This window comes from Pseudophaeobacter sp. 1A09344 (assembly GCF_041008745.1).
Lineage (GTDB): Bacteria > Pseudomonadota > Alphaproteobacteria > Rhodobacterales > Rhodobacteraceae > Phycobacter > Phycobacter gallaeciensis_A.
Genome location: NZ_JAXGFS010000002.1, coordinates 228024 through 283449, shown reverse-complemented (window position 1 = coordinate 283449; position 55426 = coordinate 228024). Strand labels below are relative to the sequence as shown.

At 59.4% G+C, this 55426-nt stretch carries 58 protein-coding genes (1 of these 58 running past the window's edge); 41 read left to right on the top strand and 17 right to left on the bottom strand.

Features of this window, described 5'->3' with window-relative positions; all coding sequences use genetic code 11:
• The 32 genes from SM765_RS04510 to SM765_RS04355 form a co-directional block, all read left to right on the top strand.
• Positions 1-278 carry the 3' portion of a DUF1064 domain-containing protein gene (locus SM765_RS04510; protein ID WP_368981450.1) on the top strand. The gene continues 55 nt to the left of window position 1, outside the view, so the window shows 278 of its 333 coding nt (coding positions 56-333); its start codon lies off the left edge, out of view; it ends in the stop codon at positions 276-278.
• Positions 275-1240 carry a ParB N-terminal domain-containing protein gene (locus SM765_RS04505; protein ID WP_368981449.1) on the top strand — a complete coding sequence of 322 codons (966 nt, stop codon included), beginning with the start codon at positions 275-277 and terminating at the stop codon, positions 1238-1240. The genes SM765_RS04510 and SM765_RS04505 overlap by 4 nt, the downstream gene beginning before the upstream one ends.
• Positions 1237-1488, top strand: a complete 252-nt coding sequence (locus SM765_RS04500) for a hypothetical protein (protein WP_368981448.1) — start codon at positions 1237-1239, stop codon at positions 1486-1488. Before SM765_RS04505 ends, SM765_RS04500 begins: the two co-directional genes overlap by 4 nt.
• Positions 1482-3056 carry a DEAD/DEAH box helicase gene (locus SM765_RS04495; protein WP_368981447.1) on the top strand — a complete coding sequence of 525 codons (1575 nt, stop codon included), beginning with the start codon at positions 1482-1484 and terminating at the stop codon, positions 3054-3056. The genes SM765_RS04500 and SM765_RS04495 overlap by 7 nt, the downstream gene beginning before the upstream one ends.
• A complete protein-coding gene (locus tag SM765_RS04490; RefSeq protein WP_368981446.1) occupies positions 3053-3448 on the top strand; it encodes a hypothetical protein in 396 nt (131 codons plus the stop codon). Before SM765_RS04495 ends, SM765_RS04490 begins: the two co-directional genes overlap by 4 nt.
• A gap of 374 nt (positions 3449-3822) precedes the next feature.
• Positions 3823-4464 carry a hypothetical protein gene (locus SM765_RS04485; protein ID WP_368981445.1) on the top strand — a complete coding sequence of 214 codons (642 nt, stop codon included), beginning with the start codon at positions 3823-3825 and terminating at the stop codon, positions 4462-4464.
• Positions 4461-4739: a hypothetical protein gene (locus SM765_RS04480; RefSeq protein WP_368981444.1), complete on the top strand. Its 279-nt coding sequence runs from the start codon at positions 4461-4463 to the stop codon at positions 4737-4739. The genes SM765_RS04485 and SM765_RS04480 overlap by 4 nt, the downstream gene beginning before the upstream one ends.
• Entirely contained in the window at positions 4736-5305 is a 570-nt protein-coding gene (locus SM765_RS04475) for a hypothetical protein (protein WP_368981443.1), read from the top strand. Before SM765_RS04480 ends, SM765_RS04475 begins: the two co-directional genes overlap by 4 nt.
• Positions 5305-5550, top strand: coding sequence for a hypothetical protein (locus SM765_RS04470; RefSeq protein ID WP_368981442.1), 246 nt, complete (start codon positions 5305-5307; stop codon positions 5548-5550). Before SM765_RS04475 ends, SM765_RS04470 begins: the two co-directional genes overlap by 1 nt.
• Positions 5551-5608: 58 nt before the next feature.
• The gene (locus SM765_RS04465) at positions 5609-6472 is read left to right on the top strand and encodes a hypothetical protein (RefSeq protein ID WP_368981441.1); all 864 of its coding nucleotides are present in this window, start codon (positions 5609-5611) and stop codon (positions 6470-6472) included.
• A 171-nt stretch (positions 6473-6643) separates the two neighbouring features.
• Entirely contained in the window at positions 6644-7168 is a 525-nt protein-coding gene (locus tag SM765_RS04460) for an HNH endonuclease (protein WP_368981440.1), read from the top strand.
• A gap of 392 nt (positions 7169-7560) precedes the next feature.
• Entirely contained in the window at positions 7561-7863 is a 303-nt protein-coding gene (locus tag SM765_RS04455) for a hypothetical protein (protein ID WP_368981439.1), read from the top strand.
• Positions 7844-9181, top strand: a complete 1338-nt coding sequence (locus SM765_RS04450; RefSeq protein WP_368981438.1) for a PBSX family phage terminase large subunit — start codon at positions 7844-7846, stop codon at positions 9179-9181. Before SM765_RS04455 ends, SM765_RS04450 begins: the two co-directional genes overlap by 20 nt.
• Positions 9178-11169, top strand: a complete 1992-nt coding sequence (locus SM765_RS04445; RefSeq protein WP_368981437.1) for a portal protein — start codon at positions 9178-9180, stop codon at positions 11167-11169. Before SM765_RS04450 ends, SM765_RS04445 begins: the two co-directional genes overlap by 4 nt.
• Positions 11170-11182: 13 nt before the next feature.
• Positions 11183-12034, top strand: coding sequence for a hypothetical protein (locus SM765_RS04440; RefSeq protein WP_368981436.1), 852 nt, complete (start codon positions 11183-11185; stop codon positions 12032-12034).
• An 11-nt stretch (positions 12035-12045) separates the two neighbouring features.
• A complete protein-coding gene (locus tag SM765_RS04435; protein ID WP_368981435.1) occupies positions 12046-13290 on the top strand; it encodes a P22 phage major capsid protein family protein in 1245 nt (414 codons plus the stop codon).
• A gap of 59 nt (positions 13291-13349) precedes the next feature.
• Complete coding sequence (locus SM765_RS04430) at positions 13350-13511, top strand: hypothetical protein (RefSeq protein ID WP_368981434.1); 162 nt, start codon at positions 13350-13352, stop codon at positions 13509-13511.
• Entirely contained in the window at positions 13504-13893 is a 390-nt protein-coding gene (locus SM765_RS04425; RefSeq protein WP_368981433.1) for a packaged DNA stabilization gp4 family protein, read from the top strand. The genes SM765_RS04430 and SM765_RS04425 overlap by 8 nt, the downstream gene beginning before the upstream one ends.
• A gap of 3 nt (positions 13894-13896) precedes the next feature.
• Positions 13897-15333, top strand: a complete 1437-nt coding sequence (locus SM765_RS04420) for a packaged DNA stabilization protein (RefSeq protein ID WP_368981432.1) — start codon at positions 13897-13899, stop codon at positions 15331-15333.
• Positions 15330-15485 carry a hypothetical protein gene (locus tag SM765_RS04415; RefSeq protein ID WP_368981431.1) on the top strand — a complete coding sequence of 52 codons (156 nt, stop codon included), beginning with the start codon at positions 15330-15332 and terminating at the stop codon, positions 15483-15485. The genes SM765_RS04420 and SM765_RS04415 overlap by 4 nt, the downstream gene beginning before the upstream one ends.
• Positions 15482-15883, top strand: coding sequence for a GNAT family N-acetyltransferase (locus SM765_RS04410; RefSeq protein ID WP_368981430.1), 402 nt, complete (start codon positions 15482-15484; stop codon positions 15881-15883). Before SM765_RS04415 ends, SM765_RS04410 begins: the two co-directional genes overlap by 4 nt.
• An 83-nt stretch (positions 15884-15966) precedes the next feature.
• Positions 15967-16764, top strand: coding sequence for a hypothetical protein (locus SM765_RS04405; protein ID WP_368981429.1), 798 nt, complete (start codon positions 15967-15969; stop codon positions 16762-16764).
• Between the two features lie 3 nt (positions 16765-16767).
• Entirely contained in the window at positions 16768-17316 is a 549-nt protein-coding gene (locus SM765_RS04400) for a YcbK family protein (RefSeq protein WP_368981428.1), read from the top strand.
• 9 nt (positions 17317-17325) lie between these two features.
• On the top strand, positions 17326-18759 hold the full coding sequence (locus SM765_RS04395; RefSeq protein WP_368981427.1) for a hypothetical protein: 1434 nt from the start codon (positions 17326-17328) through the stop codon (positions 18757-18759).
• The gene (locus SM765_RS04390; RefSeq protein WP_368981426.1) at positions 18759-20918 is read left to right on the top strand and encodes a TrbL/VirB6 family protein; all 2160 of its coding nucleotides are present in this window, start codon (positions 18759-18761) and stop codon (positions 20916-20918) included. Before SM765_RS04395 ends, SM765_RS04390 begins: the two co-directional genes overlap by 1 nt.
• Positions 20919-21100: 182 nt before the next feature.
• Positions 21101-21958, top strand: a complete 858-nt coding sequence (locus SM765_RS04385; RefSeq protein ID WP_368981425.1) for a hypothetical protein — start codon at positions 21101-21103, stop codon at positions 21956-21958.
• A gap of 15 nt (positions 21959-21973) precedes the next feature.
• The gene (locus SM765_RS04380; protein ID WP_368981424.1) at positions 21974-24613 is read left to right on the top strand and encodes a sialidase family protein; all 2640 of its coding nucleotides are present in this window, start codon (positions 21974-21976) and stop codon (positions 24611-24613) included.
• A 9-nt stretch (positions 24614-24622) separates the two neighbouring features.
• Entirely contained in the window at positions 24623-24862 is a 240-nt protein-coding gene (locus SM765_RS04375; protein WP_368981423.1) for a hypothetical protein, read from the top strand.
• Positions 24863-24866: 4 nt separating this feature from the next.
• Positions 24867-25385: a M15 family metallopeptidase gene (locus SM765_RS04370; protein WP_368981422.1), complete on the top strand. Its 519-nt coding sequence runs from the start codon at positions 24867-24869 to the stop codon at positions 25383-25385.
• A complete protein-coding gene (locus SM765_RS04365; RefSeq protein ID WP_368981421.1) occupies positions 25382-25594 on the top strand; it encodes a hypothetical protein in 213 nt (70 codons plus the stop codon). Before SM765_RS04370 ends, SM765_RS04365 begins: the two co-directional genes overlap by 4 nt.
• Entirely contained in the window at positions 25591-25830 is a 240-nt protein-coding gene (locus SM765_RS04360) for a hypothetical protein (protein ID WP_368981420.1), read from the top strand. Before SM765_RS04365 ends, SM765_RS04360 begins: the two co-directional genes overlap by 4 nt.
• Positions 25831-25980: 150 nt before the next feature.
• Entirely contained in the window at positions 25981-26274 is a 294-nt protein-coding gene (locus tag SM765_RS04355; protein ID WP_368981419.1) for a hypothetical protein, read from the top strand.
• A 62-nt stretch (positions 26275-26336) separates the two neighbouring features.
• On the opposite strand, the gene SM765_RS04350 is transcribed toward SM765_RS04355, so the two are convergent.
• The 7 genes from SM765_RS04350 to SM765_RS04320 form a co-directional block, all read right to left on the bottom strand.
• A complete protein-coding gene (locus SM765_RS04350; RefSeq protein WP_368981418.1) occupies positions 26337-26744 on the bottom strand; it encodes a GIY-YIG nuclease family protein in 408 nt (135 codons plus the stop codon).
• A 333-nt stretch (positions 26745-27077) separates the two neighbouring features.
• A complete protein-coding gene (locus tag SM765_RS04345) occupies positions 27078-27851 on the bottom strand; it encodes an SH3 domain-containing protein (protein ID WP_082996023.1) in 774 nt (257 codons plus the stop codon).
• A 16-nt stretch (positions 27852-27867) separates the two neighbouring features.
• Positions 27868-28239, bottom strand: coding sequence for a curli-like amyloid fiber formation chaperone CsgH (gene csgH / locus SM765_RS04340; protein WP_274832729.1), 372 nt, complete (start codon positions 28237-28239; stop codon positions 27868-27870).
• Positions 28240-28251: 12 nt separating this feature from the next.
• Positions 28252-28887, bottom strand: a complete 636-nt coding sequence (locus tag SM765_RS04335) for a hypothetical protein (RefSeq protein WP_274841226.1) — start codon at positions 28885-28887, stop codon at positions 28252-28254.
• A 30-nt stretch (positions 28888-28917) separates the two neighbouring features.
• Complete coding sequence (locus SM765_RS04330) at positions 28918-29592, bottom strand: hypothetical protein (protein WP_274837371.1); 675 nt, start codon at positions 29590-29592, stop codon at positions 28918-28920.
• Between the two features lie 82 nt (positions 29593-29674).
• Positions 29675-30733 carry a CsgG/HfaB family protein gene (locus SM765_RS04325; RefSeq protein WP_082996021.1) on the bottom strand — a complete coding sequence of 353 codons (1059 nt, stop codon included), beginning with the start codon at positions 30731-30733 and terminating at the stop codon, positions 29675-29677.
• 65 nt (positions 30734-30798) lie between these two features.
• A complete protein-coding gene (locus SM765_RS04320; RefSeq protein ID WP_065271213.1) occupies positions 30799-31254 on the bottom strand; it encodes a curli assembly protein CsgF in 456 nt (151 codons plus the stop codon).
• A 682-nt stretch (positions 31255-31936) separates the two neighbouring features.
• Between SM765_RS04320 and SM765_RS04315 the strand changes: the two genes are divergently transcribed.
• The 6 genes from SM765_RS04315 (at position 31937) to SM765_RS04290 (ending at position 40770) form a co-directional block, all read left to right on the top strand.
• A complete protein-coding gene (locus SM765_RS04315; protein WP_274837372.1) occupies positions 31937-33508 on the top strand; it encodes a beta strand repeat-containing protein in 1572 nt (523 codons plus the stop codon).
• A 78-nt stretch (positions 33509-33586) separates the two neighbouring features.
• Positions 33587-34870 carry a beta strand repeat-containing protein gene (locus tag SM765_RS04310; protein WP_274837373.1) on the top strand — a complete coding sequence of 428 codons (1284 nt, stop codon included), beginning with the start codon at positions 33587-33589 and terminating at the stop codon, positions 34868-34870.
• Positions 34871-34958: 88 nt separating this feature from the next.
• Entirely contained in the window at positions 34959-36380 is a 1422-nt protein-coding gene (locus SM765_RS04305; protein WP_274834820.1) for a hypothetical protein, read from the top strand.
• A gap of 165 nt (positions 36381-36545) precedes the next feature.
• A complete protein-coding gene (locus tag SM765_RS04300; RefSeq protein ID WP_274837374.1) occupies positions 36546-38105 on the top strand; it encodes a hypothetical protein in 1560 nt (519 codons plus the stop codon).
• Between the two features lie 75 nt (positions 38106-38180).
• A complete protein-coding gene (locus SM765_RS04295) occupies positions 38181-39293 on the top strand; it encodes a hypothetical protein (protein ID WP_065271208.1) in 1113 nt (370 codons plus the stop codon).
• 85 nt (positions 39294-39378) lie between these two features.
• Positions 39379-40770: a hypothetical protein gene (locus SM765_RS04290; protein ID WP_368981417.1), complete on the top strand. Its 1392-nt coding sequence runs from the start codon at positions 39379-39381 to the stop codon at positions 40768-40770.
• A gap of 707 nt (positions 40771-41477) precedes the next feature.
• Here the strand turns inward: SM765_RS04290 and SM765_RS04285 are convergent.
• From SM765_RS04285 to SM765_RS04270, 4 genes are all read right to left on the bottom strand, one after another.
• Positions 41478-42488, bottom strand: a complete 1011-nt coding sequence (locus tag SM765_RS04285) for an AraC family transcriptional regulator (RefSeq protein WP_065271206.1) — start codon at positions 42486-42488, stop codon at positions 41478-41480.
• A gap of 647 nt (positions 42489-43135) precedes the next feature.
• Positions 43136-44332, bottom strand: coding sequence for a UbiH/UbiF family hydroxylase (locus SM765_RS04280; protein WP_274837377.1), 1197 nt, complete (start codon positions 44330-44332; stop codon positions 43136-43138).
• 74 nt (positions 44333-44406) lie between these two features.
• Positions 44407-44655, bottom strand: coding sequence for a hypothetical protein (locus SM765_RS04275; protein WP_274837378.1), 249 nt, complete (start codon positions 44653-44655; stop codon positions 44407-44409).
• A gap of 204 nt (positions 44656-44859) precedes the next feature.
• Positions 44860-45504 carry a pyrimidine 5'-nucleotidase gene (locus SM765_RS04270; protein ID WP_065271203.1) on the bottom strand — a complete coding sequence of 215 codons (645 nt, stop codon included), beginning with the start codon at positions 45502-45504 and terminating at the stop codon, positions 44860-44862.
• Positions 45505-45648: 144 nt separating this feature from the next.
• Between SM765_RS04270 and SM765_RS04265 the strand changes: the two genes are divergently transcribed.
• On the top strand, positions 45649-46299 hold the full coding sequence (locus tag SM765_RS04265) for a GntR family transcriptional regulator (RefSeq protein ID WP_274834954.1): 651 nt from the start codon (positions 45649-45651) through the stop codon (positions 46297-46299).
• A 58-nt stretch (positions 46300-46357) separates the two neighbouring features.
• Here SM765_RS04265 and SM765_RS04260 read toward each other — a convergent pair whose 3' ends face one another.
• Positions 46358-48142 (bottom strand): glycosyltransferase, encoded by a 1785-nt coding sequence (locus SM765_RS04260; protein ID WP_274837379.1) that lies wholly within the window; start codon positions 48140-48142, stop codon positions 46358-46360.
• 343 nt (positions 48143-48485) lie between these two features.
• A complete protein-coding gene (gene carA / locus SM765_RS04255) occupies positions 48486-49649 on the bottom strand; it encodes a glutamine-hydrolyzing carbamoyl-phosphate synthase small subunit (protein WP_065271201.1) in 1164 nt (387 codons plus the stop codon).
• A gap of 182 nt (positions 49650-49831) precedes the next feature.
• On the opposite strand from carA, the gene SM765_RS04250 reads away from it, so the two are divergent.
• Positions 49832-50305 carry a GatB/YqeY domain-containing protein gene (locus tag SM765_RS04250; protein ID WP_065271200.1) on the top strand — a complete coding sequence of 158 codons (474 nt, stop codon included), beginning with the start codon at positions 49832-49834 and terminating at the stop codon, positions 50303-50305.
• Between the two features lie 77 nt (positions 50306-50382).
• Here the strand turns inward: SM765_RS04250 and SM765_RS04245 are convergent, their stop codons facing one another.
• The 3 genes from SM765_RS04245 to SM765_RS04235 form a co-directional block, all read right to left on the bottom strand.
• Positions 50383-51138 (bottom strand): prephenate dehydrogenase, encoded by a 756-nt coding sequence (locus SM765_RS04245; RefSeq protein ID WP_274837380.1) that lies wholly within the window; start codon positions 51136-51138, stop codon positions 50383-50385.
• Positions 51139-51347: 209 nt separating this feature from the next.
• Positions 51348-51842 (bottom strand): DUF2244 domain-containing protein, encoded by a 495-nt coding sequence (locus SM765_RS04240; RefSeq protein ID WP_274837381.1) that lies wholly within the window; start codon positions 51840-51842, stop codon positions 51348-51350.
• A 160-nt stretch (positions 51843-52002) separates the two neighbouring features.
• A complete protein-coding gene (locus tag SM765_RS04235) occupies positions 52003-53706 on the bottom strand; it encodes a cytochrome c oxidase subunit I (protein WP_065271198.1) in 1704 nt (567 codons plus the stop codon).
• Between the two features lie 241 nt (positions 53707-53947).
• Here SM765_RS04235 and SM765_RS04230 point away from each other — a divergent pair, with 241 nt between their 5' ends.
• Positions 53948-54370 (top strand): HIT family protein, encoded by a 423-nt coding sequence (locus tag SM765_RS04230; RefSeq protein WP_274837382.1) that lies wholly within the window; start codon positions 53948-53950, stop codon positions 54368-54370.
• Between the two features lie 369 nt (positions 54371-54739).
• Here the strand turns inward: SM765_RS04230 and lipB are convergent, their stop codons facing one another.
• Positions 54740-55423: a lipoyl(octanoyl) transferase LipB gene (lipB, locus tag SM765_RS04225; protein ID WP_274837383.1), complete on the bottom strand. Its 684-nt coding sequence runs from the start codon at positions 55421-55423 to the stop codon at positions 54740-54742.
• Positions 55424-55426 lie beyond the last annotated feature (3 nt).

Sequence of the window (55426 nt, the reverse complement as noted above, 5' to 3'; positions counted from 1 at the left end):
TGAAAGAAGCCCGCCGCTGGGGTGAGCTTCGGATTTTGGAGAAGGGCGGAGATATCCGCAACCTGCGCCGCCAAGTGCGGATCGACCTCGAAGGCAAGAACGGCCCGCTGCGCACCCGCACCGGACGCCAAATGCGTCTCACCGTCGATTTTGTCTACGAGGACAAGCGCCTGAACTGGGCCGAGGTCTACGAGGACAGCAAGGGCGCAATCACACGAGATTACGAGGTTCGCCGCGCCGTCGCGCAGGCAATGGGAATTGAGGTTATTGAGTCATGAAAAAGGTCAGCATTGCAAACATCCGCGTCAACGGCGGCACCCAATCCCGCGCCGAAATCAACCGCGAGACTGTGGCTGATTACGCCGAGGCCATCGAGGGCGGCGCCGAATTCCCGCCGGTCGTCGTGTTCTATGACGGCTCGACCTACTGGCTGGCTGACGGCTTTCACCGTTATGAGGCCCATGCCCGCGCCAACGTGTATGAGGTCATGGCTGACGTGCGCCAAGGCACCCAGCGGGACGCGATCCTGCATAGCGTCGGAGCCAACGCCGCGCACGGCCTGCGCCGCACCAATGACGACAAGCGCCGCGCCGTAATGACCCTGCTGAATGACCCGGAGTGGGCGTCAAACTCCGACCGATGGGTGGCGAGGACGGCAGGTGTTTCGCACACTCTCGTGCAAAAGATCCGCTCTGAGCATCTGGCAACGTTGCCAGATAAGCCGGCGGCCCGCACCGTCGAGCGCAGCGGCACAACCTACCAGCAGAACACCGCCAACATCGGCGGATCAAAAGCGGGTCAAGAGAGAACCGCCCAGGCGCCCCAAGAAAATATGGCTGAAACTGCCATTTCGTCAGATGTGGGCACCACCCAGTCAAAAGCCGGTCAAGAAATGCAGGAGCCTGAACAGAAGGCCGATCCTGATGAAGGTCTGCGTCAAGAATTCCAGTCAATGACTGCCGATGGGCAAGAGGATGATTGGATCGGCCTGCGCCGCGAGGTCGCGGAATTGCGCGCCGAACGCGCAGCACAAAAGGCGGAAATCGAAGCCCTAAAATCCCGCATCAAGGAACTGTCCCACGAGAACCAAGGGGCGGTGATCGGAAAGCTGCAAAAACATCTTGGGGCAGTGAAATACGAGCGTGACGAAGCCAAGGCCGCGACGAAGCGCATGGAGTACCGCCTCAAGAAGGCCGAGGCCCGCGCATCCGAACTGGAAGGGATGGGGATCGCGCTGTGAGCATCCTTTCCCGCATCCACGCCCATGGTGGCGATGTGGTCCGCAACAAGTGGCGGATCACGCTGCGCCCAGGCCGTATGGCCCCGCCCGCGATTGCGTGGGTGAAGGAGCGCAAAGACGATCTGATGCGGGAAATTTGGCCTGAGTTTGACGATTTCGAGGAACGCGCGGCTATCCGCGAATTTGATGGCGGCATGAGCCGCGCCGAAGCCGAGGAAGCCGCTTATCTGGAGGTTATGAAATGCTAAATTTCACTGCACCAAAAGAGATCAGCTTGCGGCCATATCAGGCCGATGCAATCGAAGGGCTGCGCGATGGCATCCGCGCCGGGAAGCGTCGACAGATCCTTTGCGCCGGTACAGGCGCAGGCAAAACCGTGATGGCAGCGAACCTGCTGCAAGAGGCGGACAAGAAGGGCAGCTATGCGCTGTTTCTGGTGGATCGGGTGGCGCTTGTCTCGCAGTCAAGCGAGACGTTTGACACATACGGAATTCCGCACGGCATTGTGCAGGGTTTGAACGACCGCTGGATGCCAAACGAGAACGTGCAGGTTTGCTCCATCCAGACCCTTGCGCGCCGTGAGTTGCCCCGCCGTCCGTCTCTCATCGTTTACGACGAATGTCATGCGCAGTATCGATCCACGCTGGATTATATCCAAAGCAACCCGCAAGCGGTCGTTGTCGGCCTGACAGCAACCCCTTTCACGGCTGGCATGGCCGAAAATTGGGATGGCGTGGTAAACGTGATCCCAACCAGAAAGCTGATCGACAGCGGGTTTCTGATCGAGCCAAAGATTTTCGTCGCAAAATCGCCAGATGACAAAGAGTTCGGCCTCAACAGCTATGGCGAGTTCTCCGACGAGGGAGCAACGCAGGCTGGAATTCAGATCGTCGGTGACGTGGTTTCCGAGTGGGTGGAGAAAACCCACGAGCATTTCAATGGGCCGGCCAAAACCATCGTATTCAGCCCCACTGTGGAGCATGGGCGCGAACTCTGCGCCGCCTTCGCCGCTGCTGGGTACAACTTTCAGCAGGTCAGCTACCTGGACAAAAGCGACGAAGAACGCGCCGCCAAGATCGAAGAATTCCGCAAGCCTGACAGCACCATTCACGGCCTTGTGTCGTGCGGCGTTCTGACCAAGGGGTTTGATGTTCCAGATGTGCGGATCGGCATCAGTTGCAAGCCATATCGCAAGAGCCTGTCCAGCCACATGCAGGAGATCGGGCGCGTCATGCGTTCTGATCCGGCAAGCGGCAAGGATATCGCTCTCTGGCTTGACCACAGCGGCAATATCGAGCGGTTCGCGCTGGATATGTTCGATGTTTGGGAGAACGGGGCAGGGGAACTGTCCAAGGCCACCAAGCGGGACAGCAAGCCGCGAGAACGCAACGAGGTTGAGCGTGAAAAGGTCGTTTGCCCGGAATGTTCTGGCGCGCTGCGGGTAAACACCTGCATGGTCTGCGGCTGGGAGCGCCCGCCGCGTTCCCACATCCACGCAGTCGAAGGCGAGTTGCGGGAATTTGACCTCACTGCAATGGCGATGGAAGCGCGCCCAGGGCTGCGGGCTGAGTGCCTGAAAGACCCACGTGCCGTGTGGACTGCTGCGCTTGGCTACTGCTTCGATCACACGCGCAAGGGCGAAACGGCAGCGCGCCGCTGGGCCTATGGCGTGTGGAGAGGGATCTACCCGAATTCCAAGCTTCCTTTTGGCTGGTACGATGCGCCGCGCCCGACGCTGTACGATGCCAAAGCCGCATCTCTGATCGAACGCGAGATCAAGCGTTTCCGCAAGAACAGCAAGCGGAGGGCCGCATGACCGCGCACCCGAGGATCGACGCAGAGAAGGCACAGGAGGCCGCCCAGTGGGGCGCTTGCTGTCGCGCCTTGCAAGCGGCGCTGGATGCCGCTGAGGGCCTTCCTGCTGGCCGCAGGGCGATAGGTGAGGCTCTTTGCGCCGCTCTGGACACCGTAGGTGCAGGAGCGCCTCGTTACGAGATGTTTGGAGACCTGCGCGAGGAGGCGGATTGGTGGGCAGACACCGCCACGCCGCTCGAAATCGAGATCTACGCAGTCGCGGCGCTGAAGCGCATCCGCAAGGCGACATTCGCAACACGTGCCCGCAAGCGCCTTTTCATGGCGATGTGGGAGGAATTCACACCGCAGGATCGCAGCGCGTTCCTTTCAAAGGTCAACGGTCAGGAGGGATGAAAAGCGTGACCCCGCGCACGAAACGCGGGGCCGGATCAGCGGTCGGTTAACGTTCCTGGCAGGGACAGACGGTGGCGCTGATTGCAGGAAGCCTACCATGGGGCGGGACCAAAGGCAAAGCGCAGTCCGAAAGAGAGAAGCGCGGTCCCCGGCACAGTGGCAAAAGTGTCGAAAGTAGCTCTCGACGGTCTGGGGGAAGCCACCCAATCAGACCGGCCCTAAGCGGCGGCCCGGCTCCGGCCAGCAAGATCGCGGTGGGCATAGGGACTAACTCCGGCATTCGCTGGGGCTAGTCATCCTATGCCCATCACAACAGCCCTCACCAACCAGCAAGTACAGAGCAACGTTAGATATAGTAGAGATAGGAACGCATCATGACACTTTTCGCCCCGAACCTTTTCAATCCCATTGACCCACGCCGCCAAGTTGTCGCCCGCGTCCAGAAGCCGACGAAGCCGGTGCAGCGATACACCTCCGCCGAGTCCAAGGCTCTCGAAGATCACTACATCGCCTGCATGGATGTGCTGCGCTCGACCGGGGCCTTCAAGAAACCGTCGCCAATTCAGCACAAGGTAGGCGGGCCGAACACCGGTCTGGTGAATAAGGTTCTGGCACACATCCATGGCCGATGGATGACCTGCACTCAGATCGCCGAGGATCTCGACGTCAAGACCACGTACGTTTCCAATGCTCTCAGCACGCTGAAAAAGGGCGGATACACCAAGGTCAGCGGCCTTGGCCGACATGCCAAGCACTACGGACTGGAAAAGGAGACACGCAGCGCGAAGAAGTCGCGGGAAGCCGCAGAGCGATATGCCTTCATCATGAGCAAGGTAAGGGGGCCAATGGTAATTGGAGATATCCGCGAGGCAACCGGCCTGTCCGCGAAGGTTACAAGGAACTCGGTCATGCGTCTGGTCGATCAAGGCAAGCTGGTGCGCGTCAACGCTTCTGGGGAAAACGACTTCCCATGCGTTAAGTACCTCTACGCCCCGGCGGAAGGTGGTGAGGTATGACTGTCGAATTCATGGCTATCGGTGTCGCTCTAATCTGGTGGTCGTTCGCTGTAGTGGTTTTCGCCAGTCTAACCGGCAACCAAGAGGGCAGCATGACGCAGAGGATAACTGGCGCGGCGTTCTGGCCTGCGATCGTGGTGCTTTATCTCCCAGTCCTGCTTTGGCGCATCCCATTCAAGACGGCAAAAACAATTCGAACAGATCTGAGAAACCGCAAGCTGCTTCGTGAGTTCAACGAGTGGCTAGAACGCCGGTGCCAGGAGGAAAGCGCATGACGTGGTATCTCGGCATAACAACCACCCGCCACATTGCCCCGCATCCCGGGGCTGAGAAGGAGCGCGGCGAGTTCGCCGTGGAGCGCCAGCTTCACCACCTCGGGATAGAAGCCCACGCCCCGCGCAAGATCGAGTTCAAGCGGGTGGGGAGGAAGCGCCGCCCGGACCCGATCACCACGCCATACCTGCCGGGCTACATCTTCGCGCAGATCCCCGCTGAGCTTTACGCCAAGGCCATCCAGTGCAACGGCCTGCGTCCTACCATGCTGACGATACCAGAGCAGGAGGTGCGCCTCCACGTGCTGCGGTTCATTGACCGGGTAGCGCAGGAGAACGCGGAGGCAGAGCGGATCATCGCCAACAATGACCGTGCCGCCATGTGCCAGTTCGATGCAGGGCAGGCGCTGGAGGTGCTGGCCGGGCCGTTTCAGGAGCGCGCAGTCAGGTTCATTCGCATGGTCCAGTCAGCGCACGACATGCACCCTATGATCGAGGCCGAGGCTGATTTCTTCGGGCGCGCGGTGAAGGTGAAGGTGGATCCGCTGGATGTGAAGGGGGCTGCGTGATGGCATTCGAGGGGTATGCAATCATTCCTCCCGTCAGCCCGTGGGATGAAAATCATCGGCATGAAATTGAGATGGACCTTGCCCGCCGGACGATTGGGGCCACGCCTGGGGAGGCGTGGGCAATCCAATGTCGCCGCGGCCTCGATGCCATCGACTCTCAGGAAATGAGCCGCCGCGTCCAGCACTGGCATGACCGTGGCTACCGCCTGACCAAAGTGCGCCTCGAAATCATTCCTGATGTGTAGGCATGTCGCACAAACGCTTGAACGCTAAACTAGATATGGTATGATGAAAGACATGGCGATGACCGAACACACCCAAGTAGGTGGCGGTCGCCTGGGGCGTCAGCCTAAAGCCGGGGACAGCGTAAGACCTCGCTGGCAACCGAGCGAAGAAGGTGCCCCTGCGATCAAAACTACGGAAAGAACAGGTTTTGACTATGTGGATGGCGACATCCACTTCAAAAAATGGTGCCGTAAGGGACGCATGCGATATCCGCAGTGGAACCTTGTAGCCATCAGGAAAAGCAACGCCCAGCTTAGGTTTAAGAGCCGCAAGGCCAGGGTGAACTACGATATCGTAATGCCAAAAGTAGGCCCGGCTGATTTCGACCTCATGGATGAGGCTTTTGATCTTCACAACATGAACACCCGCAGGTTTCGGGCGCAGTTGAGGGAGAAGGAGCTTTTGTCCAGAGGGACAGCCCACACTCACGCGGCTAGGTGGCTTGATGCGTTCAAGGGGTTTGACGCCGACTGCTGCTTGTTTTTCCCGAACGCCAAATCCGGTGTCCCGGCAAAGGTGAAGTACAACTACACAAATATGAGCGCGGCCCGCGCTATGCTCCTAAAGACGCAGGGCGCGCCTGATGACGATAGCATGCTCGTGGTGCATAAGTGCGGGATGGGGCACATGTCCTGCGTCAACCCAAAGCACATCGCGTGGGGGACCGCATCTGACAACGCAAGAGATCGCGTTATCCACGGCGCCAAGCGGTTCGACCCGTCAGGGTGCGATAGAGAGCTTGCCCAGTCCATACTGGACGACAACAGGCTGACAAAAGTGATAGCTTGGGACCTTCGGGTTCCTGCGGCATTGGTTTCGGCTGTGAAGTCACAGCGTATCTACGCTGATATGAAGCCAATCGCAGGTCCAGCGCAGGGCTGACAGGCGGGGAAAGACCCGCACAGCCGCTTTCTGGCGGTGTGACGCGTCCGGGGTGAAAGCCGGTAGGAGTGGGGTCGCGGCCCACCTGTCACACCTCCTGAAGGCGGACGGGCCGATTCGGTGCTGGTAACACCTACTCGGCCCTGACCAAAACGATGATGGAGCATCGCTATGGCTAAGCCGTTACCTAGTTCGAAAGAGCTGTGGTGTCTATTCGATTATCTGCCGTCCGGGGATTTGGTTTGGAAGCCTCGTGGCAGTAAATCCTTTGACACCAAGCACGCCGACAATGTGGTTGCGCCTAACCTGACGCCAAGAGGCTACCGGAAGGTTAATGTTTGCGGTCGCTATGTTATGGCGCATCGTGTAATTTGGAAAATGCACCATGATACGGACCCAGAAGTTGTTGACCACGTCAACGGCGTCCGTGATGACAACCGCATCGGCAATCTGCGGGGCGCGACCCGCGACGAGAACGCGAGAAACAACAGGCGAAACCTGTCTGGGACCGGCTACAAGGGTGTGATCAGGGCAACCAAAACAGACAGGTGGGAAGCTCGCATTAAGGTTTCTGGCCGCCAATCCCATATTGGAACATTTGACACGGCAGAGGACGCGGCCCGCGCATATGACGCCGCCGCTGTTCGTTTGCATGGCGAGTTCTCTGTGACTAATAAGGGCTTAGGGCTGATTTAGCCCGTGCTCAAACATAGCCGCTCTTTGTCGGCGGGTGGTGCAAAGGCCGAGTTTCACTCCTTTCCTTGGCCGGAGCTTTTCGCAGTCACCCGCCCACTGAGCGCGGCCCCTCATGTTGGCATGGACGTTCGGCGACTTCTTTCCAATTGGGCCGTTGCTCTCTCCACTATGCCCCGCAACCTCCTGACACCGGCCAGCCCGCCACCGGAGAACACCCATATGCGCCTCATGGCGTAAACAGTGCGCGGGGTCGCCTATGGGCGCATTTTGGCGCTGAATATGGGGCGGCGGGCTTCACAACAGCACAAAACACAACATCGCGCACCGGTGAGATACCCGGATATGCGCCGATCACTTTCACAATCTCAATAATATGAGCGGAGGTTGCCCCTATGAGCGGCGATAACGCGACTTCTAAAGTAGAGGAATCTGGAACCCGTAAGAAAACAGGGGGCCGGAAAAAGGGTTCACGCAATAAAACGACCGTTGCTGTCAAGGAGGCCATCGAGGCTGCGGCGGCAAAGCTCGGCGGGACTGAAAGGCTTGTGGAGTGGGCAAAGGAAGACCCAGGCAACGAGCGGATCTTCTGGAGCCAGATATACACCAAGCTCTTGCCGCTTCAGGTGAAGGGAGACGGCGACAACCCGATCCCTGTTGCTCTGGTGGAACGCCGCATTGTCAAAGCTGACAATTGAGACTGCCGAAGTCTTTGAGCCTCTGCTACAGCCTGCGCGCTACAAGGGCGCATACGGCGGGCGCGGCTCGGGCAAGTCGCAGTTCTTTGGTGGGCTGTCTGTCGAAGATGCGCTCGCGGCACCGGGTGAAATTGGAGAAGGCATGCGGATGGTCTGCATCCGCGAGGTCCAGAAGTCGCTAAAGCACTCTGCCAAGAGCCTGATCGAAAGCAAGATCAGCCAGTTCGGCCTTGGCGAGAAAGACGGGTTCAAGGTCTACACGGATGCAATCAAGACGCCCGGAGATGGCGTCATCATTTTCCAGGGGATGCAGGACCACACAGCGGATTCGATCAAGTCGCTTGAGGGGTTTCACCGTGCATGGGTGGAGGAGGCGCAGAGCCTATCTCAGTTCTCGCTGAACCTTCTTCGCCCGACGATCCGCTGGGAAGATAAATCGCGAGGGCTGGCGTCTGAGCTTTGGTTCAGCTGGAACCCGCGCCGCAAGATCGATCCTGTTGACGTGATGCTGAGGAGCGAAAAGCCGACCGGCGCCGAAGTGGTTCGTGCCAACTGGTCAGACAATCCGTGGTTCCCCAGTGTGCTTGAGGCTGAGCGCCTTGATTGCCTGTCGAAGACGCCAGACCAGTACGATCATATCTGGGAAGGTGGATATGCGACGGTGTTCAGCGGGGCATACTTTGCGCACCTGCTGAGCCAGTCAAGGTCAGAGCACAGGATTGGCCGGGTCAACGCGGATCCCCTTCTGAGCGTTCGGGCTTATTGGGACATCGGCGGGACCGGGGCGAAGGCCGACGCTACGTCGATCTGGATCGTTCAGTTCGTGGGGCGCGAGATCAGGGTGCTGAACTACTACGAGGCGCAGGGCCAGCCGCTTGCAACCCACGTGAACTGGCTGCGCGACAACGGGTACGGCGCATGCATGTGCGTTCTACCGCACGATGGCAGCACGCAGGACAAGGTTCACGACGCATCCTACGAAAAGGCGCTGCAGGATGCCGGGTTTGAAACCGTGGTCATCCCGAACCAGGGCAAGGGCGCTGCGGCCAAGCGGATCGAGGCGGTCCGGCGGCTGCTGCCGAATTGCTATTTCAATGAAGAGACCACCGAGGCCGGTTTGGACGCTCTCGGCTGGTACCACGAAAAACGGGATGAGGCGCGCAACATTGGCCTTGGCCCGGACCATGATTGGTCTTCGCACGCGGCTGACGCTTTCGGGCTGATGGCGATTGCCTACGAGGAGCATACGGCTCCTGTTCCTGACGTGTCGAAGTTCTATGGCAGCCGCAGCGGCGGCGGAGGGTTCCTAGCATCATGAAGCATGACGACCTGCTAAAGCTGGCCCGGACCCGCATGGCGGAGGCCATCGAGGCTGACCGCGAAAACCGCCTTGCGGAGATGGACGACCTAGAAAAGCTGGTGGGCAAGCACTGGCCAGAGGACATCCGGCGTGAGCGCGAGGCGGAGAACAAGCCGTGCCTGACCATGAACCGGCTCCCCCAGTTCGTCCGGCAGGTGACAGGCGACATTCGCCGCATGAACCCTGCGATCAAGGTTATCCCGGCGGATCGCGGCGCCTCCAAGGAAGTCGCTGACATCTATGAGGGACTTATCCGTCAGATCGAGTATGCCAGCAACGCCAGCCGCATCTATGAGCGCGCGGCAGAGCAGGCAGCGGCCAGTTCTATCGGCTGGTTTCGCATCCTGAACGATTACGAGAGCGATGATAGCTTTCTGCAGGAACTCAAGATCAAGGGGATCCGCAACCCGCTCAGCGTTTACTGCGACCCGGCGGCGGAACTGCCGACCCGCGAGGATGCAGGTTTTATCTTCATCACCGAGCAGATGCCGCGCACCGCTTTCGACAAGGCGTATCCGGGCAAATCTGCAGCTGATGTTGATATGGATGCCAGCACAGACGGCCTTGAGCACTGGCAGGAAAATGACAAGGTTGTTGTCGCTGAATACTATTGGAAAGAGCCTGTCGAGCGCGAGATTGTGCTCCTGAATGATGGGTCTGTGATCGACGCCAAGGACTTTGTGGCGCCGATGCCTGCGATCAAACGGCGTAAGGTCAAGACGCACAAGGTCATGTGGGTCAAGATCAGCGGCAATGACGTGCTTGAGGGGCCGCAGGAACAACCTTGCCGCCACATCCCTGTCGTGGCCGTCACTGGCGAGGAATGGCACGTTGGCGACCGCGTTCACCGGTCCAGTGTGATCCGCCACGCCAAGGACGCGCAGCAGATGTACAACTACTGGCGCTCGGCTCAGACCGAGTTTGCCGCTCTGCAGCCGAAGGCGCCGTACCTCGTGACGCCAGCTCAGATCGCTGGGCTGGAAACGTTCTGGAACCAAGCGAACCAGAAGAACCGCCCGTATCTCCCGTACAACCCAGACCCAAAGACCACAGGCGTCCCGCAGCGCGCGACACCGCCGATCAGCTCGCAGGCCATGGCAGAGCAAACGATGCTGGCTGGCGAGGACATGAAGGCGACCACCGGGATCTATGACAGCGCCCTGGGCAACGCCAGCAACGAAAAGTCCGGCGTCGCGATCCGTCAGAGGCAGATGGAAAGCGACGTTTCCACCTCGATCTACAGCGACAACATGGGCGAGGCCATCGCTACCGCAGGCCGGATCCTGATCGACATGATCCCGAAGGTCTACGACACGCAGCGGGTCGTCCGCATCATGGGCGATGACGATCAAGAGCAGATGGTGGAGATCAACGGGCAGATGATGCAGGCCGGGCCGGACGGAATGCCGGTTTCTATGCCGGTCAACGACCTGACCATTGGAAAGTATGACATCCGCGTTGCTGTCGGCCCGAACTACGCCACCCGCCGCCAAGAGACAGCAGAGGGCATGCTGGAATTCATCCGCGTGGTTCCTGGGGCGGCTTCTGTCACCGGCGATCTCATCGCAAAATCGATGGACTGGCCGGACGCAGAAAAGTTCTCTGAACGCCTCAAGATGGCCCTGCCGCCGCAGTTCCGCGACCCTGACGATATGTCGCCAGAGGAACAGCAGCAGATGCAGCAGGCCATGCAGCAGCAGGCCATGCAGGCGCAAATGCAGCAGGCGGCCCAGCAGACCGAAATGCGTAAGGCTGATGCGGAGGCCGTGGAGGCCGAGGCAGACGCGCAGAAAGCGCAGTTCGAGGTCATGAATGAGCAATTGGATCTGGCCGCCAAGAACGGCCAACTGAACGCGGCGGTTTCCCAGCTGGTACAGCAGGAGGTCGCGCGGGCGCTGTCGATAATGGCAGCGCAACAGCAACAGGGGCGAGGCCCCATTTTCTAAGGAAAATCGAGCAATGACGGAAGAAGTGCAGGAGGCCCCTGAAGCGGGAGCCGCCCCGGATGCCGTGACCCCTGAGGCAGATCAGGCGTCGGAAGCGACGGAAAACACAGAAGGGCAGGACGGACAGAGCCAGCCCGCCGAGGATGAGGGCCAAGACACCACGCCCGAGGCCGAGGACAAGGAGAGCGCATCCAAGACCCGCCGTGAGCGCCGAAAGGCTGCGATGGACCGGGTGAAGCAGGAGGCGCGCGAGGCTCAGGAGCGGGCAGCCCGTCTTGAGCAGGAACTTGCCCGCGTGAAGGGCGCAGAAGCAAAACCCCCACGGCTCGAAGATTTCGACAGCCACGACGAATGGCTTGCTGAGCTTTCGGCCTTCAAGGCTGAGCAACGCATGACAACCCGTCAGGTTCAGGATCTCGAACGCGAGGCTGAGGAGAGCAAGAAGCAGACAGAGGCGCTGAATCAGCGGCAGATGGAGGAGGCCCGCCAGAACTGGGCCGCCCAGGCCGAAGATGCCCGCGCGCGCTACGCTGACTTTGATGCTGTCGTAACGGCCCCTGACGTCCCGATCACCCCGCAGATGGCCCACTTGATCGGGCTGTCCGACAACGGTGCAGACGTCGCCTATCATCTGGGGATGAACAAGGATCTGACGCGCGATCTTGCGCACCTGTCAGGTCCAGAACTCGCCGGGGCTTTCCGAGTGCTTGAACGCACCGTGAAGGCACAGACGCCACGGCCCCGCACTGCAACCCAAGCCCCTGACCCCGTTTCGCCAGTTCGGCCCAAGGCAGCCGCGACCAAAAAGGTCGAGGAAATGAGCATGGCCGAATATGCGGCGGCACGAAAAGCGGGCAAAATCTAAGGATCTGAGCAATGGCAAACACGCTCATCACTCCCAGCATCATCGCCAAGGAGGCGCTGATGCAGCTGGAGAACAACCTGGTCATGGCAAACCGCGTGCACCGGGAATACAAGAAGGAATTCACCGGTGGCCAAGGGGAGTCCGTTTCGATTCGTCGCCCGGTGAAGTTCTACACCGCAGATGGCGCGACCCGCGTCAACCAAGACGTGGAGGAGAAAAGCACCTCCATCACCGTCGATCAGCGCAAACACGTCTCCTGGAATTTCTCGACGCAGGACCTTACCCTGTCTGTCGAGGAATACTCGGAACGCTACATCAAGCCCGCCATGATCACCCTGGCGAACACCGTGGACCGGTCCTTGCATGGCCTCTACAAGTACGCGTGGAACTCTGTCGGCACCCCCGGCACCACGCCGTCGAGCTATGCTGCTGTGGCGGACGCTGCGCAGCGGTTGAGTGAAATGGCCGTTGACCAAAGCACCCGCAGCATGGTTGCAAACGACGCTGCAGCGTTTGCAATTGCGGGCAATCAGCTCACTCTTGAGGCTGTTGGGAACGTCAAAAGGACGGCCTACGAAGAGTCAATGGTTGGTCGTATTGCGAAGTTCGACATGTTCTCTACCCAGAACGTGCAGAGTCACACCGTGGGCGTTGCGACCGGCACGCCGCTGGTCAATGGCGGCTCCCAGAACGTGACCTATGCCAACGCAACTGGCTCGAACTGGTCACAGACCCTGAATACCGATGGCTGGACCAACTCCACCACAGGCATTCTGAAGGCTGGAGACGTGTTCACCATCGCTGGCGTCTATGCTGTGAACCCGGTTCCGGGGGAAGGCACGACCGGCAAGACCGTGATGCCGTACCTGCAGCAGTTCACCGTTCTGGCTGATGCAGACTCTGGCGCCACAACCGGCCCGGCTGCGCTGACCATCTCGCCACCGATCATCACCAGCGGCGCACAGCAGACCGTTTCTGCGGCTCCTGCAGATAACGCAGCGATTACCGTGCTGGGCACCGGCGGGACTGCGTATCCGCAGAACCTTGGATTCCACAAGAACGCCTTTGGCCTGGTGACGGTTCCGCTTGAGATGCCGGACGGCGCGTCCTTCAAGGCGCGCGAGAGCCACAACGGCCTCAGCATTCGCGTGGTCAAGGACTACGACATTGGCGCTGATACGGACATCATCCGCCTGGACATCCTCTATGGCGTGAAGTCGATCTATCCAGATCTGGCTTGCCGCCTTTGGGGCTAAGCGATCCGCCGGGGCTGTAGCGGCCCCGGCACTCCCCCATGACCGATGAGAGAAACACCATGACCGATGAGAGAAACACCGGCCCTGCGTGGGGATACCGGCTTGGGGATGATGGCGAGGTTGAGCCACGGCTGTTCGATGACGGCAAGCTGCCGCGCGGCTGGCACGACACCCCGGCCAAGCTGAAGAAGAAGGGCGCGCGAAATGCCGACAATGGCTGAAATCGTAAACCGGGCCTACCGAAAGATCGGCGTCCTTGCTCTCGATGAGGAGCTTGGCGGCGATGAGGCGGAGGTTGGCATCGAGGCGCTGAACGGCATGCTGCACGAATGGTCGTTGCGCGGGGTCGATATCTCTCACACTGACAAGAGCCTTTCCGATGAATTCCCCCTTGCGGCGGCATACCGTGACGGGACAGTCTACATGCTGGCGTCGCGTTTGGCTCCGGACTATGCGGTACCGCAGGCATTCGATGCAGACGACTTCTTCCGCGCAATTCAGGCGGCATACCTGACGATTGACACCGTGTCCTTTGACCGGGCTGTCACCGAGGTGCCCAGCAAGAAAGAACGCGATGGCACCCTTGGAACGTGGGCTGAGTAATCAATGCGCGTCGAATGGATAGGCCGCAGCCGCACGGACGGCGACAACACCCAGGCGGACCCCTCGCGGCTGGTCAACCTGTACCGGGAACGGGCAGGGGACAAGCACGTCCTGAAGCGTGTTCCTGGTACCGTGCTCTTTGTCACGCTGGCCGATGCGCCAATGCGGGCAATGTCGTTTGAGGGCGGCAAGGTCTGGACCGTATCAGGCACAGATCTATCGAACATGGACGTGAACGGCACCATCCTCAGCGTTGGCAGCGTGTCGGCAGACGGAAACGTGTCGATCTCTGGGAACAACGACAAGCTGGCTGTTGCGGCTGGCGGAGAATACTACGTCTACAACGGAACATCGCTGAACACCCCGTCATCCGGCGCCTTCGATAGCGTCGGGTCTGTGGAGTTCTGGGGGCAACGCACCATCCTGACCGAACTTGGTGGCCGGCGTTTTTCATGGTCTGCCGTTGCAAACGCTGGCGTGGTGAACGCCCTGAACTTCGCCACTGCTGAGCAGCGAGACGACAACATAATTCGCGCGGTCGTGGTGCAGGGCATCCTGTGGCTGATGAAAGAGCGATCGATTGAACGCTGGATTTTGACCAACGCGGATGACTTCGCAACGCCGATGGGCGGCGGCACCATTGACACAGGCCTGCTTGCCTTCGGGCTGATGACCAAGATTCCGAACGGGGCGTTCTTCGTCGGGAATGATGGGATCGCTTATCTGGTGAGCGGCGGCGGCATGAAGCCGGTCTCAACGCGCGGTGTTGAGACATCGCTGGTGGACGACACGCCAACCGAATGCTTCTACTACCAGGACGAAGGACACAAGTTCTGCGTCATCCGGTTCTCGAACCGCCCCGCGTGGATCTATGACGTTGTGATGGACGAATGGCACGAGCGGGCCGAGGGCGACGATCTGATCCCGTGGAGCATGACGCATAGTGTCCAGGCGTTCGGAAATGACTATGCCGGATCCGCGTTCGGCAAGATCTACACGCTGGAGCGCACCCCGACAGATGACGGCGCCCCGCTGATCGGGCGCGCGGTGAGCCGTACCCTGCGCTTGAATGGCGACCGGTTCCGCATTTCGCGCCTGACCCTTGAGCCAAAGACCGGGCATTCGACACTGACGGCTGAGGAATACCCCGGCCTGCACGCGGGCGGCGGCTACATTCTGGCCACGTCCGGCGCCACTGGCCTCTTGGCCGGATCGGCAGTCACCACGCCAACCGATGCATTCGTTTCGCTGCGCACCTCAAGGGATCGTGGCAAGACGTGGAGCAAGGAAAAGCGCCGGTCTATTGGCGCGCTTGGCGAATATGCAAAGGTGGTCCGCTGGCGCTCTCTTGGCCAGTTCAGAAACGCAAACTTTGAACTGACGATCAGCGACCCGACAGATGTCACCGTTGAATCAACAGCAGAGGTCGAAGTCGCATGACGCAGAAAGTAGAGCCGCCTCAGGCCAATATCCCGCTTGTGCGCGAGGACCGACACCCGACGCAGGAGACGCAGGTGATGCTGCAAAAGCTGGTACTTGCGGTGAAGGATCTGCAGGACCGGGTTGCGGCTCTGGAAGCATTCCACCCGTGAAGGTGGCCCGGATCACGGTGGATGAGGCGCGGGAATACTTCGCGCATCCGTCGCAGCAAAAGGGCGCACAGATCACGCCGGACGCGCTGCCCGGTGATCCCTTTGAATACTGGGCCTGCAGCGGTGTCTGCGGTGTTTTCCACCAGGATCACTGGCCGGGCGTCTGGATGGCGCATTATGGCGTGATGCCTTGGGCGTGGGGCCGAACAGCAAAACCGGCGCGGGCGATTCTGCAGACCTTCTGTGACACCCACGACCCGGCGCAAATCATCGGATGGACGGACGCGGCGAACCGGGCCGCGCTCAGCTTTGCCCGCAGGATCGGGTTCAGAGAAACAGGACGGATATCGCTGCCTGACGGCGCGGTGGTTATGACGGAGTTCAGAACATGGCAATAGGTGCAGCACTAGGCTCAGCGGTCATCGGTGCGTCCGCTTCTCGCAGCGCGTCCAGGTCGCAGGAGGCTGCGGCAAACCGCCAGATGGCTCTTGAGCGCGATATCTACGACGAGACAACCGCACGCTTCCAACCCTTCTATGACACCGGCTTGGATTACAGCAATGCGCTGCGCTACGAGCTGATGGGTGGAGAGCGCCCGACATTCGGCGGCGACCCGCTGGCTGTGACTGAGTTCACCGAGACGATCCCGGGCCTGCCCGGGCGGCAACCGGCATACGGCGATCAGGGCGGCATGGTCCGCGATCCGAACGATCCGGAGAGGTTCATCGACCCGATCACGCTGGATCGCGAACGGACCCGGTACCGCGTCGGCGATCAGGTGTTTGATGAGCGGTCGGCTGCGGATGAATACGCGGCGGCCAACCCTACCGGCGGCTATGAGTATCAGGGCTTTGAGGCGACGCCCTATCAGGATTACGTCCTCAAGACCGCACGCAGGCAGATCGACAACAGCGCGGCCAGCCGGGGGAGCCTGTTCAGCGGGGCGACGCTAAAGGCGCAGCAGGATCGCGGCAATGCTCTGGCCGGGGCCTTCTATGGCGATTACCTGAACCGTCTGACCGGTCAGGCAGGGCAGGGGCAGGCCGCAGCGGGCAACATGGCCACCGCAGGGGCGAACTATGCCAGCGGCGCGGGGAACGCCCTTGCGAACATCGGAAACGCGCAGGCTGCTGGTGCTGTTGGGACGGCAAACGCGCTGACCGGCGGGATCAACAACGCAATCGGCCTTTGGAATTACCAGAACATGCAGGGCAATTCAGGCGGCAGCACGGCGGCGCCAACATCGTCCCTGTTCCCGCAGACGCGGCCCTGGGGGTGATCTATGAGCTATCGTGACAACATGTCCGCAGGCGCCCTGTCCGCATGGGATCGCCTGACAGCACAATACGGCGACCTGCGTGTCAACTCCGCATACCGCGACCCGGAGCATAACCGGCGCGTCGGCGGGGCCAAGCAGTCCCAGCACATGCACGGGAACGCGTTCGATGTGGACGTGTCAGGCATGCCGCAGGATGCACGCCTGGCCCTGATCAACGACGCCCGCGCGGCTGGGTTCAGCGGGATCGGGGTCTATGACAATGCCCTGCACTTCGATGTTGGCCCGGAGCGCGCATGGGGCGCTGACTACACGCGCAACTCCCTGCCGGATTGGGCGGCGTCCGCGTTTGGTGGTCCCGCGCCCACAGGCGGCGCACTGCAGGGCAACGCTATGGTCGACACCGGCGCAATGCAGCCCGAACCGGGGCAGAACGCATTGGCCCAGATGCAGCAGCAACGGATGATGCAAGATCGCCTGCAGCAAAACAGCCGCATCGACCCGCGCGCCTTCATGGCCTCCACCGGTCGCGCCCCGAAGCTTTCTTTCACCTGAGGATCTGACATGGCCCGAATGGACACCCGCATAGCTCTCGGCGTTCAACAGCCCGACTTTGTGAACACGCTGGCCCGGTCAACTGTGGCTGCCGGTCAGGCCAACGCCGTGCAAGACCAAAACGCGCTGCGGCAACTGTTCAACACGCAGGGGCCGCAGATCATGCAGGGCGACCAGAACGCGCTCAACGCCTTGTCTCGGATCGACCCGAACGCGGCGCTTGGAGTTCAGGGCACGCGGCAGGGCATGCAGGCGCAGGCTCAGCTGATGGAGCAGCGCCGGGTTGAGGCCAAGCGGCAGGCCGAGGAGTACGCGCGCACAGCAGACGCCCGCGAGGCGGCTGAGGCAGCGGCGGAGATCGAGCAAGGTCTTATGCGCGGGATCGCGGCCTATCAGGCTGGTGACCTTGATGGGGTGAACCAGATCCTGACGCAGGCAGGTGAGCAGCCGATTTCCGATCTCAACCAGTTCCCCGCGGTCGCTGCGATCTACGGCGATGTGTTCGACGCGCTCAAGGGCGTGACAGAGTTCAACGCGGGGCCGAAGCCAGCCGACGAATACCAGCGCTATGTGCAGGAAGAAACGGCAGCAGGGCGGAAGCCGCTGGATCGTATCTCCTATGCTCAGGCGAAGAAGGGAAAGGGCTTCAATGTGACCCTTCCGGATGGAACGGTGATCGCGCAGGGCGGCCCGCAGATTCCAAGCGGTCAGGATCCGGCGGCGACAAACACACCGCGTGACCCGTCAAAGCTGGCCAAGGAGCTGTCGTCGTCAGACGCGGCGGCCCTCGAAGAGATCTCCAATGCATCCCGTGGGGCTGCTCAGCTTGAAAGCCTCGGCGGGCAACTCGGCGTCATCGCTCCGAATGTCGGATACTCTGGCCCCGCTGGCGGCCTTGTTGGCGGTGTTTTGGATGCGGCAGAGGCGGTCGGCATTGATGCTCCTGGCACCCCCGGCGCGCGTGGCGCCATGCGGTCTCTTGGTATGGAGGCACAGCTTGCCTTCACCGAAAAGACCAAGGGCGCAATCACTGATCGCGAAATGGGCATGTTCCGTGAGGCTGTCCCGGGCATGTCCCAACGGCCAGAGGCCAACGTCATCATTTCAGAGGTGATGATGGCCGGTGCGAAGCGCCTGCAGACCCGTGACGCATTCTATCAGGATTGGGCGCGCAAGTATGGCAGCCTTGAGGGCGCCAACGCTGTTTGGTCCGATTACATGCGTGACAACCCGATCATTGAGCAGCGCGGCCAAGATCAGGTCGGTGTTCGCCCAGAGGGCGACTACCGGTCGTATCTGAACCGCAGGCCGGCCAACGCATACACGCCGCAGGCCATCATGCAGATGGGCCGAGAAGAGCTTATGGCCGCTCCAATCAGCAGCATGACCGAGGCGCAGCTGGACGCCTATGAGGCCAGACTGGAACAGGTCGGGGGTTACTGATGGCGAGCATTCAAGAGCAGATCGCAGCCCGTCGCGCTGAACTGGCGCAGCAGAACCAAGGCGGCGACATCAAGGAACAGATCGCCGCGCGACGTGCTGAGCTTGCCAAAGGCGGCGGAGCGCAGCGCAATGCAGATGGAACATACGGCCAGCCCCCAGAAGGCGCCTACATGAACGAATCCGGCCAGATGGTCGATCCGGCAGCATTGGCGGCGCAGGATGAGCTGTACATCTCCGCATTCCCGGTCGCTGGCCGCGTGCAGGAGGCCGTGCAGGGTATTCCGCTGATCGGTGAATGGGCGGATGAGGCTGTCTCCGCCATGGGGCAACCCGAGACCGCGCAGACTATGCGCCGGGTGTCTGAGGCCTATGAGCGTGAGCGCCCCGGGCAATCAATGGCGCTGAATATCGCCGGCGGGGTGGCTGCGGCTGTGCCGATGGCGATGGGCGCAGCCGGAACTAAAGCGGCTGATTTCGTCGCGCGTGGTGGCAATGCGCTGACACGGGCGCTGCGCGTCGGGGCCATTGCGGCGCCGGGTGGCGCGGTCGAGGGCGCATCTTCATTCGCAGGCCGGGCACAGGAAGGCGAACGCGCGGCAGAGGCCGGAAAGGGCGCACTTGTCGGCGGTGGGCTTGCCTTGGCACTTGGCCCAATTGCAAGCCTTACCGGAGAAGCCGTGACCAGCCTTGCGCGCCGGGTCAAACGCCTGGACGTGCGCGCCATCGCTGATGAGTTCGGCCTGTCCCCAGAGGCGTCCCGCGTTGTCAAGCAGGCCTTGGCAAATGACGATCTCGACACGGCGGCACAGCGGCTCTCTCAGCTTGGCGACGATGCGATGCTGGCGGATGCTGGCCCCGGCACTTCGGCGCTTCTGGACGCCAGCGCAAGCACCGGTGGAACCGCCCTGCGCGTGGCGCGTGATGCGGCTGAGACCCGTGCCACTCAGGTAGGAAAGCGCCTCGGGCAGACCCTTGACGGACTCCTCGGGAAGCCGCAGGGGGTAAAGACTGCGGCTCGTGGCATCGCGTCCGAGACTTCATCGGCGCGGCGTGCGGCCTATGATCTGGCGTATTCCAAGCCCATTGACTACGCCGCCCCAGCTGGGCGCGGTGTGGAGGATGTGCTTTCCCGCATTCCGGCACGCACGCTCAACAGTGCGATCAGCGAGGCAAACGACGCCATGACGGCGGCGGGCATCCGAAATCAGCAGATCATGGCGGAGATTGCCGACGATGGCGCAGTGGCGTTTCGCGAAATGCCGAACGTGCAGCAGCTTGATTTCCTCAAGCGCGCCCTTGACGATGTGTCGCGTGGGAACACCGATCAGTTCGGGCGACTGACAGAGGCAGGCAACCGCGCCCGCCGGCTGTCCGGCCAGCTGCGCGACGCGCTGCGCGAGGCCGTGCCTGAATATGGCAAGGCATTGCGCCTTGGCGGTGACAAGATCCAGCGCGACGAGGCCTTGGAGCTTGGTAAGAACCTCTTGACCCGCCGCGTGACCGCAGAGGACGTGCAGCGTTTTATGCGGCAGGGCGTTTCGGCAGAAGCAAAGGCTGCCCTGCGCCAGGGTCTCCGCGAGGGTATCGAGGAAGGCCTATCGAACGTCCGCCGCACCATCACAGATCCGAACGTTGACGCCCGCGAGGCAATGCAGCTTGTCAAGGATCTGTCCAGCCGCGCCAACATCGGCAAGCTGCGGCAGATTATCGGCAGTGAGCGGGCAAACCGCCTCCTGCAAGAGCTGGACCGGTCAGCCGCAGCCCTTGAACTTCGGGCCGCCATTGCGACGAACTCCAAGACCGCGATCCGCCAGTCTGTTCAAGGTCAGATCGCTGATGAAGCGGCGCCCGGTATCCTGCGTCGAACCGCAGGCAATGTTGGCAATCCGCTTGACGCCGCGCAGGACATTACCCGCACGCTGACCAGCATTGACCCGCGCAGCATGTCAGCACGAGAAAAGGCGATCTTTGACGAAATCGCTCAGGCGCTTGTCGGGATCAAGGGGGCAGAGGCTCAGGCCGCGCTCAAAGCTGTCCGCAGGGCTATGAATGGCCAGCCGATCAAGGACGCAGAGGCGGCGCTGATTGGCAAGGTCGCTGGTGGAGCTATTGGCCTTGGCTCTTATCAAACAGGTGCGCGATGGCTAGAAACCCAGTGAAAAGCGAAACGCATCCAAACAGGAACGCTCCCATCCCTGCGGTTTCGTAGACCAGCATCAGCCCCCAGCCGATATAGAACACGGTGAGCGGGGCGGACAATAAAATCCAGATGATCAATAGCGTGCGCATTTAGGCAATATGCGCGCTGGCTGATCGCATTGCAACTCCCAGAGGCAAGAACATGGCGAACAGGGTACTTTTGCCCCGTGCGCTGGCGAACGATGGCAGCATCGTTCCCGGCGCGCTGGCGTATTTCTACACAGAGGGCACGACGACGCCTCTCACGGTCTATTCCGATGAGGCGCTGAGTGCTGCGGTGACTGCGCCTCTCGTGGCTGACAGCGCGGGGAACTTTGCGGCCACCTACACCGCAGGCGGTCTCAAGGTCGATATCCGCGACCCGGACACGGCCACCAGCCTGCCGGGATACCCATCCGACAACTGGCACGTCACCAGCACAGACGCGACCGGCGCCAGCGCGATCACCTTCACCCCGATCACCGGCAACAGCGCGACGAACGTGCAGACGGCCATCGCCAACCTGACGGCCCTTTGGAACGCGGTGACAAGCTTCGGCAAAACGCTGATCGCGTCCAGCAACAAATCCGCAGCCAGAACCACTCTTGGCCTCGGGAGCGCGGCAACGACAGACAGCACGGACTATGCCACGGCAGCACAGGGCACCCTCGCTGACAATGCGCTACAGGCCTCTGACTACAAGGTCCAGGCATGGGGCACGTTCGTCGGCACCGGCACGCCTGCTTGGTCGATCCGCAATGGCTTCAGCGCATCCATTACCGACAACGGGACAGGCGACTACACCCTGACGTTCTCTTCGGCGCAGGCCAACAATGACTACGTGGTCATTCTCTCCTGCACCGGCGTTGGGTTGGATAACCGCGTGATTGTGAACGTCAAGACGGATGGCGGCGGCATCGTAACCAAGACGACAACTTCATTTCGCATCACCGCGTTCATCGGCGCGACCGGCACGGCTGTAGACCCTGACGAGGTCTACGTGATGGTTCTTGGCAACTAAGGCGGGGCAGTAAATATGACCAGAACACCATTGATCAGCGCCGGTGACGTTCAAGCGTCAACCGCGATGGATACTGATGACCACCTGCTTGCCTCCGTGGGGGGCGTCTTGCGGCGAGTTGACGTTGACGAAATCGCTGAGTGGCTGGCTGCGGGCGGGTATCTCCCGCTTTCCGCCGTGATCTACAGCTTCCCGACGCGGGCAGACTTCCTGACTTGGAAAGCTGCTGGCGGGACTGCTCCAGCAGGATCCATCGCCACAGATGGAACCGTGTTCTACATCGCGACAACTGGCGCAACTGCGATCAGCGATCTGCTCGGGTGGCTGCCGTTTGGCGTCGCTCGGCCAGAGGCGTTCCCGACGCGATTGGAGTATGATGCATGGGTCTCCAGTCAGTCATTCGAGGCGTATCCAGGGCGCATTCGTGAGAGATGTCAGAAATTTTCGATTAGCGCGTACAACCCTGCAATCACGCGCGTGGCGGTGGATACTGGGAGCGGTCTTTACCGTCACGTTCCGTCAATCGCTGTTGTAAACTCTGGCGATCTACTTGGCGCTTATCTGTTCAACGATAGCTCAGCCAGTGAAAGCGCAGCCGGCCAGCGCGCTGGTTTTATCAGGTCAACAGATAACGGCGATACGTGGAGTGCAAAAGCAGAGGAGCTAAATACATCGGCGACAGCCGAAAACCCTCTCGACCCCAGCGGAGACGGCGCCATTCAAGGCGAGGTTTTCGTCATTTACGATCAGTCGCAAGACGAGGAAATAGCCGTCGTCGCGCACCGTGGTACCGCTACGCGAAACTTTACGTACATCGCCACAAGAGATGCATCCAGCGCGGCAAGCAAGTGGAATATCAAGCGAGTCCAGTGGGAATCCTCAAACGGCGACCTGAACCTGTCCAGCACAGTAACTGGGGCAGCCGAGGCAGGGTTCACCAGACAGAACGGCATCGATGGGGTGGCATACGATGCGGTTGGCTTTAAGCCGTTTTTCGATCAGGCTGGCGATTTGGTCGTGCCTGTTGTCTATGTCACTGTGTTTGGTTCCAATCATCGCATCGGCTTCCTGAGGCGCAGCGGCGGGGTTTGGAGCGAGCTAGGTGTTATCCCTAACGGCGTGATCGGTGTTGGTGATGCTTGGGAGCCTACCACATGGCAGGCTAGCGACGGCACGTACTACTGTCAGGTGAGGAACAATGCAGGCGTCGGTGGCACTGTGGCTGATAACTTCGGGATTGCGTCATCGTCTGATTTGATCTCATGGAGTTCGTTTGCTTTCCAAACGTCTGACACCCATGTGAATAGGAAGATTTTCACTCGAGCCAAAGCGGACCTTTGGCTGGGAGTTGGGGTATCTCACTCAAACAACAGGAACTCACTAGACCTTTTCAGTTCCGGCGATGGCCATTCTTTCGTTTTCGGCGCCACAATTGGGAATGAGACAGACTCCACTGATTTCGTTCACTACTCAGACATCGATGTCAGTGGTGAAACTGCATACGTGCTCTATTCTGAGGAAAATGATCAAGCTTCTTCTGCTGCTCCTAACGAAATCCGATTTGCTAGATTTGCGCTTCCAGACGGTCTACCTATGTCGGGAAGCCGGAAAAACGAATATGAGCTAGGCAGCGGCACGCCTCCGAGCGCTTCCGGAACGGAGCTTACCATCCCGCCACAAATGATTGGATCTGTTGCCACATTTTCACGGCCTTTTGTTCTATCAATCAGGGCAAGAGTGAGCGCAGCCCCGACGACAAACAAATATACCATTGTCTCTGTAGGTGATGCGGTTAATGGGTATTTCGCCATCGAGTACCGTGACAACGGCGGGACCACTGAGCTATGGGCTGGCGGCGTTTATATCCAAGATGTCGGAGCTCCTACTTCATATTCAGATTTCAATGTCGCAATTGACCCAGTGCGGAGGGTCGTTTCGGCTTTCGGTCAATCTGGAACGATAGCCAGAAGAGCGCGCGTTTACTTGGGCGATACAGACCCAGCAGGCGCTCAAACAGGCAATATCGTTTATGACGCGTCTGCATCTAGCATGTCAGTATATGATCGGCTTCCGCATCAGTACGCACCTGATTTTCTACCCCAGAAGATCGGAGATACGGAAATCAAAGGTCAGCTCTCTGTGGTTCCTGAGAGTGGTAACGCTGACAGTATTGTTGACGCTCCATCCGGCGCCCAGGCTGTTTTTAGGCAGCGCATCAATGGATCAACTAGATCTGTGGATTTCTTCGATGACACCAGCGGTGAATGGTACCGGCAGGTCGAAGGAACGAATATCCTTAGTAGCTCCGGCACATCCGTCAATGCGCTTGTTGATCTGACTGCAGAAAAGAAAGTGAGCCTTGGTGCCAAAACTGAAATCACCATTTCATCTGGATCGGTAACAATTTCCAAGTCTTATCACAGCATCGACACTGAGGCTGACGCGGCGACTGACGACCTGGACACGATCAACGGCGGCAGCGCTGGTGACATATTGGTTCTTCAGACTGCAGCATCAGCTCGCGATGTCACCGTGAAGCATGCGACTGGTAACATTTTCTGTGGCTCGGATCGCGTACTGAATAATGTAGCCGACCGGATCGTACTGCATTTCGATGGCTTAAACTGGCACATGATTTCATACGCAGATAATTGAGGAAATCAATTGAGCTTTTCAGAGATGGCAGAGAAAGCCACCCAGAGCCTCGCGGGGTGGTTCGTGGTGACATTTGCGGGCGGTGGCCTGTGGGTGGTTCGCCGGGTGTTCACCAATCAGAAGCAAATCGAGATGCTCCAGCGCGAAATCGAGATGCGCGACGGACGCCGGGAGGAAGACCGGCAAATGATGCTCGACATCAGAAGCGACGTGAAGGAGCTGCGCCGCGATATTTCCCAGAAGGGGTGATCCCATGACGTTTCGTTTCTCCAAACGCAGCCGCCAGCGGCTTGATGGTGTGCACCCTGATCTTGTCAGGGTCATGGAGCTTGCCATCAGCCGCAGCCCGGTTGATTTCACCGTTCTGGAAGGGCTGCGCACCAAGGAACGGCAGAGACAGCTTGTCGACAGCGGCGCGTCCAAGACCATGAACAGCCGGCACCTGACCGGCCATGCCGTCGACGTTGCCCCGATGAGCGGCGGCACTGTCTCATGGGATTGGCCGCTCTATCACAAGCTTGCCCCGGTCATCAAAGAGGCCGCCGAGGAACTGGATGTCGACATCGAATGGGGTGGCGACTGGACCAGCTTCAAAGACGGGCCGCACTGGCAGCTTTCGTGGAACAGCTACGGCAAGCAGGACATGGCGCCACGTGCGCGACTGGTGCGCGCTGATGGCGCGTCGGCAGTCCCAGCGCCGGAGCCGGATCCGTCGATCTGGTCGACCATCATCAATGCAATTTTCAGCCTATTCGGAAAGGGGCAGAAATGAACCGACTGAAAAACCCGAAGGTCCAGGGCGCGCTGCGCCACCTGCTGACCGCCGTCGGCCCGGTGCTGGCGCTCATCATGGCGTCTGACGATCCTGCGGCCCTGATCCGCTCCATGGTCGGCGGCGCCGGGTGGCCTGCGTTGGTTGGCCTCCTGATGGCAGGGCTTGGCTTCTGGGCCAGCTGGACGGCCAAGGAGAAGGCGCAATGATCTCCGCTCTGCTGGCTGACCTGCTGCCGTGGGCCATCGGTATCCTCGCCACCATGGGCGCGCTCTGGGGCTGGGGCCGGTCGAAGAAGGCCGAGGGCCGCAAGGAGACGTACATCGAGACGCTGGCCGATTCCGCGAAACGACAGAAGGAAGGGCGCGATGCTGTTCAAGATCTGCGCGACGCTGACCGGGATGCTCTGGCTGGCCGGGTGCGCGACAACTCCGATAGCTGGTGAGGCCGGGTGCAGCGCCTATGCCGAGGCCCGCGTCACCATGCCTGCCGACCCCGATGCCCTGCCTGATGGCTGGCTCCGGTGGGTGGCCGAGATGGACACAAGGATGACTGCAACCTGCAACCCCTAGACACAGAAAGGGGGTGAAAGCATATGCGCGCATTCATTGCAGCGCTTCTGTGCCTGCTGCCGATCACGGCGGCGGCCCAAGGCCGGAACTGCGCACCACGAGAGGTGGTGATCGAGCGGCTGGCCGACAAATACGGCGAAAGCCGCCAGAGCATCGGCATCGGCGGGCAGGGCGTGATGATGGAGACATTTGCCAGCATCGAGACCGGCACCTGGACCATCACCGCGACAATGCCCAACGGCATCACTTGCCTTGTGGCGTCCGGCCAGTCCTTCGAGGTGCTGTCCGAATCCCTGCCGGACGGTGATCCGGCGTGAAGAAAGAGGCCCCGCCATCGTGCGGGGCTTTTTCGTTTCTGGGGTATGGCGTTGAACCTGGGCTATTCCTGTTTCTTCCGCTCTCTGTTCGTCTCAGCGAGTTCATCCAAGAATGCATAGATGCAAAATTCCGGGAGCCGGTCCTTCTTGGGTCGGCGGGCACTATTTTCGAATGATTGCCCCCTCCTGCCGGTGAAAGCTTTGTTGTAAGGTGGCCTCTCGGCCCGAATAAGCGCCTCTTCTTTTGCCAATGCCTCCTTCCTGGTGCTGCAGTCCTCAACCTCACTGCGGACGATCATATGCCCCCACGTTCCGTTGCCTCTGTGTTGGTATATTCTGCGCTTGGCGTTCCTAGCTATCCCGATGTAGAGCAACTTCCCATCATCCCCATAAAGCCTGTAAAGCTGGCATGGCTCCCGCTCCATTTGGATGTATCTCAAGGCCGGGGTCTTGGTTTGCATTTTGCTCATAACCCTTTGATTCCTTTGCGCCGTATTTCCTACCAGTTTGCAACTTTCAGACGTAAATTCAAAGCCTTGTATCGGAATCATAATCCGCGTGTCGGGGGTTCAAGTCCCTCCTCCGCTACCAAAAACTTCTGCAACGCAAACCACGTTTGCCGCCGTTAGAAGAAAAAATATCCGAAAGCGACATATAATGCCTAACGCCCGGATCTGATGTTCTGGACGCGTTGTGTTTTGATGCCTGCAGTTTGGCGCCTCTGGCGGCGTGCGGCGCAGTGCTGCGAGGCTGCAGAGAGGCGACCGCATCCTTCTGAGAACACGGTCGCTTGTCTTTAGCTATTATTCTGCTTCACAGCCGTTGACGAAGGTCGCGACAGGCCATTTCTCCTGGCGCAGTGCGGTCTTGCTGACCCAGCCGCTGGCTTCTCCGAAGCGGGCTCGGCACCAGATACCGTCCGAGGCTACAGTGCAGTAATTCACCTTGAGGCATGCGCCTTGCGGCAGTGTACCCACGATCCGCGCATCCCGCCTGGGCTGATCGCGGACATTCAGGTTGACCAGAAGGCCCAGAGAGGCAACGACACCCCCATCTTCGCTCATGACAGGGGCTGCCAGATCGGAACGTTCTGCGCAGTCGCTTGTGTAGCCAAGGTAAATGCAACGGTGTTGGCGCACAGCCTGGCTGAAGGCGGCCTGATAGGCGTCGCCGTTTGGTCGTTCTAGAATGAGGCTGACAAAAGAATCGGACAGATCGCCTGTGACACGGGATTGGTTGCCGCCCAACCGAGCAACAACAACATCCTGCTGAGCATAGAGGACAAGCTGGTTCTGCTCGATGTCCCAAGCTGAAACGCTGTTCAGCGGCACAACGCAGTTTTGGCTATTGGCGACGGGGCGCAACTGAGACTCCTCAACTACCCCGTGGAGTTCCACCTTGTTTTCCAGGCTGAGCGAACACGGTGTGGAACTGGTCGAGAATGCGGTGTCGAAGACCACCCAGTTCCCGGAAAAAGCTTCAAGCAGCTGTTCTTTAGTTTGAGCAGACGACGGGGGCGCAATCAGCGTTACAAGCGCGGCAAGCGCACCCAGAGAAAGCGATTTGAGCATTACCATTCCTGTTCCTTGGAAATTATGGTCCGAATGTGGACACCGCGGTGGCGATTTCGGCTCCGTCTTGCGTTACGGATAACTCGACCGAGAGCTTGCCGCCGGGCTGTATCGAAAGGGTCGTCTTGCCTATGACATGACGTTCCCCACGGTGTATTCCGATTGCACGGCTTTGTGTCAGGTTGGAGGTTCCGCCAGAGTCGGATTTGACGATTGTCAGAGCAGCCTGCACCTCACCCTCGTCCAGTCCGATCACGCGACCTTCGATTTCCACACCTTGAGCGGTGGGAATGATCGAAATCTCAGCTGCAGCGGATTGCGCTGTGGCGGTGGATGTTCCCGCGGACATCAAAACGGTGCAGGCAAGTCCAAGGGTCGAAAGCAGTCGACGCATGGCGCAGCCAGCCTAGCGCGTCTGCGTGATCAGAACAGTTCCGCCGTTTGAAATGACGGTTGGCCCCGCTCCATTCACCGCTGACAGTCCATTACCAATCTGCGTGTAGGTGACATTTGTCGAATCACCCGCCACAGACAGGCTGAAACTGTTCTGATTGCCGGTCTGAACCAAGGTGCCGGAATTGTTGGAGCCGGACACGTCGACATTGCCATCGTTGCCATTGCCGGTCTGCAGAAGGCCCGCGGAGTTATTGATGCCGGTCACTGAGATCTCACCGGTATTCCTGGAGCCGGTTTGGGACAACACGATGGAGGCCAATTCACCGCCAAAGATGGTCGCGGAATTGCCAAGTGGTGATCCGGTTAAGGCATTGTTTTGACTGAAGTAAACAGTCGCGCCTTCGCCTTCTAGAATGATCTCGCCGCTGTTGTAGGTGCCATACTGGCTGGCAGGTGACAGCCCGTCTGGAGCACCGGCGACGAGCGAATTCGTTGCGTCACTTTGGTCAATAAATAGCTCGTTGCCCGCGCTCGTGCCGTCGCCCTGCTCAAGATAAACAACGTTTCCACTGCCAGCAGCAGCCATGGAGGTCAGTGAAAGCGCCGCGACGACCGTCATAGGGGTAATATCAAGTAAACGTATCAAAGCAAAAACTCCCCAAAAGTTAACAATACGTTACCATGATGATTGGGAGATCGCTACACTATTTCCGTTTCCATGCTGATGAAACACGGCCACATTTGCATGTCCGGTTTGCATGACGAGCGCTGTGTTGCCGGTGCCGGTTATCTGACCAAAGGCCCGGTTATTGGAACCATTCTGCGCAATGGCGAAAAGGTTGTCTGATCCGAGGACAGACAGGTCGATTTGATTGCCGAAGCCTGTTTGCGACAATACGCCCGGCTGAATAGTTGCGGCGGCAAATGCGGGAAGCGCGGGCCAGCTTTGGCCAAATCCGCCGTTGTCATTTCCTGAGATGGTCAGGGTTATCGTATTTTCTGGCTCGACGAGGACCTCCAGGGTATTGGCCGGTTCTGTTCTGAGTGAAACGACATTGTCCTGAGCTGCTGCCGTTTCGGTGCTGAGGCTCAGCGTGAAAGCTGTCAGGCAAATGAAATGTGCAACCAAAGGTGGTTTGAACGGTGTCTTCATTGCATATCCTCCTGTGACGGCGAGGCCTTCGGTCAGCGACCTGGGGCAGGCACAGGAAAGGATAGAATAAGGGCGAGTTTGAGGCGGGCTATAGGCGCTTGAAGGAGGCTTTTTGGATGTTTTTATCTTAAATTTAAACAAATTATTACTGTGAGCATTTGCCTTTGATGGCAGTACAGCAAACAGCGGAGCAGGCATATGCCTGCTCCGCTGTCTGGCCCAGGATCTGAAACGATCCTGTTATTTCAGAAAGTGAAGTGCCTAAGCGGGCAGAACGAGGTTAACCAATGACCTCGCCGTCTGCCGGCGGCGGCGGCGTTACCGGGCCACCTTCATCGACTGCAGGCGGCAACTGACGCACGCTGGGGGCGGGCGGCGTTGGTCGCGGCTTGGGCCGCGTCTGGGTAATCCGAGCGGCAGAGATCGTCACCGGACGCACCGGGGGGAGCGTCTGGCCGAGGTATTCCCCCAGTTTCTCCTGACGGTACTTCGCAATCAGGCGCTGCTGGGATCCCTTGTCCTTGAAGGCCCACAACCCGACCTCGGCCCCTTCGATGATGGTGCCGTAGACGGCCTTTTCGATGGCCTGTTGCAAGGCAATCAAGCGGGGTTCGTTCCCGGTCACGCCGGCTTCGATTTCAAGCAGCTCGTCCAGCGCGATGTAGCGGAACACGCTGCCCCGGATCAGGGAGGAGCCGATTGATTTCTGGGTCACCACGCTGGTGAGGACTTCGCCAGTTTCGGTCGAGACAGCCCGCAGGCTGACGGTCACGGTATCCAGTTGCCACTCGGTATTGCCGCCGATGCCAAGGTATCGTGCACCTGCGCCACCTGTTTGGGTGTTGCTGTCGTATCCCACGATTCCACCCTGCAGGATGATGCCGGAGTGCAGCAGCGGCGCCAATGCATTCGGATCGATCTCTGTCTCACCGCGATACTGCCGACGCATTTCAGTGAGGATCTGGCGCTCCCGGACGAGGTCCTGCAGGCCGGCGCGATCCAGAACTGTGAACCAGCGGCGTTCACCGGCATCCTGTAGTGCTTTGATCAGAACCGCAGAACCGCCCTGGGACACGGCCCGGGACAGCGTCTGGACGAGTTCGCGCTCTTTGTATTGTCCGGTAAGGTCAGGAAAATCGTAAACGGAGACGGATATGCGACGTGTCGGTTCTGGCAGCGTGCGCAGGCTCATGTTGACCGGTGTCGGCTGCACAATCGTCGGATCGGTGGTCCCAAAAAATGGCCCTGGCGTCGTGGCGCAGCCAGAGAGAGCAGCGGTTCCAGCCACCACCATGGCACGGAGTAGCACTCGCAGGCCTGCTTCTTTACCAAACACCATGTTTATCCTCGTTCTAATTCGTAGCTGTGGCTGCCCGATCTGCCAGGCAATCAGTAAACCTAATTTTAACTTCCAGTTACCAGTTGCGGGACCACGATTTCTGTCACGGTGCCATCCAGGGAGTCGACAATTGTGAGGCTGATGGAATCCACCGTACGCTCAAAGGTGACTTCGGTGGTTCCGAACGTCACTGTGCCCTGATCGGATGGGTTGCTTCCGAAGATCGCCTCGGTCACCTGGCCCGCGAGAGCGGAAAGCAAGCGACCTTCGAGCTGGCGCACGAACAAATCGGCGTTTGTGGTTCCGGTCGGAGATGTTGTGCCGGTCCCTGTGGTCGAGCTGCTTACAGCATCCCGCGCTGTCGCGTCGCGCTGCGCATTCGCAGTCGACAGCAGGTGGGATGAGTTTAGGGGAGCGCCGCCGAAGGACGGGTTGATCGGAGTATAGGTCAACTCTCCAGATACACCGGCTCCCGCAAATAAGAGTGCTGATGCAGTGAAGCCAATGAAGGAATTTTTCATATCAACCACCAATCCTACAAACCTGCCGTGATGCGTCGCTAATTGACCGTCTCACGGGTGATAACAACCACGCCGACTGGGTGTCCAGCGCCCATCACCTCTAAAAGCGCAGCAAATAGTGACTTGGCGATGACGAATTGTTCAAGTTGAATTAATTCGCATAAGTGTGTTGCGAATCTGTCACTTGTTGGTGGTGAAGGCTCCCGTCAGGGCTTTTGCGGGAAATTGGGTAATTCTAACAAGGGTTGTGTTGACGTCACGAAAGCGCACGCGTTGCGCTTGGATTCGTTGGTGGGTCCCCCGTGAAATTGACGCTTAATTGAAGACAATCGTCCGGATTTGGGGTGAATGGGTGCGGGGTGCGAACGAGTTTGGTCCGGATTAGCTAAAATTATATAAAAATTTGCGACTTGATTACTTAAAGCTTGATTTAAATCATCTCTTAGGTCTCAATGAGGCGGCAGAATTGTTAACAGAAAGTTAACGGTGCGTGGGGGCGCACGAGGGGTGAATGGGCAGAGGAATATCTTTCATAGCCACATCTAAATTCTTGGTGCGTGGGCCCTTTTAAACAGTTGGGTCGGGGCATGCCTGCAATTGATGCAGGACGCCCCGCTGGGGCGGTTCCGAAGTCGAAGGCTTCTTTGGCGGAAGAACCTGGTAACGGTAATTGGAGACCAAAATGCGAATTTCAAAACGTTTTCTGGTGGCAACGACTGCGTTGACGCTGAGCATGAGCGCGGCAGCCCATGCTGATGACAACAAGGCCTTTCTGGAACAGATCGGATCCGACAACAGCGCAAGCGTCGATCAGTCGCTGGGCAACACGAACCAGGCAGGCGGTCAGCAAGGTTCTTCGTCAGCCTCTGGCAATGCGATGGTGCAGAACGGCGAGGGCAACTCTCTGGATATCGTCCAGTCTGGTGATGATAACTTCATCGGGGTCCGGCGCGGTGGTAACAGCAACGGTGTAACCCAGACCGGCGACGACAACTCCGCAACGGTAACGCAAAGCTCCGTGACCAACTTCGTCAATGTGATCGAGCAAACTGCCACGAGCTTCTTGTCGGTGGGGAACGAGCTGACGATCACCCAGTCTTCGGTCGGCAATGCTCCGCGTAGCGGCCCGCTGAGCGGCGATGGTAACTTGCTGAGCGGCGTGCGCCAGACTTCAACCGGTCTTGTTAAGAACAGTGTGACCGTCTCGCAGAACGTAAATGTTGCAAACAGCAGCAGCTACACGCGCAACCAGATCGGCGGGAACCTTAATCAAAACGAGAACGCAGGTCTGATTTTTGAAAACTCGAACCTGAACCAGGGTAACAATGGCGTTGTCCAGGTGGGTTGGGGTAACTCGGCCAACCTGACACAGGACGGCACCCGCAACTTCATCAAGCTCGTGGATCAGGATGGGGCTTTCAACTCTGCATCCGCGACTCAGAATGGCGCGTTCAACAGGATTTCCTCGATCGCCCAGTCTGGCACGAACTTTGCCACTGTGTCTCAAACCGGTAGCAATAACGGCCGCGGTGGGCTGACCCTGCCTAATGCCAGTTCCGTCGGCGCCACCGATTCCAGTGTCTTGCAGGACGGTTTTGGCAACTCGGTGAACTATGCTGCGCAGGGTAATGCCAACGAGTTTGGCTTCACTCAATCCGGTGACTTTAATACCGTCGGGTTCGTCTCGGTGATCGGTTCCGGCAACCAGACCGCTGGTTTCCAGGATGGCACCTTCAACGTCATCACTATTATACCGATCGTTGGCGACGATAACGACGTTGGTGTCAAACAGGTGGGCACCGTCAATGTGGCGACTGCCATCCTGACCAACGGAAGTGATCGCAACGCGCTGCTGATTGATCAGAATGGCGGCTTTAACGTTGCCACCATGAGCGTGAATGGCGATGACAACGTTGCCAAGCTGGATCAGACCGGGACTGGCAACAACTTTAATCTGGCCATGGTCGGCGACGCGAACAACAACACGGCCCTGTCGGGAACCTTCAGCGGCAACGCCGCATCCCTCGGGCTGACAGAAGGCGTATTTACCCAGGATGGCGCGGGTAACTCTTTCTTTGGCTCCGTTATCGGTTCGAACAACCTGATGGCATCGCTTCAGGATGGCAACAACAACGCCATCGTTGCGTCTGTCGTTGGCGGCGCCAACCAGGCAGCGGTTTCCCAGGTGGGCAACAGCAATACAGCCAATTTCACCCAAACTGGCGGCAGCAATAACGCTGGCATCCTTCAGTAAGCTTTTTGGCGGGGGCCTCATTCCTGAGGGTTCCGCCGTTTGATGGGGCATTTACCCCGGCTCAAAACGGAGAAAATTATGAAACTTCTCAAAACATCCTTGATTACCACCACAGCCCTGACGCTTTCGCTGAGCACTGCAGCTTTTGCGGACAGCAATGAAGCCTACCTGGATCAGCAGGACGTGGCGAACAGCGCGATCGTCGATCAGAGCGGTGGCGACAACAACAAGGCAGGTTCTGCTGGTCTGAAAATGACCCAGGACGGCTTTACGGCTGCCGATGGCTATAACCAGCTGAGCATCACGCAGTCGAGCGACAACAACGAGATCGGCTTGATTGGCTCCGGCGTGTCTCAGGTTGGCAAAGCCTCCAACCCGGGTGCCGTTTCCTCGAACGTGGCAACCGTGACTCAGTCCGGCGGTGGCAGCAACGTGATCGGCGAGCTGGTGCAGTTCCACAATGGCGGCCCCGGTTCTGCGGGCGTTCCCAACACCCTGACGGTGAAGCAGAACGGAACGTCGAACAACATCACCACGATCAATCAGGAAGGCAAGGTGAACGACCGCAACACGGCGACGATCACCATGTCCGGCACCAGCGACAACATCGATTTGGTGCAGCAGAAAGTGTCCAACAACGGTTCGGGTGACAATACCCTGACCATCACCATGAACGGCGTCAGCAATGGCATCGGGGACTTCACCGGCTTTGCCAATGGCTCGGGTGCGGTTGCGGCCCACTTCCGCCAGTTCAATGCGACCCGCACCAACGCCAATGTCATCATCGGCGGCACCGGCAACCTGGTCGGGACCTACCAGCAGGGCAAAGACAACGATGTTGGCACCCTGGAAGTCACCGGCGACAACAACCAGCTAGGTGTTCTTCAGCACGGTAACAGCAACCTCGTCAACGTTGCCGCGATTGCAGGTAACGGCAACAATGTTGGTATTTCCCAGATGGGCAACACCAATGGTGCTTCGGTTACCGTAACCAATGACAACAACGCCTTCGGTGTCATGCAGAATGGCAACGACAACAGCGCAACGGTTTCCGTCTTTGGTGATGGCAATGGTCTGACCGGCACCACGCCTCTGTTGGCTGGTTCCGCGCTGGCGGCCGCTGGCAGCCACGTTTCCTTTGAGGCGGGCCTGATCCAGCAGCAGGGCAATGACAACACTGTCCTGGCCTCCGTGACCGGCAACAACAACCTGTTCGGTACCCTGCAGTGGGGCGCTGACAACAGCATCACCGCTACCGTGAATGGCAACAGCAACCAGTCTGCCGTTGTTCAGGTCGGCAGCAGCAACACCGCGAGCTTCTCGCAGACTGGCGGTACCAACAACGCTGGCATCATTCAGTAATCAAAGAGTTGCGCGGGGCTGAATGCATTCCTCAGCCCCGCGATTTTACGTGTGTTAATCATTTTGACCTCTGGGGGGAGGTACTATCATGAAACTTCTGAAAACGACCTATATCACGACAACTGCTCTTACCCTTTCGATGAGCGCCGCGGCTTTCGCCGGCAGTGGCAACGAAGCCTACTTGGATCAGATCCAGTCCGGATCCGGGACGGGCACGAACAGTGCTCTGATTACCCAAAGCGCGGGTAACGACAACGAGGCGGGTTCGACCAGCCAGAACATCCGTCAGATTGCACAGAGCAACTCCAACAACGATCTGGACATCGTGCAGAGCGGCGATAACAACGACATCGGTCTGAACGGCTTCCAGCAGCTGGCGCAGTATGCCTCCTCTCCCAACGGCAACACGGCGTCGATCACCCAAAGCTCGAATGACAACGTAGTTGGCAAGGTGACTCAACGAAACCGCTTCGGTGGTGCGGTCGGTGCGTCCGGCAACGCATTGACCATCCTGCAGCAGACCGGTGACGACAATGTCATCACGGAGGTTTTCCAGGACAAGCACAAGGGCGGTTCCGGCAACACGGCCACGCTGACCATGTCCGGCACCAGAAACACCATCGCGCTTGCCAAACAGACCGTCACAGGGGGGAGCATCCCGGGCAACACGATGACTGTCTCGATCTCCGGCGACGACAACGGTCGTGGAGCGCTGGGTGGATATGCGGCTCTCAGCGGTGCGTCCACAAGCGAACTCAAACAAGGGTTCGAAGACTTGAACAACGGGAATGTCAACAAGGGCAACAACGCTCTGGCACTCGACATTTCCGGGAACAGCAACCAGTTCGGCGTGACGCAGGACGGGACGAACAACACTGTTGGCACACTGTCCATCACCGGCAGCAGCAACGAGTTGGGCATCAGCCAGGTCGGCGATGCGAACACTGTGCAGCTTGCTGTGCTGGGGGGCAACTATAACAACGTTGGTATCTCGCAGACTGTCGACAACAACTGGGCGCAGGTCGACATCAGCGGGTCCTCCAACGAAGCCTGGGTGATGGAACACGGCAACCGCAACTTTGTGGACCACTGGGTGGAGGGCGACCACCATACTGCCGAGATCGACATTCTCGGCGACGACAACTCACTGAACACCCATCAGCGCTGGGGCAATGGCAACCAGATGTATGTGAGTGTAACCGGTGATCGTAACAATAATGGTGGTGCATTGAGCGGCAATGCCGGCAGCGCATTTGCGGCTGCCAATGGTGTCACCGGCCTTCCGATGTCTGCAGGGTCCTTGTGGCAACACGGCAGCAACAACGAGATGACCGTAACAGTCACCGGAGACGACAACCTCTTTGCAGTCCTGCAACGGGGTAGTGGCAACGCGCTTGTCGGAACGGTGATCGGGGCCAACAACCAGGCTGCCGTGGCGCAAAATGGCAACAACAACACTGCCAACTTTGTCCAGAACGGTTCGTACAACAACCTCGGCATCATCCAATAAATCGACACCCCGTCGCGGTAGATCCGCGGCGGGGCTCAATCCCGTTTGCAACACAATTTCTATAGCATTCAGGTGAGTTTAACGATCAATTTCAGGAGTTTGACCCAATTGAATTGTGCGCAACATGACGCTGTTGACTATTGAATATTGCATTGGGGGCGTAAGATGACACATCTGAAGACAATCCTGGTGACCTCCACGGCCATGGCATTGGCCGCCGCGGCCTGGGCGGACAGCAACAAAGCGGCCATTGTCCAGAACGGCAGTGGCAACGCCGCATTGATCGACCAGGGGGCCGGAACGAACAACGTGGCCGGTACAACGGCGACGTTCACCGACTATGCCAACATCCCGCTTCGGCAGGACGGGGACAACAACGACCTTTCGGTTAAGCAGTGGGGTGACGGCAACCTTGTGGGCTACAACGGCAACAGCGGCAATCCGGCTGGCTATGTCCAGCAACTTGGGGACGACAACCTGGCTACGATCGAGCAGACGACGGACGGCAACGCCGTGATCCGTCTGTCTCAGAAAGGCGACGTCGGGACCGGCACGGGTGAAAACGTCCTGACCATTCTGCAGACGGGTGGCAACAACAACACGCTGCGAACTGTACTCCAGCAGGCAACCGGCGGAGTTCCGGATCTGGCCAATACTGCGGCTTTGATCCAGGACGGTACCGGTAATCTGATCAATACCGTTCAACAGTTCGGCGAAGACAACAGCCTGGCCGTTCAGATGACCGGCGATAGCAACGGCACCACCGCGCTGTCGGGCGTGGCGGATGTGGCGAATGATGCCACCTTCATCCAGCGCGGCCTTGGCAACATGATCAACGTTGACATCGCTGCCAACAACACCGCGATCGGTGTGGAGCAGCGGGGGAACGGCAACGCGGTCGGCACGTTGGACATCAACGGCGACAACAACGAGATCGGTATCGCGCAGGGTGGTCCTGTTAACCAGTCCAGCCAATCGGGCAATAACAACCTCGTGGCGATGGGCGTGATCGACGGCGCCTCCAACATCATCGGGATCCGCCAGTGGAACGATGACAACATGGCGGTTTTGGATATCATCGGCGCCTCGGACGACAATATCGTGTCGATCCTTCAGAAAGACGTGTTCGGAACGGGTGGCGAGGCCATCGTCAACATCGACGGAGACGCCAACGGTGGTGACTTCAACACCGTCGCGATCATGCAGCAGGCCTGGGGCTTTGCTGATGTGGGCATAGTCGGGGATCAGAACAATGTGCACGTGACCCAGTTCAATGCTGGTGAAGCAACCCTTCGCATCGGCGGCGCCGCGGAGGGCGACATTAATTTTCTGTCCGTTGTGCAGGGCCTGTCCAGTCCGGCGAGCCCTAATGTTGTGACGGCGTCCATCTTTGGCGACGGCAACAATCAGGCAGGTGGCTTCAGCGCGCTTGTGTCGTTAACGGCAGCCGTAGCCGCGACCGGCTACCAGACCTGGGACGGCCTGCAGCCGGGCGAGTTGAGCCAGAAGGGCATGGGCAATGTGATGTCGCTGACGGTTGGTGTCGATGGCGTCAGCCAAGCTAACGATAACCTCTTCGCCGCCAGCCAGCATGGCGATTTCAACACGCTGACCGGCACTATCAACGGCAGCATGAACCAGGCCGTCATTGCACAGACGGGCAACAGGAATGTTGCTGTTTTCGCACAGACAGGGTCCGGCAACAGCATCGGCATCGTCCAGTAAAATGTTTCGACTGGGGCGGACCACCGCCCCCACACGACAACCGGGGAAGTACCCCCTGAAATAAGGATCACAGCAATGCGGAATACGAAAACAATTCTGGCGGCCTCAACGGCGCTTTCCCTTCTGGCTGGTGCTGTCTTCGCCGGTAGCGGCAACGAAGCTCTGCTGAGCCAATCCGGAAATGCAAACAACGCTCTTGTCACCCAGTCGGGCGACAACAACAGTGCTTTCGGCTCGGTCGATGGTGGCACCACCAAGGCGGACATGATCCAATCTGGCGACCAGAACACGCTGACCATTACCCAGTCGGGCGATGGCAACGAAATCGGCATCAAAGGAAGCCTTGTGACCTTTGGCGGTGGGGCCGGTCTGAACCAGACGAATAATAACGCCACGACCGCAGGCAATTTCAACGTGCTGAGCGTCACCCAATCCACCAATGGAAACGCGGTGCAGGGAATCCGTCAGCGTGTCTTTGCCGGGGCAGGAGGCAACAGCATGACCATCACCCAGCAAGGCGGTGACGGTAACCTGATCGGTGATATCAAGCAGTGGCAGTATGGTTCCTCAGGAGCCAATACGGAGGGGCAGACGATTGCCATCCTGCAGGACGGTGCCAACAACCAGATCCGCGCGGTCTATCAGGACCTGACGGGCAACGGGAATGAAGGCAATACGATGTACATCGACATCCTGGGCAACAACAACAGCGGTGCCCAGCCGGTCAACTCGGATGCGCGTGCCGGATACAATGGTGGCGGACAGTTTCGCCAGAACGGCTACGGCAACTATATGGATGTGGACATCACCGGTGACTCCAACGGCTATGGGGTGAACCAAGTTGGTGCCCGCAACTCGATCGGTACGCTGGCCATAAATGGTGACGGCAATGCGTTCGGCATCGCACAGCTTGGCAATGACAATACTGTGTCGGTTGTCAGCGGCATCAACGGAAATGGCAACGATTTCGGGGTCAACCAGAACGGATCTTCCAACCTTGTTGATGTGGCGCTTTTCGTCGGTGATCTCAATGAGCTGCTGGTCGATCAGGACGGTGCTGACAACACGTCCTACGTGACCATCGATGGTGACCAGAACGATGGCGACATCACCCAGGGTGGCGGTGGCAGCAATACCGCATCGCTAAGCCAGGTCGGTGACAGCAACGTGGCGACCATCACTCAGTGACGCCGCAGCGCCGGATTGGCGCAAAAAATCAATCAGGCCGGGCGCCAGCGCGCCCGGCCCCTGATCCGTAGGAGCCCGTCGTACAATGCGCATTCTCGTTCTTCTCAGCGTTCTTCTTCCTGTGGCGGCTGCCGCGCAGGACAATCTGGTTTTCATTGATCAGATCGGTTTGGAAAACGAGGCGCTGATCGATCAGGTCGGAAGTGGCAACCAATTGGGCCTTGATACGGATGTCGCGCTGCAGGAGGGTTATTATAACAGCCTGATCGTGACCCAGACGGGGGCGGACAACCAAGTGGGCACCATCGGACGGGGTTTTGAGCAAAGCGGCAATTCGCAGACACCTACGATTTTCAACCAGGTCGACATCACCCAAGGCTCCAACAGCAACCTTGTGGGAGAGGTACTTCAGGCCGCAACCGGGGCCATCCCATCTGGCGCCAACCGCCTGTTCATTCTGCAAGGACAGTCCGGGTCGGGAGATGGCAACCAGATCATCACCGTAATCCAGGAACAGCTGGACGGAATGCCTGGTCAGATTGCCCAGATTGAACAGACCGGCACTGAAAACACTCTGCTGCGGGTCGAGCAGCGGTCCGAAACGGCCGCGCAATTCGCCGAGAACATCATCCGCGCCAGGTTCACCGGATCCTACAACGGTCGCGGTCAGCTGACCGGGCCTGCTTTGCTGTCCCGCGCCCTCGACAACGCGCTCATCCAGCGTATCGGCTACGATAATATGGGGGCAAACGGTAATGAGATGGATCTGACGGTTTCTGGGGATTTCAACCGCTTTGGCATCTTTCAGGGCGGACGCCGCAATTCGGTCGGTTTCGTCACAATCACCGGCGACACAAACGAAGTGGGGCTGCGCCAGGATGGTTTGCAGAATGATATCACCATGTCCACGGTCGCTGGCGATGAAAACCGGGTCGGGGTGGGGCAGATCGGCACGAACCGCGCCTGGGTGGAGTTGACGGGGTTCAGCAACCGGAACGACATTCTCGGGCTGCAGGAAGGCACCAACGATCTGGAGTTCTATGTTGAAGGAACTGGCAATATCGCCTCGGCGGACCAGAACTATTTTTCAGGATTGGGGGGCAGTAATGCCGCGGAATTCCGCATTCTCGGAGACAACAATTTCCTAGACCTTCTGCAACAGGGGCAAAACACGGCTGTCTTTCTTGTTGAAGGCGACCTGAACAATGCCGCACCTGCAAGCTTCACGGGTGTTGCAGCCAGCGATCCAGGTCTGACGCCGGGTTTCTTCAAGCAACTTGGCTTCGGGAATGATGCCACGACATCCATCACCGGGGATGCAAACCTCGTTGCCGCGGTACAGGACGGTGATGCGAATGGTTTCACGGTCATCATTGTCGGCAATACGAACCAGGCCGCCGTCGCACAGCGCGGAAACGCGAACGACGCGTGGATTTCTCAAAACGGGACCGGAAATACGGCTGCAATCATCCAATAATCTGCCCCCCTTTATCTCTGCCAATATCGTGCACTTGCGGAGCGGAGACGATGTAAGCGCTTTGCGGCGCTACCGGCCTTGGCGGACGGTTCTGTATAGGGCGCTTCGTCTTGCGCCGCCGAACTGCAACATGGAGTTGGCCAGAAGCGGCTGACGCCCGGGGTCCGTCATCGGGATGTGACCGGTCCCCCCTGCGAAATTCCCGCCTGTCAGGTGGCGGGCGTCGGCGGCGAATTCAGGGGGCAGGTAGGGGCTGGACGCGGCCCTCAATTGGGGCAGGCAAAGCCGCGAGGCCCACAGGAGCGGATGAGACGAGAGACGGGCTTCACCGGACGGATCGAGAAAGAATGCTGCTTTCACGGTTGATTGGCGTGACCATGCTATCGTGTTTGAGAGTGACCAAGAAAGGCGAGCTGCCCCTGAAACTGGCCGCCATAGACGCCGGAGGACCGGGGCATCGTAATGGGAAGAAGCACAAGACCGGCCGCCATGGCAGCGGCTAGTGCCAGTGCAAGAAGAGAAGTCATTTCTTTCATTTACGGTTTCCACTTCCTGGGCTGAATAGTTTTAAAGACGCACTGGCCGTCTGGCGCATGGCGTACTCAAGGTATCGTTACATGTTTTGTACGGCGTTCCGGGTGCGGGGGTCTTGGCAGGTTCTGCCAGCCATATGACCCTATCTGCCAAACCGGGTGTCCACGCTGCAGTTATTGGGTCGCTGCAGCCTGCCGGTATTGGGCAGGTGCCTGGCCAACCCAGCGTTTGAAGGCGCGGCTGAAAGTACTTTGTTCGGAAAAACCGGTGAGGAATGCGATCTCGGCGATCGAGAAGTCGCTTGTGGTCAGCAGTTCATGGGCAAGTTGGGTTTGGGCCTGTTTCAGGGCCTCTCGATAAGTCAGCCCCTCTTCGGACAGGCGGCGGTAGAGAGTGCGTTCGCTCATCCCCATGGCGCGCGCGATGTCGCCCGCTTGCGGCAAGCCATGTTTCAGGGCCTGTGACAGGTGGCGCATCAGATCGGTCATCAGCGGTGGGTTCTTGTGCAAGGCACACATTTCCTCATCCAGATGCCGGATCAGGAAGTCGGACACCGCCTTGTCTCCGAGCCGGACCGGCAGATCCAGCGCGGTGGAGGGCAGGGCAAGGGCGTCCTGGTCGGCGCCGAACCGGACCTCGCAGCCAAAATACTCGGCATAGCGTTCAGGCGTGCCTCGGCAGGGGTGACGAAAGGATGCATAGGAAAACTGGATATCCTGTCCCAACAGGCAGCGGATCTTGTGAGCAAAGCTGGCCAATGCGCATTCATTGCGAAATTGCAGGACGGGATGAGTGACGGAACGCTCTTCGATGATCAGGCGAGCAGGGTCCTGAGTTTCATCAAAAAGATAATCGACAGTGTCGGTCATGAGCCGGAAATAGCGCTCGATAAGGCGCATGGAGCTACGGAGATCAGGTGCCGTCTTGATCGCAAGCCCCAGCACCCCGAGATCGTCCAGCTGGATGGTCTCTGCGTAAGTGGAAATGAGAGCGACCTCATCTTCCTGGGTGCTCCGTATCCAGTCCAGAGCGTTGAAATACTCGGCCTCGGGCATGATCCCATCCGCGCCCGGCCGAAACCGATAAACAACTTCCCCTTCAGAGAGCAAAGCACCGTCGTCCGACATCGTCAGACCAGCGGCATTGGCCATCGTCGCCACAAATGTCGTTGTTACACTTGGCATTCGACTCTCCCTGTTTGGGAAACGAAGATAATTTATCTTTTGATTTAGGGATAGAGACTTCGGGGTGTCCTTGGTGCCTCCACGGGCCTCGAAATTGCGCCTGTCGGCTCCATTTGGGCGCCTGACGCGCTGTGGGCCGGTGGCATCGCCTGCAATTTGGGGCTGATCCGTCATGATGCGCCTCCTCCCTGATAACCTATGAGTTAACTGATCAGTCAATGCTCTGAAGGGTGTACTGATCGGTGCGCAAATGTCAATGTGATTCTTATCTGCTCCGCTCTCTTCACAAGTTGGAGAGGGAAATTTTAATACTTTTCAGTGGCTTAATAACTTGCTTTCAAAGCTCAAGCGCGCGTGAGTGAAAACTGATCGGTACACCTTTGAGGGGAGTTCGGCGGTGCGATCATGAAGCAAGGTCGTGGGCAGGGCGCCGTCTAGGCCGATCGTGATAGCGACATGCCGTGGCGCCCGCAGAACCCAGCCAGACGGAGGCTCGCTGAGTAAATGAAAATCACGCCATATCCGAAGCGTCCTCAGACGCCTGCAACATGGCAGCAGGGCACTGCGACGTTATCCGCAACGGGAAAGGCCCGCCAACTATGGCAGGCGCGGCATCCACCGTGATGCGCCCGAAGTTCTTTGCCTGGTTATTTTACGCCAAGGCCCATCTGCATCAGGGTCCGGCGCACCGGCGCCATCGAATAGAGCGCATTCAGGCCAAAGGCACGTAGATCGCGCAGCGGGCGCGGTGCCAGCATTGAGGTGCGGTTCAACAGGTCGATGCCTTTGACGCGCAGCATGATGTCCTTGTGGCGGGCCTTGTTGTAGGCCTCCAGCATCGCAGCATCGCCCAATCCCTCGGGGCGGGCCTCGGCCAGTTCCAGCAGACAGCGCAGATCACTCAGCGACATGTTCAGCCCTTGGGCGCCGATTGGCGGCACCACGTGGGCCGCCTCTGCCATCAGCGCCAACCGCTCGCCGTTCAGCCGCTCAGCCGACTGGCTGATGATCGGCCAGATGGTCCGGCGGGAGGCCAGCGTCAGATCACCCAGCAAGCCACAGCTGCGCCGGGTCATCGCGGCCTCGAACTCTGCCGTCTCCATCTGCAGCAACTCGCTCGCCCGCGGACCGCGTTCCATCCAGACTACGGCTGAGGACGGCAAGCCTTGATAGTCGGGCAGGGGGACCAGGGTGAATGGCCCGCCCGAGCGGTGGATTTCGGTCGAGACGTTTTCATGTGGGACCGGATGGGTTACCGCAAAGGCCAGCGCCTTTTGCCCGTATCGGGTGGTCTTGACCGGAATGCCTGCGGCCTCTCGCATCGGGGAATTGCGCCCGTCGCAAGCAAGAACCAGTTTCGCCTTTTGCTGGCTGCCGTCGGTCAGGGTCACGCGAGCTTCGTTCAGGCGGGTGAACAACTGCGTGGTGCCAACGCCCGGGCGGAAATCCACATTCGGCAGATCAGCCAGCGCTGCGACCAGCTCCCGGCGCAACAACCAGTTGGGCAGGTTCCAGCCAAAGGGCTGGTCCGAGATATCGGCGGCGTTGAAATCCCGCACCACCCGCGGTTCGGGGTACTCTCCGCCAGCATCGACGATGCGCATGATCTGGAGGGGGGCGGCGTGATCAGCAAGCCGGACCCAAAGGCCGCAACGCTCCAGCAGGTCGCGGGCGGGCTGCAGGACTGCGGTGGTGCGCAGGTCGGAGCCATCGACGTCCCGCTCGGTAATCGGGGGCGCCGGGTCGACGCAGATCACCCGGAACCCGGCAGAGCCAAAAGTGGCGGCGGCTGTCAGTCCGGCGATGCCGCCGCCGGAAATCAGGATGTCACAGGTCTGGTCCATGGCTGCCGCCTTTCATCGTCCGTCTGCCCTGAGATATGCCCCTAGGCAGAGGAATGACAAGCGGCATATGGTCCTTATCCGCGCGTGATCAGGATCAAGAGCGTGAACATCACCGGTACAATGCACAGGGCCGGTATATAAAGACCGGGAACGCCGAACATGACCACCGAGCAACCCCAGAGGCTGACGAAGGTGCCAAGCGCGTAATAGATGTTGTCCTTGGCGCCATAGGCGACCTCTTTGCAGATCCGGCCCAGAAGGGGGATGGCAAACAGCAGCCGCTGCCAGAGAGACAGGCGTTCGGGAAGTGTATAAGCAGTCATATCGCGTTTCCTGTATGTATTACTGCGGCTTCATCTAGGTCAGGAAAGGTGACTATTGCAGGCGAGATTTCGTCGCAGTCTGCTTACGCGGGGAAAACCGCTCAGCTGAGCCGAAATTTACCGCGGTTCAGCAGCCATTCTGCCGCGCCGGACGACCCGGTGCAGCCATTGAGTGGATAAGGGTACGGGGGAGCGGTGCCGGTTCTATAACAGGCGGCTCAGGAACCCTGTCAGATCATCAGTATGGTGATGGATGTGATCGCCGTCTTGCGGGGCTGGTGCGACATGGACGGTGCGCATGCCCATGGCGTGCGGTGCAGCCAGATTGCGGGGATCATCCTCGAACATGGCAGCGCTTTGTGGCGCAATGCCCGCCTTGGCAAACACAGTGTCGAATGCCTGCCGTTCGGGCTTTGGCCGGTAATCGGCATGTTCGACTCCGTAGATCCCGTCAAACAGCCCAGCCAGACCGCGCGCTTCGAGAACCCGCTCGGCATAGGGGGCGCTGCCGTTGGTATAGACGATCCGCCGCCCCGGCAGATCCCTGATCCGGGCGGCAAGCTCGGCATCCGGGTCCAGCGGCGCAAAGGAAATGTCGTGCACCGCAACCAGATAGGGATCGGGATCGATGCCGTGCTCTTGCATCAGCCCGGCCAAGGTGGTGCCATGTTCACGCCAGTAGTGTTTGCGCAGACGGTCGGCCTCGGCGTGATCCACGCCCAGTTCGGCCATCACATAATCGGTCATCTTGACCTCGATCTGATCGAACAGCCGCGCCGAGGGCGGGTAAAGCGTGTTGTCGAGGTCGAAGACCCAGTGACGGACATGAGAGAAATGTGATTTGACCATGCCCTTCGATTAAGTTGGATGCAGCTGTTTTGCAATGCAGCGCGGCTTTTCTGACCTGCGTGATTTCGGCGCAAATTGAGCAAGAGGCTTGATTGGCCGGGGCCGCACTGTAGAAAAGACCGGATGAAATCCCACGGAAAAACCATGAACCACCACCGCAGCACCCAGAAAGACGCCTATGCGCTGATCCTTGAAGCCATCGACGTAGGCGTCTACCGGCCCGGCGACCGACTGGTGGAAAGTGATCTGGCCGAACGCTTTGGCGTCTCCCGCACGCCGATCCGCGAAGCCCTGCAACGGCTTGAAACGCAATCGCTGCTGGAGCGGGACGGCAGGTCGCTGATCGTGGCCTCGCTGGATCATAACCAGATGGCCGAGCTCTATGTGGTGCGGCGCGAACTGGAAGGTCTGGCCGCGCGGCTTGCCGCGCAGCACGCCACCGAGGAAGAGATCCGTGTCCTGCAGGAGATGGTGAAGGCCGATGATCAGCTGGTCGATGATCCGACCGAGCTGGCCAAGGCGAACCGGCGCTTTCACGAACAGATCCACCTTGCCTCGCACAACCGCTATCTGGTCCAGCAGCTCAATCTGGTGCACCGGACAATGGCGCTGATGGCAACCACCTCGCTGGCGGCCAAGGGGCGCGGCAAGATCGCGCAATCCGAGCATAAGGGTATCGTGGATGCGATCAGCAGGCGCGATGCGGATGCTGCGGCAGATGCCCTGAAAGATCATATTTCTATCGCCTTCATGACCCGTCTGAAACAGGATGCTGGCGACCGCAGCAAGGGCTGAGCAGCCGGTTGCTGACCGGTGACCTCTGGTTGCTTTGGCGGAGACAACCGTCGGTGTTCTAAGGTCCTGTGGGTGCGGTGTTCCGGGGGGCGGTTTGCTCAGGATCCTCTGCCTGTGGCGCAGGGCATTCATCCGGCGCGTGGATCCCATGATCGGTCTTGTCCCAGAAGAAGGGATGAAAAACCAATTCATAGAACCCTTTGTAGGCGGCAACGACGCCCATGGGATAGTAGAACAGCAGGCAGGGGGCCCATGGGGCCAGCCACCGCCGACCGGTCACAAAGGCCGCGATAACAGCCGTGGTCTGGTTCAGAATCTCAAAAATCACCAGACTTGCGACGGCCAGCTTCAGCCAGCCCCCGGGAACCGTGCCCGCACTGGGATGGGGAACGCCGAGGGCCACGAGCCAGAAGCTCCACAAGAACGGTGCGAGCAGAAATTGCCCGACAGAGCCAAGGAAAAAGACCTGAAACCCCAGGAACTGCCGCCAGCCAAGATCCCGGAACAGCTGCGCCGGGGAGCGCATGTGCACACAATAGGTCACCATGAAGCCCTTCAGCCAGCGTGACCTCTGCTTGATCCAGGGCCAGGGACGGCAATTGGCCTCTTCATAGGTGGTGGAGGCCAGCATCTCGGTGCGATAGCCCGCTCGGAACAGGCGCACACCCAGGTCCGCGTCCTCGGTCACATTGTGGGCGTCCCAGCCGCCGACGCGGTCCAGAATGTCGCGCCTAACGAACATGGTGGTGCCACCGAGAGGCACGACCAGCCCCATGCGGGCAATTCCCTTTAGAATGATGCGGAACCAGCTGGCGTATTCCAGCGTAAAACAACGCGCGATCCAGCTTGCACGCGGGTTGTAATAATCCAGCACCCCCTGCACGCAGGCAAGTTCAGGCGGGGCATGGGCAAAGGCCTCTGCCACCCGGTGCAACTGATCGGGCTGCGGCGCGTCTTCGGCGTCCCAGACACCGATGATGTCGCCGTGGCAGTAGTTCAGAGCATAGTTCAGCGCCCGGGGTTTGGTCGTCAGATCCGCATAGGCTGGAACCCTGATCACCCGGGTCCAATGAGGCAGTCGCGCCTTTTGAACCGCCCGTAGCGTGACAACGTCATCCTCTTCCAGCACCAGAAGAACGTCCAGCAGATGGCGTGGATAGCGCAGTTTCCTGAGCCGGTGCAAAAGCGCGGCGCTGATTTCGGCCTCTTTCAATAGCGGGACCAGCACCGATATGCGTGGCAAATGATCCGGTCGCAGGCGCCCGCGGGGCTGCGGGGGCGGGCGGTAACGCTCTGCCAGAAACCCTGCAAGGCCAATCACCCGGAAGCCTGCGAACAGCAGGAGCAGCGCCATTGCAAACGCGCTCAGGGCATTGAACACAAACAGCGGCATCAGGATGGAAAGGCTCAGCACCATTCCCAGCCAGACTGCAATTGCCATATGCAGCCTGCCGTGGGCCAGGAACCGGCTGCTCATCTCGGAAGGCACGCTGTGGCTGGCTCTGCGCACCATCCGGTGCCGCAGGGTGCGCGTCAGAAGGTCCTGCACCTGCACCTTGCGGGCAAGAACCGGGATCACGGTGCCAAAGGCATTGCGCAGTTGTGCCTTAACCCGGTCGGCCTGGCTGAGATCGGCCATGGCCACAACGATGGAATCCCCCAGCCGCATCCAGGGCACGGCAGAGTTTCGCAGCCAGAAGGCCGGGGGCATTTTGTGTAGAAGGTTTGGGTCAGGGCGGGCCTTTGCCAGCTCGACATAGCGGAAAATGTCTGGGTCAGAGGCTTTGTTCCCCTGGGACGTTTGCGCGCCTTTTTCAAAGGATCGCGTGGTCCTTGGCAACATGGATTGCTGGCTGTCTGGCAGGGATTTTCCATGCTGCCGCAGGGTTAGCGCACGGATAGCTGCGTCCGCCGGTGGTCCGGCGCTGGGCGCTGGCGGTTGGCGCGGTTTGATCCTTGCCGGAGGGGGGCCGAAAGCGGAATGGTTCCTACTTTTTTGGTTCTGACGCGCGGTGAGATGAACCTGAGCCTGATGCGCCCGGATGAGCGCGCTTGCCGGGGGCCGCAATCCCTGTGTGTGTTTGTCCATGTCAAATCAACCCCAGATGGAAGGTGGGGCTACGGTTGCCGCCCATGGTTAATGGGCGGTTAACAGTGCTGAGCTTGGGGTTTTCCCGGGGGTCTTTTTACGAAGCCTTGCGGGTCGCCATGGCTTCCGCAAAACGTTCGAAAAGGTAAAAACTGTCCTGCGGACCGGGGCTGGCCTCCGGGTGGTGCTGTACAGAATAGACAGGTCGCCCGGTCATGGCGATGCCACAGTTGGAGCCGTCAAAGAGCGAAATGTGGGTCTCTTCCACGCCTTCGGGCAGGGACTGCGCGTCTACTGCAAACCCGTGGTTCATCGAGGTAATCTCAACCTTGCCGGTGGAATGTTCTTTCACCGGGTGGTTTGCCCCATGGTGGCCGTGGTTCATCTTGACCGTCTTACCACCCAGCGCCAGCGCCAGCATCTGGTGTCCAAGGCAGATGCCAAAAACGGGCAGATCGGTGGTGTCGAGGATCGTCTTGATCATCGGCACGGCATAGGCGCCGGTGGCCGCCGGATCGCCGGGGCCATTGGACAGGAACACTCCGTCAGGATTATGGGCGAGCACCTCTTCGGCCGTGGCCGTTGCAGGCAGAACGGTCACATCGCAGCCCGCAGAGGCCAGGCAACGCAGGATGTTGCGCTTAGCGCCATAGTCGACGGCGACGACTTTGTGCTGGGGGGCCTCCTGACGGGTATAGCCTTCGGGCCAGGCCCACCGCATTTCGTCCCAGCGATAGCTTTGGGCGCAGGTGACGTCCTTGGCCAGATCCAGACCTTCCAGACCGGACCAGCCGCGGGCGGCTGCAACCAGTGCTTCGACGTCGAAGTTGCCTTCCGGATCATGCGCCAGCGCCGCATGCGGAGCGCCCTGCTGGCGGATCGCGCGGGTCAGGCGCCGGGTGTCGATGCCGCCGATGGCGATGCGTCCGGTGCGGGTCAGCCAGGCTTTCAGCTCTTCGGTGGCGCGCCAGTTGGAGGCCAGCGTCGGGTCCCATTTCACCACCATGCCCGCCGCAACCGGATCGCCGGTTTCGTCATCCTCGGGGGTGACGCCGGTGTTGCCGATATGCGGGAAGGTAAAGGTCACGATTTGCCCGGCATAAGACGGGTCGGTCATGATCTCCTGATAGCCGGTCATCGCGGTGTTGAAACACAGCTCGGCCACGGTTCGTCCTGTTGCGCCGAACCCGGTTCCGTAAAAGACGGTTCCATCAGCAAGCGCAAGGCACGCGGTTGGCTTGGACGGTGCGGTATCGGCCATGACACGACTCTCCATGAGGTGAAATTCAAGGGCTTGTAGGGGGTGGTTCAGAGCGGGTCAAGAGCGCTGCGCACAGGCGCGACAAAGCCTGCAGGCAAAGGGCGTCAGAGCGCGCGCTTGAAATGCGGCTTTCAATTGGATAAACGTCCGAATTCCGATGCCATGGGGATGGGTACAGAAAAATGGATACGCGTACACGGGTCAATCAGGCCCTGAAGCAGGCCATGAAAGACAAGGCAGCCGAACGGCTGGCAACGCTTCGCCTGATCAATGCCGCGATCAAGGACAAGGAAATCGCCGCGCGCGGTGATGGTGAGGAAGGCAGTATCGGCGATGCTGAAATCCTCGGGATCCTGGGCAAGATGACCAAGCAGCGCAACGAAAGCGCCCGCGCCTATGAAGAGGGCGGTCGTCTGGACCTAGCTGAGCGGGAACTGGCGGAAATTACCATCATCGAAGAATTCCTGCCCAAACAGCTGACCGAAGAAGAGATCCGCAGCGCGGTCAAGAGCGCGGTCAGCGACACCGGTGCGGCCTCGATCCGGGATATGGGCAAGGTCATGGGTGTTCTGAAGTCCAAATACACCGGCCAAGTCGATTTCGGCCTTGTCGGCCCGATGGTCAAGGACGAGCTGTGCTCTGAAGGCGGCTGCTGAGACAGTTGCCGGATCGGGCACTCGCCATGAAAAATTGAGTGCAAAAAAAGGCCCGCATCGCTGCGGGCTTTTTGCTTTTATGGCAGTTCGGCATCCAGAGCGCCGACCACGGCCCCGGCCTTGCGCAGGAAATCTTCGCGTACCTTTGCGGCAAAGGGATTGGCTTCTGCAATTGCGGCAAAGACGGCAGGGGGATCCCCCTGAACCATCTGCACCGCTTCGACCAGCCGGTCAAAGCTGGCAGTCGTCATCCGGGCAGGCAGGGGGCCCATGTCGGACAGGGTTCGGGCAATTAGGTGCGTCAGCCCCTGAACGGTGGCGGCCTCAATATCGTGCTGCTCGGCGGTGGTCAGAATCACCTGTAGGCCCAACACCGTTCTGAGAAAGGCCGCCAGGGGCAGGTGAGACCTGCCACGTATGTTGCAAAGGGCAATCTTGTGACCAGCGAGGCCAGCGCGGGCGCTTTGCGGGCCAAAAAGCGGGTGGGTGCCCACGAGGTCGACATGATCCGGCAGGCGGCTTTGCATGATTTGTACCGGCTCCAGCTTGACCGACCCGACATCCGCGACAATGGCGCCGGGCTGAAGGTATGGGAGGATCTCACTACAGACGCTCCCGATGGTATGAACCGGCACCGCGAGGATCACCAACGGGCAACCAGCGGCCGTGGCCAGATCGCCGGAGCGCTGGTTCGGTCCTGAGATGGCGTCTGGTGGCAGGGCTGGATCGCAAATCACGAGCGGTACATGCGGCGACAGGTGGCGGGCGATCAGCTTACCGAATTGGCCAAAGCCGATCAGGCCAACCGTGTGGATATGAGGCATTGAAGTCATCGAAACGCTCCGGTGGGCCACGATACCGGAGGAGTGTCTGATGCTGCTGCTGACCGCCGGATCGCGGCGGGTGAACATCAAAACAGGTGTATGCGGCCGCCGTTATGGAAACAGCGGATAATAAACGGTGCTGAAAAGAGGCGTCGTTTTACACATGCAGGCTGAGTAACCCGCGGACTGGGGAAAGTCAAAACCCGATTTCAGCAGGCTCAGCGTCCCAGTGCCGATTGCAGGTCGTCATAGAGCGCCTTGCGCTCATCCTCGGACAGGAAGGCGCCGATCTCCACTTCCCGGCCTCCGCCGCGCAGGGTCACGTAATTGGGCACTGGTCCATCATGGGCGTGCAGTTGGACGGTGGTCCAATGGCGGTTGCAATGCCAGCTTTGATGTCCGCCGCGGGGGCCGGTGCGCTCCAGCCGGGCCTCTTCGGGGCCCAGCGTCAGGACCTCCAGGATCTGCCGGTCGCGTCGGCTGCGGTCCAGCGCCCATTTCATGCCGAAGAGGGTGATCAAAAGAAACGGCAAAAGCCCCCAAAGAACGAAGGATCCAAGCAGCGGCAGCAGGGGCACCGAAATCAGAACGGCAGTCAGGGCCAGAAACCGCACGTAGCCTTCTACGGGCAGGGATTGATGCGGCCACAGGTGCAACTCTCGAGGAGCATCGCCTTCTGCGGCGCTGTCGGCGTGGGTCCAGTTGTAGGGCATGAGACGAGCAGGATGTAGGGAGTGGATAGAGCTTTGAATTATGGTCCCGGCGCGAAGGTTTTCAAGGCGCGCTTTGTCGCAAAAGAGAAGATTGAATCTACGAAAAAAGGCCCCGGAGCAGATGCTCCGGGGCCTTTTGTTTTACTGTGCCATCCACCTTTTAGTGGGAGTGGGAACGATCCCAGTCTTCCTGCTTGGGCAGGATTTCAAAGGTGTGCTCGGGCGGCGGCGAGGGCAGCGTCCACTCAAGCGTATCGGCATATTCGTTCCAGTAGTTGTTCTGGGTGATGCGTGCGCCGCGCAGCAGCGAGTAGATCACGACACCGAAGAAGAACACGAAGGATGCGAAGGACAGGAACGCGCCGTAGGACGAGATCTTGTTCCAGTAGGCGAAGCCTTCGGGATAGTCGATGTAACGACGCGGCATGCCCTGACGGCCCAGGAAGTGCTGGGGGAAGAAGGTCAGGTTTGCACCGATGAAGAACATCCAGAAGTGAATCTGAGCGCCGATCTCGGAGTACTGCTTGCCGGTCATCTTGCCGAAGTAGAAGTAGATGCCTGCGAAGATCGCGAAGACAGCACCCAGCGACATCACGTAGTGGAAGTGAGCAACCACATAGTAAGTGTCGTGATAGGCACGGTCCACGGCGGCCTGCGACAGAACCACACCGGTCACACCACCAACGGTGAACAGGAACAGGAAGCCGAAAGCGAACATCATGGGCGCTTTGAACTCGATGGAGCCGCCCCACATGGTTGCGATCCAGGAGAAGACCTTAACCCCGGTGGGAACCGCAATGACCATCGTTGCCAGCATGAAGTAGGCCTGCTGGTTCAGCGACATACCAACGGTATACATGTGGTGCGCCCAGACGACGAAGCCCAGAACACCGATCGCAATGATCGCCCAGACCATCGGCAGGTAACCAAAGACCGGCTTCTTCGAGAAGGTCGCGATCACGTGGGAAATGATACCAAAGCCCGGCAGGATCACGATGTACACTTCCGGGTGGCCGAAGAACCACAGGATGTGCTGGTACAGGATCGGGTCACCACCGCCTGCGGGATCAAAGAAGGTAAAGCCGAAGTTACGGTCCATCAGCAGCATGGTGATGGCGCCAGCCAGAACCGGCAGGGACAGCAGGATCAGCCAGGAGGTAACAAAGATCGACCAGGAGAACAGCGGCACCTTGAACAGGGTCATGCCGGGGGCACGCATGTTCAGGAAGGTGGTGATCATGTTGATCGCGCCGAGGATCGACGAAGCACCCGAAACGTGGACGGCGAAGATCGCCAGGTCCATCGAGAAACCGCCTTCGTTGACCGACAGCGGCGGGTAGAGAACCCAGCCCACGCCAGACCCCATCTGGTCGTTGCCGCCCGGTGCCAGCACCGAGGCAACCGCCAGCGAGGTACCAGCCACGTAGAGCCAGAAGCTGAGGTTGTTCATCCGCGGGAACGCCATGTCCGGCGCGCCGATCTGCAGCGGCATGAAGTAGTTGCCGAAACCGCCGAACAGTGCCGGGATGACCACGAAGAACATCATCAGGATGCCGTGCGCGGTGATCAGAACGTTCCAGAGGTGTCCGTTCGGGGTACATTCGCCCGGAACAGATGCCGCCATCGTGCTCAAGAAGCCGCTGATGAGACCTTTGTCCAGGTGCTCCATGCACATGTACTGAACGCCGGGGTCCATCAGCTCAAGCCGCATGAACACGGTGAACGCGACGGAAATGAAACCTGCAAGCGCCGAAACGATCAGGTAGAGAATGCCGATATCCTTATGGTTCGTGCTCATGAACCAGCGGGTGAAAAAACCGCGCTCGTCTTCGTGGCCGTGACCATGAATGGCTGCGTCTGCCATTTAAGGTGCCTCCTGTTGCAAAACTTAAGGCCACTGGGAGGGTTTCCGGGCGGCCTAGACTCGATGTTGGTTTTAGAGCGCCCTTAAAGGGCCTTCAATGGCGGAGTTTGATCTGGATCAAGAATAATTGTCGCGGGGGGTGGCTTTTCTGGGGGGCATTCCTATCGCGGATCGGCAATGTTAGACCTGCGCCAGCCCGGCGCGCAAAACCGGGAGACCGCCAAGGATGGAGAGACAGCCGATGCCCGCCTATGATTCTGACAATATCTTTGCAAAATTGCTGCGCGGGGAAATCCCCTCGGCGCGGGTTTATGAAGATGATGATACTCTCGCTTTCATGGATATCATGCCCCGGGCAGATGGGCATCTGCTGGTTATCCCGAAAACACCCTGCCGCAACGTTCTGGATGCCAGCCCCGAGCAACTGGCGGCCGTCATGCGGACCGTGCAGAAAATGGGCCACGCGGTGCTCAAGGCTTTTGACGCGGACGGTGTCACCATCCAGCAGTTCAACGAGGCCGCAGGTGGGCAAGAGGTGTTCCACCTGCATTTTCACGTGCTGCCACGCAAGGAAGGCGACAAGCTGCGCCCGCCGGGCAAAATGGGCGACATGGAGCAGATCCAGGAGCACGCGGCCAAGATCCGGGATGCGGTCGCCGGTTGACCGGCTGATGCAATGCTGAACGACATCGCTGCCGCATCTTTTTGAAGGGCGGCGGCGAATATTAACTCGACCGAAAACTGGGCGTTGTTCCGGGGGGCGGACCGACCGGGTGCTGGTCAGGCGTTTTGCCTCTGCTTAGGATGGCCGTCCATGCCCGCCTCCTGCCTCTGGTTCTTCGGCCAGCCTTCTGGGGACGGGGACACAACACATTGGTGGGATTGGGCGGATCTCCATTGCATTGGTCTACCGATGCGGCGCCCCCGGCAGTCAATGTATAAGGTGGCAAAGCGGTCACTTCCTGTGACTGTGCCGACCTCACACTGATTTGGGGTGTTTTTGCTCGATCACGCCGGGGCAGCAATCCTGGGATCAGGCGGAGCAGCAAGTCCCGTCAGTGGTAGCCTCTGCCCCGAAGACCTCTTCGAAGCTGCGGCGCAGGGCGACATCGACATCGGCCATGGTGACAGGCAGGCCCATATCCACCAGACTTGTGACGCCATGCTCCGTGATGCCGCAGGGCACGATTCCGGTGAAATGCTCCAGATCCGGTTCCACGTTGATCGAAATTCCGTGGAAACTCACCCATTTACGCAGGCGGATCCCGATCGCGGCGATCTTGTCTTCTGCGATTTCTCCCGTCGCGGTCCGCGGTTTGTCCGGGCGTTCGATCCAGACGCCGACACGACCGCAGCGGATGTGTCCGGTCAGGTTGAACTCCGCCAGCGCGCGGATCACCCAGTCTTCCAGCTGCTGCACAAAACGGCGCACATCATGGCCGCGTTTACCCACGTCCAGCATCACATAGACAACCCGCTGACCGGGGCCGTGATAAGTATATTGCCCGCCGCGTTTTGACGGGTAGACCGGAAACCGCTCTGGGTCGGTCAGGTCTTCCACCCGCGCCGAGGTTCCGGCGGTGTAAAGCGGCGGATGTTCAAGCAGCCAGATGCACTCATCTGCCTCGCCTGCCGCGATGGCTGCGGCCCGTGCCTCCATGAAATCGGTCGCTTCCTGATAATCGACGGGGGTGTCGGATGTGATCCAGTCAACCATTGC

Coding starts and splice junctions, on each gene's coding strand:
- SM765_RS04490 (WP_368981446.1), top strand. CDS start 3,053: ATGACCGCGCACCCGAGGATCGACGCAGAGAAGGCACAGGAGGCCGCC.
- SM765_RS04445 (WP_368981437.1), top strand. CDS start 9,178: ATGAAGCATGACGACCTGCTAAAGCTGGCCCGGACCCGCATGGCGGAG.
- SM765_RS04350 (WP_368981418.1), bottom strand. CDS start 26,744: ATGAGCAAAATGCAAACCAAGACCCCGGCCTTGAGATACATCCAAATG.
- SM765_RS04505 (WP_368981449.1), top strand. CDS start 275: ATGAAAAAGGTCAGCATTGCAAACATCCGCGTCAACGGCGGCACCCAA.
- SM765_RS04425 (WP_368981433.1), top strand. CDS start 13,504: ATGGCTGAAATCGTAAACCGGGCCTACCGAAAGATCGGCGTCCTTGCT.
- SM765_RS04345 (WP_082996023.1), bottom strand. CDS start 27,851: ATGGTAATGCTCAAATCGCTTTCTCTGGGTGCGCTTGCCGCGCTTGTA.
- SM765_RS04455 (WP_368981439.1), top strand. CDS start 7,561: ATGAGCGGCGATAACGCGACTTCTAAAGTAGAGGAATCTGGAACCCGT.
- SM765_RS04320 (WP_065271213.1), bottom strand. CDS start 31,254: ATGAAAAATTCCTTCATTGGCTTCACTGCATCAGCACTCTTATTTGCG.
- SM765_RS04330 (WP_274837371.1), bottom strand. CDS start 29,592: ATGCCTGCTCCGCTGTTTGCTGTACTGCCATCAAAGGCAAATGCTCAC.
- SM765_RS04270 (WP_065271203.1), bottom strand. CDS start 45,504: ATGGTCAAATCACATTTCTCTCATGTCCGTCACTGGGTCTTCGACCTC.
- SM765_RS04260 (WP_274837379.1), bottom strand. CDS start 48,142: ATGTTGCCAAGGACCACGCGATCCTTTGAAAAAGGCGCGCAAACGTCC.
- SM765_RS04485 (WP_368981445.1), top strand. CDS start 3,823: ATGACACTTTTCGCCCCGAACCTTTTCAATCCCATTGACCCACGCCGC.
- carA (WP_065271201.1), bottom strand. CDS start 49,649: ATGGCCGATACCGCACCGTCCAAGCCAACCGCGTGCCTTGCGCTTGCT.
- SM765_RS04380 (WP_368981424.1), top strand. CDS start 21,974: ATGACCAGAACACCATTGATCAGCGCCGGTGACGTTCAAGCGTCAACC.
- SM765_RS04280 (WP_274837377.1), bottom strand. CDS start 44,332: ATGGACCAGACCTGTGACATCCTGATTTCCGGCGGCGGCATCGCCGGA.
- SM765_RS04475 (WP_368981443.1), top strand. CDS start 4,736: ATGACGTGGTATCTCGGCATAACAACCACCCGCCACATTGCCCCGCAT.
- SM765_RS04395 (WP_368981427.1), top strand. CDS start 17,326: ATGGCCCGAATGGACACCCGCATAGCTCTCGGCGTTCAACAGCCCGAC.
- SM765_RS04360 (WP_368981420.1), top strand. CDS start 25,591: ATGATCTCCGCTCTGCTGGCTGACCTGCTGCCGTGGGCCATCGGTATC.
- SM765_RS04305 (WP_274834820.1), top strand. CDS start 34,959: ATGAAACTTCTGAAAACGACCTATATCACGACAACTGCTCTTACCCTT.
- SM765_RS04385 (WP_368981425.1), top strand. CDS start 21,101: ATGGCGAACAGGGTACTTTTGCCCCGTGCGCTGGCGAACGATGGCAGC.
- SM765_RS04325 (WP_082996021.1), bottom strand. CDS start 30,733: ATGGTGTTTGGTAAAGAAGCAGGCCTGCGAGTGCTACTCCGTGCCATG.
- SM765_RS04480 (WP_368981444.1), top strand. CDS start 4,461: ATGACTGTCGAATTCATGGCTATCGGTGTCGCTCTAATCTGGTGGTCG.
- SM765_RS04405 (WP_368981429.1), top strand. CDS start 15,967: ATGGCTCTTGAGCGCGATATCTACGACGAGACAACCGCACGCTTCCAA.
- SM765_RS04310 (WP_274837373.1), top strand. CDS start 33,587: ATGAAACTTCTCAAAACATCCTTGATTACCACCACAGCCCTGACGCTT.
- SM765_RS04400 (WP_368981428.1), top strand. CDS start 16,768: ATGAGCTATCGTGACAACATGTCCGCAGGCGCCCTGTCCGCATGGGAT.
- SM765_RS04435 (WP_368981435.1), top strand. CDS start 12,046: ATGGCAAACACGCTCATCACTCCCAGCATCATCGCCAAGGAGGCGCTG.
- lipB (WP_274837383.1), bottom strand. CDS start 55,423: ATGGTTGACTGGATCACATCCGACACCCCCGTCGATTATCAGGAAGCG.
- SM765_RS04250 (WP_065271200.1), top strand. CDS start 49,832: ATGGATACGCGTACACGGGTCAATCAGGCCCTGAAGCAGGCCATGAAA.
- SM765_RS04465 (WP_368981441.1), top strand. CDS start 5,609: ATGACCGAACACACCCAAGTAGGTGGCGGTCGCCTGGGGCGTCAGCCT.
- SM765_RS04290 (WP_368981417.1), top strand. CDS start 39,379: ATGCGCATTCTCGTTCTTCTCAGCGTTCTTCTTCCTGTGGCGGCTGCC.
- SM765_RS04265 (WP_274834954.1), top strand. CDS start 45,649: ATGAACCACCACCGCAGCACCCAGAAAGACGCCTATGCGCTGATCCTT.
- SM765_RS04235 (WP_065271198.1), bottom strand. CDS start 53,706: ATGGCAGACGCAGCCATTCATGGTCACGGCCACGAAGACGAGCGCGGT.
- SM765_RS04230 (WP_274837382.1), top strand. CDS start 53,948: ATGCCCGCCTATGATTCTGACAATATCTTTGCAAAATTGCTGCGCGGG.
- SM765_RS04430 (WP_368981434.1), top strand. CDS start 13,350: ATGACCGATGAGAGAAACACCGGCCCTGCGTGGGGATACCGGCTTGGG.
- SM765_RS04285 (WP_065271206.1), bottom strand. CDS start 42,488: ATGCCAAGTGTAACAACGACATTTGTGGCGACGATGGCCAATGCCGCT.
- SM765_RS04315 (WP_274837372.1), top strand. CDS start 31,937: ATGCGAATTTCAAAACGTTTTCTGGTGGCAACGACTGCGTTGACGCTG.
- SM765_RS04365 (WP_368981421.1), top strand. CDS start 25,382: ATGAACCGACTGAAAAACCCGAAGGTCCAGGGCGCGCTGCGCCACCTG.
- SM765_RS04420 (WP_368981432.1), top strand. CDS start 13,897: ATGCGCGTCGAATGGATAGGCCGCAGCCGCACGGACGGCGACAACACC.
- SM765_RS04370 (WP_368981422.1), top strand. CDS start 24,867: ATGACGTTTCGTTTCTCCAAACGCAGCCGCCAGCGGCTTGATGGTGTG.
- SM765_RS04495 (WP_368981447.1), top strand. CDS start 1,482: ATGCTAAATTTCACTGCACCAAAAGAGATCAGCTTGCGGCCATATCAG.
- SM765_RS04415 (WP_368981431.1), top strand. CDS start 15,330: ATGACGCAGAAAGTAGAGCCGCCTCAGGCCAATATCCCGCTTGTGCGC.
- SM765_RS04390 (WP_368981426.1), top strand. CDS start 18,759: ATGGCGAGCATTCAAGAGCAGATCGCAGCCCGTCGCGCTGAACTGGCG.
- SM765_RS04295 (WP_065271208.1), top strand. CDS start 38,181: ATGCGGAATACGAAAACAATTCTGGCGGCCTCAACGGCGCTTTCCCTT.
- SM765_RS04245 (WP_274837380.1), bottom strand. CDS start 51,138: ATGACTTCAATGCCTCATATCCACACGGTTGGCCTGATCGGCTTTGGC.
- csgH (WP_274832729.1), bottom strand. CDS start 28,239: ATGCGTCGACTGCTTTCGACCCTTGGACTTGCCTGCACCGTTTTGATG.
- SM765_RS04300 (WP_274837374.1), top strand. CDS start 36,546: ATGACACATCTGAAGACAATCCTGGTGACCTCCACGGCCATGGCATTG.
- SM765_RS04460 (WP_368981440.1), top strand. CDS start 6,644: ATGGCTAAGCCGTTACCTAGTTCGAAAGAGCTGTGGTGTCTATTCGAT.
- SM765_RS04355 (WP_368981419.1), top strand. CDS start 25,981: ATGCGCGCATTCATTGCAGCGCTTCTGTGCCTGCTGCCGATCACGGCG.
- SM765_RS04275 (WP_274837378.1), bottom strand. CDS start 44,655: ATGACTGCTTATACACTTCCCGAACGCCTGTCTCTCTGGCAGCGGCTG.
- SM765_RS04440 (WP_368981436.1), top strand. CDS start 11,183: ATGACGGAAGAAGTGCAGGAGGCCCCTGAAGCGGGAGCCGCCCCGGAT.
- SM765_RS04240 (WP_274837381.1), bottom strand. CDS start 51,842: ATGCCCTACAACTGGACCCACGCCGACAGCGCCGCAGAAGGCGATGCT.
- SM765_RS04470 (WP_368981442.1), top strand. CDS start 5,305: ATGGCATTCGAGGGGTATGCAATCATTCCTCCCGTCAGCCCGTGGGAT.